The sequence below is a fragment of the Paenibacillus sp. BT-177 genome (assembly GCF_025846815.2).
GTDB classification, from domain to species: domain Bacteria; phylum Bacillota; class Bacilli; order Paenibacillales; family Paenibacillaceae; genus Paenibacillus; species Paenibacillus polymyxa_C.
This window is the reverse complement of record NZ_JAOYTP010000003.1, coordinates 633,744-678,447: the sequence shown is the minus strand read 5'-3', so window position 1 is coordinate 678,447 and position 44,704 is coordinate 633,744. Positions and strand designations below refer to the sequence as shown.

43 protein-coding genes, 1 tRNA gene and 1 rRNA gene (1 of these 45 running past the window's edge) are annotated in these 44,704 nt (G+C 45.3%); 33 read left to right on the top strand and 12 right to left on the bottom strand.

What is annotated here, in order from left to right; translation table 11 throughout:
* From OIU26_RS13545 to gyrA, 3 genes are all read right to left on the bottom strand, one after another.
* Positions 1–213, bottom strand: a 16S ribosomal RNA gene (locus OIU26_RS13545); the annotation flags it as partial.
* Between the two features lie 321 nt (positions 214–534).
* On the bottom strand, positions 535–1,623 hold the full coding sequence (locus tag OIU26_RS13540; RefSeq protein WP_025679408.1) for an HD-GYP domain-containing protein: 1,089 nt from the start codon (positions 1,621–1,623) through the stop codon (positions 535–537).
* 207 nt (positions 1,624–1,830) lie between these two features.
* Positions 1,831–4,395, bottom strand: a complete 2,565-nt coding sequence (gyrA, locus tag OIU26_RS13535) for a DNA gyrase subunit A (protein ID WP_025679406.1) — start codon at positions 4,393–4,395, stop codon at positions 1,831–1,833.
* Positions 4,396–4,861: 466 nt separating this feature from the next.
* Between gyrA and OIU26_RS13530 the strand changes: the two genes are divergently transcribed.
* On the top strand, positions 4,862–5,689 hold the full coding sequence (locus OIU26_RS13530) for a YheC/YheD family protein (protein ID WP_016822437.1): 828 nt from the start codon (positions 4,862–4,864) through the stop codon (positions 5,687–5,689).
* A 143-nt stretch (positions 5,690–5,832) separates the two neighbouring features.
* Here OIU26_RS13530 and gyrB read toward each other — a convergent pair whose 3' ends face one another.
* From gyrB to dnaA, 6 genes are all read right to left on the bottom strand, one after another.
* On the bottom strand, positions 5,833–7,743 hold the full coding sequence (gyrB, locus tag OIU26_RS13525) for a DNA topoisomerase (ATP-hydrolyzing) subunit B (protein WP_013368648.1): 1,911 nt from the start codon (positions 7,741–7,743) through the stop codon (positions 5,833–5,835).
* 31 nt (positions 7,744–7,774) lie between these two features.
* Positions 7,775–8,026: an extracellular matrix regulator RemB gene (remB, locus tag OIU26_RS13520; protein ID WP_007433255.1), complete on the bottom strand. Its 252-nt coding sequence runs from the start codon at positions 8,024–8,026 to the stop codon at positions 7,775–7,777.
* Between the two features lie 16 nt (positions 8,027–8,042).
* Positions 8,043–9,158, bottom strand: a complete 1,116-nt coding sequence (recF, locus tag OIU26_RS13515) for a DNA replication/repair protein RecF (protein ID WP_058830899.1) — start codon at positions 9,156–9,158, stop codon at positions 8,043–8,045.
* A 54-nt stretch (positions 9,159–9,212) separates the two neighbouring features.
* The gene (gene yaaA, locus OIU26_RS13510; RefSeq protein WP_016822440.1) at positions 9,213–9,431 is read right to left on the bottom strand and encodes a S4 domain-containing protein YaaA; all 219 of its coding nucleotides are present in this window, start codon (positions 9,429–9,431) and stop codon (positions 9,213–9,215) included.
* Between the two features lie 37 nt (positions 9,432–9,468).
* Positions 9,469–10,611 carry a DNA polymerase III subunit beta gene (gene dnaN, locus OIU26_RS13505; protein WP_264217112.1) on the bottom strand — a complete coding sequence of 381 codons (1,143 nt, stop codon included), beginning with the start codon at positions 10,609–10,611 and terminating at the stop codon, positions 9,469–9,471.
* 186 nt (positions 10,612–10,797) lie between these two features.
* The gene (dnaA, locus tag OIU26_RS13500) at positions 10,798–12,144 is read right to left on the bottom strand and encodes a chromosomal replication initiator protein DnaA (protein ID WP_264217111.1); all 1,347 of its coding nucleotides are present in this window, start codon (positions 12,142–12,144) and stop codon (positions 10,798–10,800) included.
* Between the two features lie 1,090 nt (positions 12,145–13,234).
* Between dnaA and rpmH the strand changes: the two genes are divergently transcribed.
* The 11 genes from rpmH to OIU26_RS13445 all read left to right on the top strand — a co-directional run bounded on the left by rpmH (position 13,235) and on the right by OIU26_RS13445 (position 23,601).
* A complete protein-coding gene (rpmH, locus tag OIU26_RS13495; protein WP_007433250.1) occupies positions 13,235–13,369 on the top strand; it encodes a 50S ribosomal protein L34 in 135 nt (44 codons plus the stop codon).
* Positions 13,370–13,629: 260 nt separating this feature from the next.
* A complete protein-coding gene (gene rnpA / locus OIU26_RS13490) occupies positions 13,630–13,980 on the top strand; it encodes a ribonuclease P protein component (RefSeq protein WP_013373922.1) in 351 nt (116 codons plus the stop codon).
* Positions 13,981–14,051: 71 nt separating this feature from the next.
* A complete protein-coding gene (locus OIU26_RS13485; protein WP_129548491.1) occupies positions 14,052–14,918 on the top strand; it encodes a YidC/Oxa1 family membrane protein insertase in 867 nt (288 codons plus the stop codon).
* Positions 14,915–15,673, top strand: coding sequence for an RNA-binding cell elongation regulator Jag/EloR (jag, locus tag OIU26_RS13480; protein WP_165082268.1), 759 nt, complete (start codon positions 14,915–14,917; stop codon positions 15,671–15,673). The genes OIU26_RS13485 and jag overlap by 4 nt, the downstream gene beginning before the upstream one ends.
* Before the next feature lie 127 nt (positions 15,674–15,800).
* Positions 15,801–17,177, top strand: a complete 1,377-nt coding sequence (gene mnmE, locus OIU26_RS13475; RefSeq protein ID WP_264217110.1) for a tRNA uridine-5-carboxymethylaminomethyl(34) synthesis GTPase MnmE — start codon at positions 15,801–15,803, stop codon at positions 17,175–17,177.
* A gap of 97 nt (positions 17,178–17,274) precedes the next feature.
* On the top strand, positions 17,275–19,164 hold the full coding sequence (mnmG, locus tag OIU26_RS13470; protein WP_013373918.1) for a tRNA uridine-5-carboxymethylaminomethyl(34) synthesis enzyme MnmG: 1,890 nt from the start codon (positions 17,275–17,277) through the stop codon (positions 19,162–19,164).
* On the top strand, positions 19,164–19,886 hold the full coding sequence (gene rsmG / locus OIU26_RS13465; protein ID WP_040102455.1) for a 16S rRNA (guanine(527)-N(7))-methyltransferase RsmG: 723 nt from the start codon (positions 19,164–19,166) through the stop codon (positions 19,884–19,886). Before mnmG ends, rsmG begins: the two co-directional genes overlap by 1 nt.
* A gap of 386 nt (positions 19,887–20,272) precedes the next feature.
* Positions 20,273–21,091 carry a nucleoid occlusion protein gene (gene noc, locus OIU26_RS13460; RefSeq protein ID WP_013373916.1) on the top strand — a complete coding sequence of 273 codons (819 nt, stop codon included), beginning with the start codon at positions 20,273–20,275 and terminating at the stop codon, positions 21,089–21,091.
* A 187-nt stretch (positions 21,092–21,278) separates the two neighbouring features.
* Positions 21,279–22,040, top strand: a complete 762-nt coding sequence (locus OIU26_RS13455; protein WP_013373915.1) for a ParA family protein — start codon at positions 21,279–21,281, stop codon at positions 22,038–22,040.
* Positions 22,033–22,875, top strand: coding sequence for a ParB/RepB/Spo0J family partition protein (locus tag OIU26_RS13450; RefSeq protein WP_264217109.1), 843 nt, complete (start codon positions 22,033–22,035; stop codon positions 22,873–22,875). Before OIU26_RS13455 ends, OIU26_RS13450 begins: the two co-directional genes overlap by 8 nt.
* 204 nt (positions 22,876–23,079) lie before the next feature.
* The gene (locus OIU26_RS13445) at positions 23,080–23,601 is read left to right on the top strand and encodes a DUF4446 family protein (RefSeq protein WP_264217108.1); all 522 of its coding nucleotides are present in this window, start codon (positions 23,080–23,082) and stop codon (positions 23,599–23,601) included.
* Here the strand turns inward: OIU26_RS13445 and yyaC are convergent.
* Positions 23,555–24,160 carry a spore protease YyaC gene (yyaC, locus tag OIU26_RS13440; protein ID WP_064963816.1) on the bottom strand — a complete coding sequence of 202 codons (606 nt, stop codon included), beginning with the start codon at positions 24,158–24,160 and terminating at the stop codon, positions 23,555–23,557. The two genes, OIU26_RS13445 and yyaC, sit on opposite strands and share 47 nt — an antisense overlap.
* Before the next feature lie 250 nt (positions 24,161–24,410).
* Here yyaC and OIU26_RS13435 point away from each other — a divergent pair, with 250 nt between their 5' ends.
* The 3 genes from OIU26_RS13435 (at position 24,411) to OIU26_RS13425 (ending at position 25,742) form a co-directional block, all read left to right on the top strand.
* Positions 24,411–25,361, top strand: coding sequence for a mechanosensitive ion channel family protein (locus OIU26_RS13435; protein ID WP_013373910.1), 951 nt, complete (start codon positions 24,411–24,413; stop codon positions 25,359–25,361).
* Positions 25,351–25,575: a DUF951 domain-containing protein gene (locus OIU26_RS13430; RefSeq protein ID WP_264217107.1), complete on the top strand. Its 225-nt coding sequence runs from the start codon at positions 25,351–25,353 to the stop codon at positions 25,573–25,575. The genes OIU26_RS13435 and OIU26_RS13430 overlap by 11 nt, the downstream gene beginning before the upstream one ends.
* A gap of 76 nt (positions 25,576–25,651) precedes the next feature.
* Positions 25,652–25,742 (top strand) — tRNA-Ser (locus OIU26_RS13425).
* A gap of 206 nt (positions 25,743–25,948) precedes the next feature.
* On the opposite strand, the gene OIU26_RS13420 is transcribed toward OIU26_RS13425, so the two are convergent.
* Entirely contained in the window at positions 25,949–26,266 is a 318-nt protein-coding gene (locus OIU26_RS13420) for a hypothetical protein (protein ID WP_016822453.1), read from the bottom strand.
* A 366-nt stretch (positions 26,267–26,632) separates the two neighbouring features.
* Positions 26,633–26,827 carry a YjzC family protein gene (locus OIU26_RS13415; protein WP_013373906.1) on the bottom strand — a complete coding sequence of 65 codons (195 nt, stop codon included), beginning with the start codon at positions 26,825–26,827 and terminating at the stop codon, positions 26,633–26,635.
* Positions 26,828–27,144: 317 nt separating this feature from the next.
* Here OIU26_RS13415 and rpsF point away from each other — a divergent pair, with 317 nt between their 5' ends.
* The 18 genes from rpsF to OIU26_RS13325 all read left to right on the top strand — a co-directional run.
* The gene (rpsF, locus tag OIU26_RS13410; protein WP_007433230.1) at positions 27,145–27,429 is read left to right on the top strand and encodes a 30S ribosomal protein S6; all 285 of its coding nucleotides are present in this window, start codon (positions 27,145–27,147) and stop codon (positions 27,427–27,429) included.
* A gap of 49 nt (positions 27,430–27,478) precedes the next feature.
* A complete protein-coding gene (gene ssb / locus OIU26_RS13405) occupies positions 27,479–27,970 on the top strand; it encodes a single-stranded DNA-binding protein (protein ID WP_010346813.1) in 492 nt (163 codons plus the stop codon).
* Between the two features lie 21 nt (positions 27,971–27,991).
* Complete coding sequence (gene rpsR / locus OIU26_RS13400) at positions 27,992–28,264, top strand: 30S ribosomal protein S18 (protein ID WP_013312800.1); 273 nt, start codon at positions 27,992–27,994, stop codon at positions 28,262–28,264.
* Between the two features lie 529 nt (positions 28,265–28,793).
* Positions 28,794–30,536 carry an ABC transporter substrate-binding protein gene (locus OIU26_RS13395; protein ID WP_264217106.1) on the top strand — a complete coding sequence of 581 codons (1,743 nt, stop codon included), beginning with the start codon at positions 28,794–28,796 and terminating at the stop codon, positions 30,534–30,536.
* A 68-nt stretch (positions 30,537–30,604) separates the two neighbouring features.
* Complete coding sequence (locus OIU26_RS13390) at positions 30,605–31,567, top strand: ABC transporter permease (protein WP_016822455.1); 963 nt, start codon at positions 30,605–30,607, stop codon at positions 31,565–31,567.
* Positions 31,568–31,578: 11 nt separating this feature from the next.
* On the top strand, positions 31,579–32,502 hold the full coding sequence (opp4C, locus tag OIU26_RS13385) for an oligopeptide ABC transporter permease (RefSeq protein WP_013373903.1): 924 nt from the start codon (positions 31,579–31,581) through the stop codon (positions 32,500–32,502).
* Positions 32,503–32,515: 13 nt separating this feature from the next.
* Complete coding sequence (locus OIU26_RS13380; RefSeq protein ID WP_040102459.1) at positions 32,516–33,499, top strand: ABC transporter ATP-binding protein; 984 nt, start codon at positions 32,516–32,518, stop codon at positions 33,497–33,499.
* On the top strand, positions 33,496–34,461 hold the full coding sequence (locus OIU26_RS13375; protein WP_264217105.1) for a dipeptide ABC transporter ATP-binding protein: 966 nt from the start codon (positions 33,496–33,498) through the stop codon (positions 34,459–34,461). Before OIU26_RS13380 ends, OIU26_RS13375 begins: the two co-directional genes overlap by 4 nt.
* A gap of 160 nt (positions 34,462–34,621) precedes the next feature.
* On the top strand, positions 34,622–35,563 hold the full coding sequence (locus tag OIU26_RS13370) for a D-alanyl-D-alanine carboxypeptidase family protein (RefSeq protein WP_264217104.1): 942 nt from the start codon (positions 34,622–34,624) through the stop codon (positions 35,561–35,563).
* A gap of 233 nt (positions 35,564–35,796) precedes the next feature.
* The gene (locus OIU26_RS13365; RefSeq protein WP_264217103.1) at positions 35,797–36,858 is read left to right on the top strand and encodes an LCP family protein; all 1,062 of its coding nucleotides are present in this window, start codon (positions 35,797–35,799) and stop codon (positions 36,856–36,858) included.
* A gap of 45 nt (positions 36,859–36,903) precedes the next feature.
* Positions 36,904–37,332, top strand: coding sequence for a CBS domain-containing protein (locus tag OIU26_RS13360; protein ID WP_013373897.1), 429 nt, complete (start codon positions 36,904–36,906; stop codon positions 37,330–37,332).
* A gap of 121 nt (positions 37,333–37,453) precedes the next feature.
* A complete protein-coding gene (locus OIU26_RS13355; protein WP_013373896.1) occupies positions 37,454–37,756 on the top strand; it encodes a MazG-like family protein in 303 nt (100 codons plus the stop codon).
* 5 nt (positions 37,757–37,761) lie between these two features.
* Positions 37,762–38,679: a YybS family protein gene (locus tag OIU26_RS13350; RefSeq protein WP_264217102.1), complete on the top strand. Its 918-nt coding sequence runs from the start codon at positions 37,762–37,764 to the stop codon at positions 38,677–38,679.
* A gap of 11 nt (positions 38,680–38,690) precedes the next feature.
* A complete protein-coding gene (locus OIU26_RS13345; protein ID WP_013373894.1) occupies positions 38,691–40,679 on the top strand; it encodes a DHH family phosphoesterase in 1,989 nt (662 codons plus the stop codon).
* Positions 40,676–41,119 carry a 50S ribosomal protein L9 gene (rplI, locus tag OIU26_RS13340; RefSeq protein WP_040102463.1) on the top strand — a complete coding sequence of 148 codons (444 nt, stop codon included), beginning with the start codon at positions 40,676–40,678 and terminating at the stop codon, positions 41,117–41,119. Before OIU26_RS13345 ends, rplI begins: the two co-directional genes overlap by 4 nt.
* Positions 41,120–41,121: 2 nt before the next feature.
* Positions 41,122–42,480 carry a replicative DNA helicase gene (dnaB, locus tag OIU26_RS13335; protein ID WP_264217101.1) on the top strand — a complete coding sequence of 453 codons (1,359 nt, stop codon included), beginning with the start codon at positions 41,122–41,124 and terminating at the stop codon, positions 42,478–42,480.
* Positions 42,481–42,856: 376 nt separating this feature from the next.
* The gene (locus OIU26_RS13330) at positions 42,857–44,143 is read left to right on the top strand and encodes an adenylosuccinate synthase (protein WP_040102464.1); all 1,287 of its coding nucleotides are present in this window, start codon (positions 42,857–42,859) and stop codon (positions 44,141–44,143) included.
* A 230-nt stretch (positions 44,144–44,373) separates the two neighbouring features.
* On the top strand, positions 44,374–44,704 hold the 5' portion of the coding sequence (locus OIU26_RS13325) for a hypothetical protein (RefSeq protein WP_025679371.1). Its footprint extends 326 nt past the window's final position; only the first 331 of its 657 coding nucleotides appear in the window; its start codon is at positions 44,374–44,376; its stop codon lies beyond the right edge, outside the window.

Sequence of the window (44,704 nt, the reverse complement as noted above, 5' to 3'; positions counted from 1 at the left end):
TTTCCTCCTTCTCCCATGCAGGAAAAGGATGTATCGGGTATTAGCTACCGTTTCCGGTAGTTATCCCTGTCTTGTGGGCAGGTTGCCTACGTGTTACTCACCCGTCCGCCGCTAGGTTATTTAGAAGCAAGCTTCTAAATAACCCCGCTCGACTTGCATGTATTAGGCACGCCGCCAGCGTTCGTCCTGAGCCAGGATCAAACTCTCCATTAAAGACCAACCGAAGTTGGTTTATCGAAAGAGCGATTAGCTCATTTGAAACTGACGAGATAAAACATCTCATTGTTTGATTTTGCGAACAAAATCAGTTTACTCACTCGTTGTTCAGTTTTCAAAGATCAAACATTCTTTGTTTGCTTTAGGATTTCTTTCGTTCCCCTCAGCAACTTTTATAGTATATCATGTTATTCAGGTTTGTGTCAACACTTTTTTTCAAGAGTGTTTTCTGCTTCTTTTATTTCAACACTTGAAGCGACAAGAAAGAATATATCACAAATCCACTATATTGTGCAACTGTTTTTTTAAAAAACTCAGTTAAGTAACAATACACTCGATATAAAGCTCTCTTTGAAGCATCAGGTTAATGATCTCGCCATCTACTTGAATCAACGGACGAGTCGGGTGGTCTCGATCAGCAAATATAATTTCCCCTGTACGGTTATCATTGAGACGCACCTTGGTCCCATTATTAAATTGGGTTAGCTTTTGAATGAAGACTTGCACGACACTTGGGTCCAGCTTTCCAAATGATTCTGATTTGATTTGCTCTAGAACCAGATACGGTGATTGGGCAGGTCGGTATGTTTTCTCCAGAGTCATGGCATGGAATACATCAGCCACCCCTACGATTTTAGCGTATATGTGGATTTGCTCCCCTTTAAGACGCAATGGATATCCAGTACCGTCCACTTTCTCGTGATGCTGAAGAGCTGCCAAACGCACACCTTCGTTAATAGCCTTCACATTTTTAAGCAATTGGTATCCTAGTGATGTATGGCGGCGTACTTCTTCTTGCTCTTCCCGCGTTAGTTGGGAGGGCTTGTACAGAATGGACGGGTCCATCTTAGCATTCCCTATATCATGAAGCAACCCGGCAAAAGCCACCTGCATCCAATCCTTTTGAGGCAACCCAATCCATTGTGCAATGGAGTAAGAGGTAAGGGAGGTTAGCACGGCATTGTGAAAAATATAGTCCACTTCGATCATACCAGGCGGAGTATAGGTCATTACATTATAGCGTTGGATATGCGCCAGCAAGGACTCTAGTTGTCCCCGCAACTCATATATAGATAAATTAGAGACGAGCACTGATTGAAACGCATTCTTAACAAGCATCACCATTTTGTCATACTCATCCTGGAATTGTTCAGATTCATCTCGCCCATCTAACGAAGCTCCCTGCGATTCAGCTGTCCCAGATCGAACAGTGGTAGGCTCGCTACCGGATTTTGCAATATCATCCGTCCCTACCTCTACTTGTTGAATCAAGAAGGCCTCTAAAATCTCTAAGTCACGTGGTAGCAGAATTCGCCCTTTCGGTAGTAGCAAGCTGCCCATTTCAGTAAAAACGTCGCTTTGCAATTTAAGTCCTGCTTTTAATTCGGATACGGGTACAGTTGTCATGGTCAACCTCTCTGTTCTCACAACAGCTGCTCCAGCTGCCAGTTATGATGTCATTATATTACTTGGAAATGATCCTGTACATTCATTTTATGCCATTTAAAACGTACTGGTCTGAATTGATCAGCCTGAACAAGAAAAAAAAGACTCTCTTGACCAAATAGCCAGAGAGTCTCTTCAATCTAAATTTGTTGTTTCTATATTCAGGGCTTATTCGTTCTCAGAAGATTCTGAATCGTTACCTTCCGTATCTTCTGTATTCACTTCAAGAGTTGGTTCAGCAGATGATAGAGTTGGCTCCTCACCAGTTCCTCCATCCTCTAATAAATCCTCAAGCAGTTCATCTTGCTCCTCATTCTTGTTCGCACGACAAACCGTTGCAACCGAATCATCATCGCGAATATTAATCAGTCTTACCCCTTGCGTATTCCGACCCATCGTGGAGATTTCCCCCATGCTAGTCCGGATCAAAGTGCCACTAGCTGTAATAATCATCAAGTCCTCTTCGGCTTTTACAACCTTGAGGCCGACAACTGGGCCATTTTTATCGGTAACGTTAATCGTCTTGATCCCCTTGCCTCCGCGGCTCTGGATACGATAATCCACAGCAGGGGTACGTTTGCCATAACCCTTGGCCGTTACGATCAGAATATCCAGGTCGGTATTGACGATATCCATGCCGATTACAGCATCACTTTCATCAAGACTAATCCCTTTAACTCCTGTAGCACTACGTCCCATAGATCGTACATCACTTTCAGGGAAACGGATAGACATCCCTTGTGCTGTGCCGATAATCATTTCCTGCTGTCCATCAGTCAGCTTCACTTCGATCAGGGCGTCATCTTCGCGCAAGTTAATGGCAATCAGGCCGCCTTTGCGGATATTCGCATAGTCATCAAGAGGTGTTTTCTTAATAATCCCATGTTGGGTCGCAAAGAATAGATAACTGTCCTCCACAAATTCCTCAATTGGAATTACCGCATTGATCGACTCACCCTGTTCAATCTGAATCAGGTTAATAATCGGTGTCCCCCGAGCTGTCCGGCTTAAGTCTGGAATCTCATAAGCCTTAATCCGGTATACCTTGCCCTTGTCCGTAAAGAATAACAAATGATGATGTGAATTCGTAATGAACAGATGCTCTACGAAGTCCTCATCTTTGGTATCCATACCTACTACACCACGACCACCGCGTTTTTGACTGCGATACGTAGTAACAGGAAGGCGTTTGATATATCCAGTATGGGTTACAGTAATAATAACGTCTTCACGCGGAATGAGATCCTCGTCAAGAATACTTTCTTCACCCACTGTAATTTCAGTGCGACGATCATCGGCGAAGCGTCCTTTCAGCTCATTCAGCTCTTCGCTAATGATGTTGAGTACCAGATGCTCATTCGCCAAAATTTCACGGTATTCCATTATCTTTTGAATTAGCTCGTTATATTCGTTCTCGATCTTCTCACGTTCCAAACCGGTTAAGCGTTGCAGACGCATATCGAGAATAGCCTGAGCCTGCTCAAGAGTCAGCGAGAAACGCTCAATCAGTCCTTCACGGGCTGCTTCTGCAGTTTGGGAAGAACGAATCAAGGAAATAACTTCGTCCAGATGGTCAAGAGCAATACGCAAGCCTTCCAGAATGTGTGCTCTAGCTTCGGCTTTTTTCAGATCGAATTCTGTCCGACGACGAATAACCTCAACCTGATGCTTGAGATAATAATACAAGACATCTTTCAGGTTCAAAATCTTCGGCTCATTGTTTACAATCGCAAGCATATTGATACCGAAATTGGACTGCATGGCTGTATGTTTAAACAGATTATTCAGAACGACGTTCGGGTTCACATCTCTACGCAACTCGATAACGATACGCATACCCGTACGGTCGGATTCATCTCGAAGATCCGTAATGCCTTCAATACGCTTGTCACGCACTAATTCAGCAATTTTCTCGACCAGACGAGCCTTGTTCACTTGGTAAGGCAGCTCATGCACGATAATCCGTGCTTTATTGCCAATCTCTTCTATGGTGGTCTTCGCACGCATGGTCACAGATCCGCGGCCAGTCTGATACGCCTGGCGAATGCCTGAGCGACCTAAGATATAACCTGCTGTCGGGAAATCCGGCCCTTGAATGTAATCCATAAGTTCCATCGGCGTAATGTCAGGGTTTTCGATCAGCGCTTGTACACCATCGATAACCTCTCCCAAGTTATGCGGAGGAATATTGGTTGCCATACCAACTGCAATCCCGCCGACACCGTTAACCAGCAAGTTAGGATAACGTGCAGGCAATACGACAGGCTCGTTCTCTTCACCATCGTAGTTAGGCATAAAATCAACGGTCTCTTTGTTCAAATCACGGAGCATTTCCATGGCTATCTTGGACAGCCGTGCTTCAGTGTAACGCATTGCTGCTGCCATATCTCCATCCACGGAGCCAAAGTTACCGTGTCCATCCACCAACATATAACGCAAGGAAAAATCCTGCGCCATCCGCACCATCGTATCATACACAGCCGTATCACCATGAGGGTGGTACTTACCGATAACTTCACCGACGATTCTTGCCGATTTTTTATAAGGCTTATCTGGCGACATGCCTAGCTCGGACATCGCGTACAGAATACGACGGTGTACCGGCTTCAGTCCGTCCCGCACATCAGGCAAGGCACGGCTAACAATAATACTCATGGCATAATCCATAAAGGATTCGCGCATTTCCACTCCGATATCCCTATTGATGATTTGCGAGTTATTTTGATCCGCCATGCTGGTCCTCCTTCTCATCCTTCAATACAGCGCTCTCTATGTGAAAAGCCTAACAAGACACTGCCTATATACTCCGCTCCTTGCGCAGGATTTTGGCTGAAATCCTCATCTGTATAATTATATTACTTTCACAAAAAGAGCACAATTAAACGCATTTGTCCTCTTTACAGCGTAAAACCCTCGTCATTCCCCTTCTGCCTGTAGCAGATTGCTATTTTCTTGTACAACTTACAAGCCCTGATTATAACAAATTCCCCTGAACTGGGGATTAGCCCCCACCCTAAGGGCCTTTTCCACATACAATACGTATACGGTCAGGGTTCTACTTAGCAAAATTCCGAAAAACGCCGTATTTCTCTATTATATCATTGTTTTACGCGCTTGTCCTTTAGTTTCCCTTGTTTTGTTAAAGGGTGTGAATTCCAGGTACATGACTCATATTTCGAAAAGAAAGGGATGAGAATACTTGTCTATTCAGCGAGTATCCAGTAAGTGGGCCAAAACAAATGCCATTCTTCCCCATCCGACATTGGCCGCTTATATACCGGAAACACGTTTGTACACGTTTGAGCACCTGAATGAAATGTTGGCGGTGTATGGAACTGTCTATATTAAGCCGGATAATGGTACTTATGGTAAAGGGGTTATGCGCGCAGAAAGGCAGACAGAGCAGCTTCCGCCGACAGAAGAAGGAATCATCGAAGAGAGAACTTGGTATGTGCTTCGCTATGAAGTAGATATCCTCACCTTTGAAAGTCTGGATGAGTTGCATAGGGTGGTTTCTTCTCGTATAAAGAAACGTCCATATCTAATCCAACGCGGAATTCCTCTTCTTCAGCATGAAGCCCGTCCCTTCGATCTGAGGGTATTAACCCAGATGAACTTGAGACATCACTGGGAAACAACGCTTATTGTAGGGCGTGTAGCTGCTCCTGACAAAGTCGTCACCAATCATCACAGCGGTGGGACAACGCGCTTTTTCAATGAACTGGTGGCTCCATATATGGATGTAAAGGAAGCCGTTCGACTGGAGCAAAAATTATCGAAAATGGGCGAGCGAGTAGCTTGGCAGCTACAAAAAAGATACCCTCGTTTAAGGGAAATCGGGTTAGATGTAGGATTGGATCAGCAAAACTATCCGTGGATTTTGGAGGTCAATACAAGACCAGCCATCAAAGTGTTCGCTTCCCTCCCAAACAAAAGCCTCTATCATAAAATATTCAGATATGCAGTAGGCTACGGCCGGTATACGGCATCCACAGGTAAACCTGTACGCTCTAAGAAAAAGGCCTAAAACATTGAAATTAAATATTCAAATCCATCCGGGCTGGTTAATGACAAGAAAAGGGACGCCCCATTTGGGCGCCCCTTGTGCACTCTTTCCTATACAATCCTAAATGAACAGATAACATAGCCATCAGGATGGAATAACACACATTAGAAATCTAGGTTTTTCACGTACTTCGCATGTTCTTGGATAAAGTCACGGCGAGGTTCTACATTGTCACCCATTAAGGTATTGAACAGCGTATCAGCCAGCATCGCGTCACTGACAGTTACCTGCAGCATTGTACGGCTCTCTGGGTCCATCGTGGTTTCCCAAAGTTGGGTCGCATTCATCTCACCCAAACCTTTATAGCGCTGTACATTGTACTTCGCGTTTTCTCCAAATTCCTTAATGATCTCGTCACGTTCCGCCTCAGAGTTCGCATAACGAACAACTTTGTTACGCTCAACTTTGAATAGTGGTGGCTGAGCAATGTATATATAGCCCGCATCAATGATTTTGCGCATGTAGCGATAGAAGAACGTCAGCAACAATGTGCGAATATGAGCACCATCGACATCGGCATCTGTCATGATAATGACTTTGTGGTAACGGGCTTTGGTGATGTCAAAATCATCTCCGATCCCTGTACCCATTGCTGTTACCATCGAACGTATTTCATCACTGGACAAAATACGGTCCAAGCGTGCCTTTTCAACATTCAGGATTTTACCGCGAATTGGCAAAATCGCTTGAAAGTGACGATCACGCCCCTGCTTGGCCGATCCCCCTGCTGAGTCACCTTCGACGATGTACAATTCACTGATCGAAGCGTCCTTAGAGGAGCAATCCGCCAGCTTACCTGGGAGCGAACTAATTTCCAACGCACTTTTGCGACGTGTAAGTTCACGCGCTTTGCGCGCTGCTTCCCGGGCTCGAGCTGCTTGTAATGATTTATCAACCACACGGCGGGAGACGGACGGGTTTTCCTCCAGGAATTCCTGGAGTTTCTCTGCGAACAGAGACTCGACAATTCCTCGCACTTCACTGTTGCCGAGCTTTGTTTTAGTCTGACCCTCAAACTGTGGTTCTGGGATTTTGACGGAGATGATCGCTGTCAAACCTTCACGTACATCGTCACCGGTCAAATTGGCGTTGTTATCCTTAATCAAGCCATTTTTGCGTGCATAATCGTTAATAATCCGGGTTAATGCACTCTTGAAACCTGATTCATGAGTCCCGCCCTCATGGGTGTTGATATTGTTGGCAAAAGAATAAATATTCTCGGTATAGCTGTCGTTATATTGCAATGCAACTTCGACCTGAATCATGTCACGAGAGCCTTCGACATAAATCGGCTGTTCATGCAGGGCTTCTCTTTTTTGATTCAGAAACTGCACATATTCACTGATTCCACCCTCATAGTGGAATGTATCGCTGGCGCCTGTCCGTTCATCGGTCAAGCTAATTGCAATGCCTTTGTTCAGGAAAGCTAGCTCACGAATCCGCGTCTGCAGCGTATCATAGTCATATACGGTCGTTTCGGTAAAGATTTGTTCGTCCGGATAGAAGGTCGTTTGGGTACCTGTCTCTTCTGTATCACCGATGACTCTGACATCATACTGTGGAGCACCACGATGGTATTCCTGCTCATATACATGTCCATCCCGTTTGACATGAACGATCATTTTGCTGGAGAGCGCGTTCACCACGGATACACCAACCCCGTGCAGACCACCAGACACCTTGTACCCTCCGCCTCCGAATTTACCACCTGCGTGAAGTACGGTCATTACGACTTCCAGCGCTGATTTTTTCATTTTGGCGTGTTCACTTACCGGAATACCGCGGCCGTTATCTGTAACGGTAATGCTATTATCTTTGTGAACGACAACTTGAATGCTGTTACAATAACCCGCCAGCGCTTCGTCAATACTGTTGTCCACAACTTCCCAGACCAGATGATGGAGCCCCTTGACGCTCGTGGAGCCAATATACATCCCGGGACGTTTCCGAACCGCTTCCAGGCCTTCGAGGACCTGAATCTCGCCCGCATCATAAGACGGTTGATTCATAGACATGCCTTTCACCTACTTCTATAGATTTCTATGGTTAAGCATTGGCAACAAACTGGTTTGCCCGCTTTTTGAGTGTTGTTGAGGAGATGGGGGAATAATACACCGTATTCTGAGTCACTACGATGGACTTGGCTTCCTCTTCGCCAATCATCTCGACATGCTTTTGCTGCTGAGCGTGGTTCACGTATTGTTTGGAGATTTTAGAGGATTTTTCAATCGAGATATCGAAAATAGCCACAAGCTCTGACGAGCGGATGATCTTTTCTCCACCCAGATGAATATACATACCGGTCACTCACTCCTTAGTGTTCCACATGCCCGTCGTGGACGTGATAAATATGGGCACCCTTAAGTCGTTCTGCGTTCAACGTCTCAATCCCGGTTGCCGTGATAAAGGTCTGTACCTTGCTTTGGAAAGTCTCGATCAGCTGAGTCTGACGATAGGGGTCCAGCTCGGACAATACATCATCCAGCAGCAGGATAGGATACTCCCCAATTTCCTCATGAATTAATTCTATTTCGGCCAGCTTCAAAGACAGGGCCGTCGTACGCTGCTGCCCCTGAGAGCCATACGTATGCACTTCTCTGCCGTTAATGGCAAAGGCCAAATCATCACGATGGGGTCCCGCCAAAGTCATGCCACGGCGGATTTCCTGTTCCCTCATTTGGGATAACTTTATCATAAATCGCTCCAATAAGACAGCTTCATCTTCTTCCTCTGGCTCACCGAAGGAGGGGACATAGGCTAATTTTAACTCTTCTGTCCCACCTGCAATCCCTTCATGAATGGCCTGGGCCCACTTTTGTAGCTTTGTTATAAATTGTTTCCGCTTTTTTACAATTTTAACACCATGCTCAACAAGTTGCTCATTCCATACCTCCAGCATCAGCTGCACGGACGCCATATCTTTACCCCAAGCTTGCTTGAGCAGGTTATTCCGCTGAACCAGCACTTTCTGATATTGCTGCAAATGATACAAATATCCTGGCGCAACCTGTCCAATTTCCATGTCAAGAAACCGGCGGCGAACCCCCGGTGTTCCTTTGACAATTTCCAGATCCTCGGGCGCAAACATGACCACGTTTAACGAACCGATAAAATCGCTCAGCTTTCGCTGCTCTAGCCCGTTGATCTTTGCTTTTTTGCCTTGTGTGGATAACGAGAGATCCAATCTGATTTTCCCGTATTTTTTATCCACATCGGCAGCTAGATGGGTGGAAGTAGCCCCGAAAGAAATTAATTCCTTATCGCGGGACGTTCGGTGACTTTTAGTCAAAGCCAATACAAAAATCGCCTCAACCAGATTCGTTTTGCCTTGCGCATTTTGTCCGATCAGCAAATTAACGGGCCCGAATTCATTCAGCTCCAACTGTTCATAGTTCCGGTACTGCTGCAAAACAATGTTGTTCACAAACACATAGGGTCCCCCTTGTTATTCCGCACCTAAAAGGAGTCCTTGCCGTTCAGGCGATCATGCTCCTGCCGTAACCTCGAAACGTCCAATGTCCTCTACTTCTACGGTATCGCCTGGGTACAATTTTCTCCCCCGACGTTCTTCTGGCTCACCATTAACGCGGACTTGTCCCTCCTGCAGCAGGGCTTTAGCCATGCCTCCTGTGGATACACAATCGGCTAATTTCAAAAATTGATCGAGTTTGATGTATTCGGTCTGTATAGATATTGGTTTCAAGGCCTGTTCATCCTTTCGCTTGTTCGGGTGGGTGACGCTAGTTGGTTGTGCGATATGGCAGGATGATGTACAGCGCATTGCTGGAATCTGCCGGTTTTAAAATAATGGGGCTCATAATGCCAGTAAAAGCAATCGTCAGCTGCTCGCTGTCAATCACCTTCAGCACGTCGAGCATATATTTGGAGTTGAACGAGATTTTGAGTGGCTCTCCCTCAAATTTAGACACATTTACTTCCTCACGCACTTTACCAAGCTCAGATGAGCTGGAGGAAATCTCTAGATCACCGTTTTCCAACGATTGCATTTTTACAATATTCGTTTTTTCCTCACGGGACAACAAATAAGCACGGTCAATAGACTCGCTCAAACTTTTTGTGTCCACAACCAGTTCTGTTTTGTAGGAAGTCGGAATAATTCTAGAAGTATCAGGATAGGTGCCATCCAAGATGCGGGAATAAAATAACACGCGATCCACCTTAAATAATACCTGATTGTCCGCTACGACGATATCCACAAGCATATTTTGATCCGGAATAATTCTGCTCAGCTCATTGAGCGTTTTGCCTGCAATGACAACATTGCTAAAACGCAAGCCTTCAGACGTATCCAAATGAGCGCTGCGGGTGGCAAGGCGGTGGCGGTCCGTTGCGACAAATTTCAATTCGCCCTCAGCCAGATTCCACAATACACCAGTCAAAATAGGTGTCGTTTCATGGGTAGAGATGGAAAATACCGTCTGTTTAATCATATTTTTAAGCAAATCACCTGGCACAGAGATCACTTGATTTTCCTCAATGTTGGGAAGCACCGGAAATTCTTCAGGGTCCAAACCAACGATCTGAATTTCAGTAGCACCGGATGAGATAAAGGTTTGGAATTGGTCTTTTACCTCCATACGGATCTCCTGAGACGGCAACTTTTTGATAATTTCGACAAAGAATTTAGCGGGTAGCACTACACTGCCGGGTTGTTCGATCTGAACGACCGTTTGGTCACCATCCTCCATCGGAATAAAGGATTGAATAGAAATATCTGTATCGCTGGCGGTCAGTGTGACTCCCTGGTGATTCACATCCAGCTTAATACCACTCAAAATTGGAATTGTCGTCCGACTGGATATCGCTTTGGATACATGTTGTATGGCCTCGTTCAAAACGTTTTTCAGAATGCTAATCTTCATAAGTTCCTCCTACGGGTTTTAATCCTGCAAGCACGCGTTGACGCGGGCCTTATATAGGTGATGTATATCTTTAAAATATATTAGTAATAGTAATAGGCGCACTGAATATGTGGATAACTATCTGTAACCCTAATAAAATCAAGCCTATCCACATGTGTATAAATTGTGTATAGGCTCTGAACTTGTTCAGGTTGGATTTTTGATTTTTTCTATTAGGTTGTTGATAACTTTAAATAGATCCTGATCCACTTGAATGGATTTGGAGATTTTTTCGTGCGCATGAATGACAGTCGTATGATCACGTCCGCCGAAAGCTTCACCGATTTTCGGCAAAGAATAGTCGGTTAGCTCACGGGAAAGATACATGGCAATCTGCCGTGGGAAAGCCACAGCCTTCGTCCGTTTACGCGCTTTGAAATCTTCCAGCCGTAGATTATAAAATTCCCCGACTTGATGCTGTATATCCTGAATCGTGATCATTTTTGGACGGCTGGATGGGATAATATCCTTTAACGCCTCAGCCGCGAGATGGCTTGATACATCCTGATTGGTTAAGGAAGAATAAGCGACAACGCGAATGAGCGCCCCTTCCAGCTCACGGATGTTTGTATCAATTTGATTCGCGATATACATCATGGCCTCATTAGGAATATCCAGGTTTTCCGCCCGCGCCTTTTTCCGAAGAATAGCAATTCTCGTCTCCAGATCCGGCGGTTGAATATCCGTAATCAGTCCCCACTCGAAGCGAGAGCGCAGCCGTTCTTCCAACGTTGGAATTTCTTTAGGCGGCCGATCGCTTGAGATTATAATCTGCTTGCGTTCCTCATGAAGCGCATTGAACGTATGGAAAAATTCCTCTTGCGTCGATTCCTTGCCCGCAATGAATTGAATATCATCAATGAGCAAAATATCAATGTTGCGATATTTATTCCGGAAACTTTCCCCGCGGTTGTCCCGGATGGCATTAATGAATTCATTCGTAAACTTCTCCGACGATAAATAAACGACCTTGCTGGTCGGATTGTGCTCCAAAATATAGTGTCCGATAGCATGCATCAGATGCGTTTTCCCCAGACCTACACCACCGTATAGAAACAGCGGATTGTAAGCTTTGGCCGGCGCCTCGGCGACGGCCAGCGATGCCGCATGGGCAAAACGGTTCCCCGATCCAATGACAAATGTATCGAATGTATATTTGGGATTCAGCATATGGGATACAGCTTCTTCTTGAATGACCGGCTGCTGCTGAGGTTGTTGCTGAAGGTCGACCTCGGCGGGCTTGTTCTCTTCAATAACGAACTTGACCTCTAAATGTTTGCCCAAAATCTCATAAACCGTTGCTCCGACTAACTTGGTATAGCGGCTTTCAAGCCATTCCACGGCAAAAGTTGTCGGTGCAGAAATCACAATGGAGTGGTCATTTAGTTTCGCTGCCTTGGTAGCCTTAAACCAAGTGTCGTAACTCGGCTTACTCAGCTTGGTTTGTATGATGGATAGAATTTGCTGCCATAGTTCAGAGGTATGGCTGTCCACAGACGTCACTCCTTTTAAATCCTGACATTTTGCCGAATTAAGCTGCAGAGAGCTGCTCTCGGCGCTTCGGCAAAACGCCTAAAATCACAAAAATATTGTTGAAGGCCATAAAAAGACATACCGCCGCCTAAATCATGCGGCAGTGTAGTGAGAGAACGCAGCACAAAATGCCCTGAAAAATAGTAATGGAAAATTCCACTGCTGATCAGCAGAAGAAGGGTGATATTTCTCAGGAGGGAATGTGCGGCACGATCCGTTCTCTTGATCCCGCAGGCCAAAACGGGACTGCAATATGTCGAAATCAAATGAAAAATGTAGAATATATCCCCAGAATCCCGAATCCGCACAAAAATAAAAAGATGGATAAATTGAACTTGTTCACAACTTTATCCACAGGGTGTTGATAATATGGAGGGTAAAACAACATATTCACATTCAAAAGTAATATCATCATAGCAAAAGAAGCCTTGTATTTCAATGACTCGTGGTTATTTATCCACAAATTCAATCTGTTGTGTACAATTTTTATTCACAACACAAGATATTGTTTATAATTTGTTCAGTTTTCGACAATAACTCTTTTTCACTCTAAAATGTTATGCACAGGTTATGACCATTTAAATCACAATTCCATTCTTTTTGTGGATCTGTGTATAACACCTGTTGCCTTTTGGTTACAGTGGCTTGTTTTTGTGTTGAAAATTTCCGGTAACGTTTCCGACATTATTTTTGGCAAATCAGATGGTGGGGATCTGAAACGGCGTGGGTTCAAATGCGGAAATAAATAAATGAAAAAAAGAGCAGTTAAAAGAGCGGTATATGTGAGGAACGAAAGTCACAGTAAAATGTTGATGAATCTTGATCATGCAGAAGAAGCAAAAAAATCAGGAATAAAGGGGAAGAAAAGAGTAGAGTGAATGATGGGGGAAGACGGAGAGGGTTTCTGAATGTGAAAAAGAGGGAGAGAATTCAGAAGTACATTGACTTTGGCCGCTATTTGTGGTTAAATGTACAAAGGTGTTTTTTGTGGAGATTGCTATGTTAGGTATATTCCATATAAAACGTATTCCTTGTAAGGAGGTGCAGCACAATGAGACCGACTTTCAGACCGAATGTCAGCAAACGTAAAAAAGTTCACGGCTTCCGTAAAAGAATGAGCACGAAGAATGGCCGTAAAGTTTTGGCAGCTCGTCGCCAAAAAGGTAGAAAAGTATTGAGTGCGTAATGCGTGCATAAAGACCACTACGGTGGTCTTTTTTTTCATAATTGAACTATTTATGGATCGGATTGCTTCTTCTAATTGTAGAAATGTAGTGTAAAAAGAGGGACAAGTCCTGCATCCTGCTCTATATTAGATGAAGTTTTTGAAAACGGATATAAAATAAGCGAGATTACCATGTTGGAATATTGTCCATACTTCTTACTATATAAGAGGTAAGGGTTGCTTACCGATATGTGTAAAAGAGATGAGCAAGGAGAAGCGCCGTGCAAAAAAAATTGCGTCTACGAAACCGGGCGGACTTTGGGCGCGTATACCGCCATGGCAAATCTTTTGCCAACCATCAGTTTGTGGTGTACTGGTTCCGCCGCAGAGAGGTAGAGCAGTTCCGCGTCGGAATTTCGGCTAGCAAGAAGATCGGCAATGCAGTTGTCCGCAACCGGATGCGCAGGATCGTTAAGGAAATCGTGCGCCATCATGAGCAGGAATTGGTGGAGCAGATTGACCTGATTTTTATCGTTCGTAAGGGTGCGGTTACAAAGTCGTATCAAGAGCTGGAGAAAAGCGTGCTGCACGTTTTGCGCAAAGCCTCGCTGCTCAAGTCTACGCGCCGATAGTCAGTATCTTTGTCCTACAGGATATGGTATGATTTACGTTGGAATGGATTGGTTAAGAAAGGGGTTATGAAGTGTCGCGTTTGAAGACTCAACGGGGAAAATGGTTCCTCCTGATTGCCTTATTGGCACTTGTTGCTGTGCTGTCCGGATGTACCCAGGCGGCTCACAATTCTTACACGACGGCAGACTTGGCCAATGGATCTTGGTGGCAAAGATATGTCGTTTACTGGTTTTCGTATGCGCTGGATACATTTGCCCAATGGTTCTCTGGAGAATATGGCCTGGCCGTACTGATTCTGGTGATCATCGTGCGTACCATTATTTTGCCGCTTACACTCAAGCAAGTACGCAGTTCCAGAGCAATGCAGGCTATTCAGCCGCAATTAAAAGAAATTCAAGCGAAATACAAGGATACACCTGAGCGAGTCCAGCAAGAAACGATGAAATTGTTTCAAGAAAACAAGGTTAACCCAATGGCGGGCTGTCTGCCTTTGTTAGTACAGATGCCCATTTTTATCGCGCTTTATAATGCCATTTATTATAACTCGGCATTGCGGGATCATGACTTTTTGTGGCTCCAGTTAGGTAAACCGGATCACTTCTTTATCCTGCCGATTCTAGCAGCGATTACGACTTTTATCCAAACTTGGATGATGATGAAAATGAATCCGACACCGCAGCAAGGACCCATGCAATTTTTGCTGTATGTCTATCCGGTGCTGATTCTATTCATGTCGTATAACTTCCCGTCTGCTTTGCCGTTGTACTGGTTCTTCAGTAATATTTACACGATTGTTCAAAACTATTTCCTTTATCGGAATAATGATAAGGACGCAGCATTGGCTAATGTGAAAACAGCCAGTCTCACGAAAACAGGTTCCTCTAATGGTAAGAAAAAAAGTGGTAAAAACACGAAGGGGGCTAAAAAGTCGAGATGACCAAAGTCGTGACATCAGGAAAAACCGTTGAAGATGCTGTAAGACAAGGACTCTCCCAGCTGGGAGTAAGCCGTGAACGGGTAACCGTAAACGTGTTGGAACAGCCGTCAAAAGGATTCCTGGGGTGGCTAGGGGTCAAAAAGGCGAAGGTGGAGCTTACGCTGCTTTCTGAGCCGTCTCCTGAAACTACACACACGGCTGAAACTCATGTATCGGCTCAAGCACCTTCTGACGTGGGACAGGCTGTATCACAAGCTGGGTCTGTTGCGCAGGAAGCGCAGAGGAATATGGAAGCATCCAGGGGACATATAGATCCTTATGAAGAGGCGGTGCGTTTCATCCGTGAAACTGCTGCAGGCATGGGACTGGACGTCGAAGTCGATGTCCGTCATCGCAAGGATGAAAGTACTCTGGATATCTCCGGTCCATCGCTCGGTATGCTAATTGGCCGCAGAGGACAGACATTAGATGCCTTGCAGTACCTGACGAATATTGTTGCTAACCGTCATTCTGATAAATTTATCCGAATTGTGCTGGATGCCGAGCAATTTCGTGCACGTCGGCGGAAAACGCTAGAGGATTTGGCGGAACGATTAGCGAACCAAGCTGTTCGCTATGGCAAGGAAGTGGTACTGGAGCCAATGCCGTCCCAGGAGCGGAAGCTGATTCACGCCAAGCTCCAGCAGCATGCGCTGGTTAGAACATACAGCAAGGGGGACGAGCCTAATCGGCGCGTTGTCATTGCCAAGAAATAATCCGACGCAATGGCTCTCTGCAAGCTGCAGAAGCCATTGCTTTTTTTCTTATATTTCACACTGAACGGGTGCCGTCCTTAATGAAGGGCGGCAATGCCGTTTTTACTTGATAGGAGGTAGAAACGATATGCTGAGCGATACCATAGCTGCCATTGCAACGGCTGTCGGCGAGGGCGGCATTGCAGTTGTGCGGGTCAGCGGTCCAGAAGCGGTCACGGAAGTGGAGGCTTTGTTCCGTAGTAAAACGCCCTTAAGTAAGGTTCCGACGCACACGGTACACTATGGACATATTATAGATCCTCAAAGCCAAGAGAAGGTGGAGGAAGTTTTAGTTACAGTGATGCGGGCACCACGCTCTTTTACAACAGAAGATGTGGTAGAGATCAGCACTCATGGCGGGGTGGTAGCCGTTAAACGAGTGATGGATTTGTTACTGCTGCAAAATATACGTCTGGCTGAGCCAGGTGAATTTACGAAACGTGCTTTTTTGAATGGTCGTATTGATCTGAGTCAAGCGGAGGGCGTCATTGACTTAATTCGCTCCAAATCGGATAAAGCCTTTTCGATGGCTTTGAAGCAGGTGGATGGGCAACTGTCCCAGAATATTCGTCGTTTGCGTCATGTTTTGGTCGAGACACTTGCTCATATCGAAGTAAACATTGATTACCCTGAGCATGATGTAGAATCCTTTACGTCTGAGTTAATCAAGGATAAAAGCAGCCAGGTCATGGCGGAAATTGATCGGCTGTTGCATACAGCGGAGCAGGGGAAAATTTTGCGTGAAGGGCTGACTACAGCGATTGTCGGAAGGCCGAATGTAGGCAAATCGTCACTGCTAAACACACTGGCTCAGGGCGAACGAGCGATTGTGACCGATATTCCGGGTACGACCCGTGACGTTATTGAGGAGTATGTGACGATTAATAATATTCCGCTCAAGTTGCTGGATACAGCTGGAATCCGGGAAACGATGGACGTCGTGGAACGGATCGGGGTAGAGCGTTCGAGAACGGCAGTGAGTGAAGCGGATCTGCTGCTCATCGTCATTAATGCCAACGAACCACTGCACGAGGATGAAATGGCATTAATGGAACAAATCCGCGGTAGACAAGCGATTGTTATTATGAATAAAATGGACTTACCGGCCCAAATAGACCGGGATTTGTTGCTGCGCTATGTTCCTGAAGAGCTTATTGTGCCGATGTCTGTGAAGGAAAATGAGGGAGCAGATCGGCTGGAGCAGGCTATATCGAATTTATTCTTTAGCGGCAAGCTGGAATCAGCGGATATGACGTATGTCAGCAATGTACGGCATATTGCTTTGCTGAAGAAAGCGCGCCAATCATTGGTAGATGCCTATGAAGCCGCTGATCAATTTGTTCCGATTGATATGATCCAGATTGATGTAAGGCTGGCATGGGAGCAGTTGGGTGAGATTGTAGGCGATACTGCGCATGATGCGTTAATAGATCAAATATTTTCACAATTCTGTCTGGGTAAGTAGAACATTCAAGCATGGCTGTTTTAAGCCTGCTATCGTTATAGATACACAAGAACATATTCGGGGTGAAGACTCGAATGTATAAGGAGGTAAGAGAGGTATGGGATATCAAGGAGGCGACTATGATGTGATTATCGTCGGTGCGGGCCATGCGGGCGTAGAATCCGCCTTGGCAGCAGCACGGATGGGCTGTCGTACATTGATGATCACAATTAACCTGGATATGGTCGCATTCATGCCCTGCAACCCGTCTATTGGTGGTCCCGCAAAGGGTCATGTAGTACGGGAAATTGATGCATTGGGCGGCGAAATGGGTCGGAATATCGACAAGACATTTATCCAAATGAGAATGTTAAATACTGGTAAGGGCCCTGCCGTGCATGCCTTGCGTGCGCAAGCAGACAAGTTTTCTTATCAGCATGCGATGAAGGAAACGATGGAGAAGGAACCGAATCTGACCTTACGCCAAGGTATGGTTGAAGAACTGATTATAGAAGACGGTAAATGCGTAGGTGTCATTACGAAGACGGGCACAGAGTATCGTAGTAAAGCAGTTGTCCTGACTACTGGCACCTATCTGCGCGGAAAAATCATTATGGGTGAGCTGATGTATGAGAGTGGTCCGAACAATCAGCAGCCTTCGTTGAGACTTTCTGAACATTTGAGAGAGCTTGGTTTTGATCTAGTTCGGTTTAAGACAGGAACACCACCACGTGTCCATAAGGATACAATTGATTTTAGTAAAACAGAAATACAGCCAGGCGATGATCAGCCGAAGTTCTTCTCCTATGAAACGAAGTCCTCGGATAATGAGCAGCTTCCTTGCTGGCTGACGTATACTTCAGTGGAAACACATCAGATTATTAATGATAATTTGCATCGTGCACCGATGTTCTCGGGTCTGATTGAAGGAACGGGACCACGTTATTGCCCATCTATTGAAGATAAAGTGGTGCGTTTCAGTGATAAGCCGAAGCACCAAATCTTTTTGGAGCCTGAGGGTAAAAACACATCTGAATACTATGTTCAAGGCTTGTCGACAAGCTTGCCAGAGGATGTGCAATTAGCAGTACTGCGTACCATTCCAGGGATGGAAAAGGTAGAAATGATGCGTAATGGTTACGCTATTGAATATGATGCGATGGTACCTACTCAGTTGTGGCCTACTTTGGAAACGAAAAAAGTACCTGGCTTATTCACGGCAGGTCAAATTAACGGGACATCTGGTTATGAAGAAGCTGCGGGTCAAGGAATTATGGCTGGTATTAATGCAGCTCGTAAGGTGCAGGGCAAAGAGCCCGTCGTACTGGATCGTTCTCAAGGCTACATTGGGGTTCTGATTGACGATCTGGTGACGAAGGGTACAAATGAGCCATATCGCCTGCTGACCTCCCGTGCAGAATACCGTCTGTTGCTGCGGCATGATAACGCGGATCTGCGATTGACTCCGATTGGGCATGATATTGGCCTGATTACAGATGAACGATACGAGCGCTTTTTGGATAAAAAACAAAAGGTAGAACAAGAAATTGAGCGTTTGCGTTTAGCTAAAGTTCGTCCAGTTGATGTAAATGAGATGCTGGAGCAAGGTGGATCTGCACCGATACAGGATGGCAGTAATTTGTTAACGGTGCTGCGTCGACCTGAGATTAGCTATGCACAAGTGGCACAAATTTCACCTTCACCTGTAGCCCTTACTGAGGAAGAGCAAGAACAGGTGGAGATCCAAATTAAGTATGCGGGCTACATTGAAAAGCAGTTGATGCATGTAGAACGCCTGCAAAAGATGGAGAAGAAGAAGCTTCCAGAGGATATCGCATACAATGAAGTTCAAGGCTTGGCCATTGAAGCTAAGCAGAAACTTGAGAAGATTCGTCCGATGTCCATTGGTCAGGCATCCCGTATCTCCGGTGTAACTCCTGCGGATATTTCCATTTTGCTGGTTTATTTGGAGCACTATAACCGTGTAACGGCAGCGAGGGGATCTTAATGGACGCGATACAACAGCAGTTCAAGCAGCGGCTGGCAGAGCATAGCATTGTGATTAATGACAGTCAGTTAGAGCAGTTTGAAACATATTACCGTGTGCTGGTTGAATGGAATGAAAAAATGAACCTGACGGGTATTACTGAGCGAGAAGCGGTGTACACCAAGCATTTTTACGATTCTGTTTCACTTGCCTTTTATGTTCCGTTAAATGATGTGGAGAGCCTGGCTGACATTGGGTCAGGCGCAGGTTTCCCTGGTATCCCTTTGAAAATATGTTTTCCACATATTCAATTGACCATTGTAGACTCATTGAACAAACGGATACAATTCTTAGCACATGTTGTAGAGCAGTTGGGACTGGAAAATGTCGAACTGATTCACAGCAGGGCAGAGGAATTGGGACGCAAAGCAGGATATCGTGATAGCTATGATCTGGTCACAGCCCGAGCCGTTGCCCGTCTCGCGGTACTAAATGAATTTTGTCTGCCTTTTGTCCGTGAAGGTGGGCACTTTGCAGCGATGAAGGGTAGCGATCCAACCGAAGAAATCAAGGAAGCTTCCTACAGTTTGAAAGAGCTGAAGGGGAGAATTAAGCATGTTCAGGCCTTCCAGCTACCTGTTGAGGATGCAGCTAGACATATGATTATTATTGAAAAAAGAGCAGCTACACCACGGAAATACCCGCGTAAGCCAGGTACTCCTTTGAAGGCTCCGTTAGTGTAAATGTTTGAAAGAAAGTGAATGTTTCACGTGAAACATTCACTTTTTTTATGGTTTATAGATCTTTGCTTAAGAAGACTCCTTGCGTAATACCCTCTACATAATTTTATTCTTTTATCCTTTCGAAAAGCTGGTAGAGACGATAGGATTATGACTGGAAAAGTGATAGAATAGAGATAATCGTTTTAGTGTAAGTTGGCTGCTTCCCGTACTCATGATTTCAGATATACATATAGGGAAGTGGGACAACAAATGTCAGGGGAGTACGTGGAGTGTACCCGCTTACGGCGCTGTCTCATATAGAAGGGTCTACAATCCCCGTAAGGAACTGTTTTTCACGAAGCGCTGTTTGTATGGTGCTATTATGAAATTAGGTGGTATTATACGGAATGAAAGAACAATTTTCCAAGCTATTTGGTTTGACGGAGCGATCCAATGGGGACGAAATAAAACAAATTCCAGTTCGGGATATTGTCAGCAGTCCTTATCAGCCCCGCACCATATTTGACGACGAGAAGATTGATGAGCTATGCCAGACTATTAAGACGCATGGTGTAATTCAACCGATTGTCGTTCGTTTCCGTAATGGACAATATGAAATTATAGCAGGGGAACGTCGTTGGAGAGCTGTCACCAAGCTGGGTATGGAGACGATTCCAGCCATTGTTCGTGAGTTTAATGATTCACAAGCTGCATCCATCGCGTTGATTGAGAATCTTCAGCGTGAGGGTCTAACTGCGATTGAAGAGGCTGTGGCTTATCAAAAGCTGATTGACCTGCATCAACTTACCCAGGAAAGCCTCGCTCAGCGACTTGGCAAAAGCCAATCCACTATTGCTAATAAAATACGGCTGCTTCATTTGCCGGAGAGAGTGAAAGAGGCCCTAATGGAACGGAAGGTGTCCGAGCGTCACGCCCGTGCATTATTGTCGTTAGAGACCGAAGAACTACAGTACAAGGTTTTAGATGAAGTAATTGCTAAGGAACTCAATGTGAAGCAGACAGAGGCACGAGTTGCCTTTTATAAACAAGTATCCACGATTAAGAAATCAAAGCGGATTTCCTTTACTAAGGATGTCCGGCTTGCGCTGAATACGATTCGTCAATCCATTGATATGGTGTCTGGCTCAGGGTTGGATATCAAAACAAAGGAATCTGATCATGAGGATCACTATGAGATTGTCATTCAAATTCCCAAACGTAAGTAAGGGATGAAGCGTACAGCGGCAGCAATTGCCGCTTTTTCTGTCTAACGCCAACATAAAACCGCAGCATACTCGTATTCTATTTTGAAAATTGCCGTTATCCGTAAGTTAAGGACTAAGTAACGTCTTCATAGAGCTTTTGCAATCATGGAACGTAGCAGGATTCCGATTAAATTATGAGGTGAATGAAGTGTCAAAAATAATAGCCGTAGCCAATCAAAAGGGCGGAGTAGGCAAAACGACTACTTCCGTGAATTTGGGCGCCGGACTTGCTTCCCTCGGCAAAAGGGTATTGCTCGTGGATATCGACCCGCAAGGTAATACAACCAGCGGTGTGGGTATCAATAAGGCGGATGTGGCAAATTGTATTTATGATGTACTCATTAACGAGGTTGACCCTAGCGAGGCGATTATCAGTACACAGGTCGAGGGATTGGATATTATCCCGGCAACCATTCAATTAGCAGGTGCTGAAATCGAACTGGTACCAACTATTTCTCGCGAATTGAGATTAAAAAGATCACTTCAGCTCGTCAAGCATAATTACGATTATATATTAATAGATTGCCCTCCATCACTGGGGATTTTGACGCTCAATTCCTTGACGGCTTCCGATTCAGTCATTATTCCGATCCAATGTGAATATTATGCGCTGGAAGGCTTAAGCCAATTGTTGAATACCGTGCGTTTAGTACAGAAACATTTAAACACCTCATTGCAAATTGAGGGTGTGTTGCTAACTATGTTTGATGCTCGCACAAACTTGGGTATTCAGGTCATTGAAGAAGTGAAAAAGTACTTTCAAAGCAAAGTTTATCAGACGATTATTCCACGCAACGTGAGACTCAGCGAAGCACCATCACATGGCCAGTCCATTATTACGTATGATCCCCGTTCTCGTGGGGCAGAGGTATATATTGAGTTGGCAAAGGAAGTGGTATCTTATGAGTAAACGGTTGGGAAAGGGACTGGACGCACTTATTCCCTCCCTTACAGTCAGTGAAGAGGATAAGGTTGTTGACATTCCGCTCAGCCAGTTGCGGGCGAACCCATACCAGCCTCGGAAAACGTTTGATGAGGAGTCCATTAAGGAACTAGCGGAATCCATTCGTCAGCACGGTGTTATCCAACCCATTATTGCGCGTAGTGTCTTGAGAGGATATGAGATTATAGCCGGGGAAAGGCGGTTTCGGGCATCTCAATTTTGCGGGAATCCAACCATACCTGTGGTTGTTCGCAATTTTACAGATCAGCAGGTAATGGAGATTGCCTTGATTGAGAATTTGCAGCGTGAAAACTTAAATGCAATGGAAGTGGCAGTAGCTTATCAGGGGTTAATGGATCAATTCTCCTTAACTCAGGAAGAGTTGTCCATGAAAGTGGGAAAATCACGTTCACACATTGCCAATTTCCTTCGCTTGCTCGCATTGCCTGAGGAGGTTAAAGATCATGTTTCACGTGGAACATTGTCTATGGGGCATGCTAGAGCAATTGTTGGGCTCAAAGATCCAGACATGGTAAAACAAATAGCCTTGCAATGCATTGAGCAACAGTGGAGTGTTCGTGAACTCGAGGAAGCCGTACAGCAGTTGGATCATAAACCTGGAGAAACAAAAGCTAAAGCAAAGGTACGAAAAAAGGACCCCTATATTGACCATATGGAAGAGTCCCTACGCGAGCGTTTTAAAACAACTGTGAAGATCAAGCACAATAAAGATAAAGGCAAAATCGAATTGAATTATTACAGCCAGCAGGATTTGGAAAGATTACTGGAGCTATTACAGTAGTCTGTAAAAATATGGACATGTCTCCTTGAGTGAAATGGAAAGTGAGATATGTCTTTGCTTTGTCTGGAATTGCAGGAATCAGAATGGTTTTGATGGATAAACTAATAGCCTTGTGTTATTTGTCTCGCTGTTCTCAAACGTTTAAAATAAAAGGTAAGCAAAGCAGTAACATGATTTTTGAGGTAGAGGGGTAGAAACAAACATATGGCTGAATTGAATGGACTAATCATGGAGCAGCTTGCTGGAATTGTTGCAGGGATCGTGCTTATTTTGCTTATCCTGTTGATTGTAATTATTGTACAGGGATCAAAGCTGAAGAAGATGCGGCGAAAGTATGAAACCATGATGGCAGGCAGCGGTGTAGAGAATTTGGAAACGCTGCTGATTGATTTAAAGGTGCAGATGGATACGATTGAAGATGAGCAGGAAGCCCACCGTGCAAGTATGAAATCACTACGCAGCAAACTGACTGGCTTGAAGGGACATATAGGCATCAAACGCTATAATGCCTTTGGTGAGAGAGGGAGCGATCTAAGCTTCTCTCTGGCTATTGTAGACGATAATCAGGACGGAATAGTATTGACCGGTATTTATAACCGGGATGGCTCATATGTGTATGCCAAGCCTCTGGAAGCGGGACAATCTTCTTATTCCTTATCACCTGAAGAGAAAGAAGCTATTACTCTTGCGCAGCAAGTAGGACAGATCGGTAATGCCACTCCTTAATTGCGGAGTATAAGCTACTAGCTATGATATCTGATAATTTCATGACCAAATTTAGTCTCGTATTTTGCAACACGAAGTATTCCATGAAGCCGCCGACGTTAACGATACCAGTCAAATGGATATCGCCGACCGGCGGTAATTCTTTATTTACACCTGCTCCAGGCTTGAGAGGACCCTCTGCAACCTGAATGCATCCAACACTGGAGGTTTGTCCAAGACATGCGTCTATGCCAATGATATAAGGCTGTTCGTATCGGTCATGTATGCCGTTCAGTGTGGTTTGCAGGTTCATAGCATGTACAGGCTCATCTAATGTTCCATACAGATTAAATAGGGGGCTTTTGTAGCGGGACAAATGGGTACCCACAAGCGGGCCAAGGCAATCTCCAGTAGAACGGTCGGTGCCGATGCAAATGATGACGATATTTTGTAGACTCCGCGCCTGATGCAGATGGAACAGCAAACGATGGATGATGGCTGATTGGATCCCGGGATCGGTGTGTGATATTTTTAAGCTTAGGGGTTCTTGCCCCGGAATGAAGTCAGATGGATAAGTCATGGAATCTTCCTTTCGTCCTGTAATGGAGTGTGCAGGTTATGCTCGCCTACCTTTAAAGATATACTTGGCCTGCGGGTAACAATTATTCTCAAGATAGTAGCTAGTATATGGATAAACTTGTGCTTTTATACTCGGGAAAAGTAGATTATTCATAGCCATTTGTTTGAAGTCGGGAGATATGCTTATATAGATAGGAAATAGAATGTGGGAAATAGAAAGAGTAGTTCCCTGGTTTGAGGAGGAGTACAGCATGACCTTTATACATTGGTTGGCCGGTAATTTAGACACGGATGACGTAGTGCAAGGTGCGATTCATTGGAAGGATGCTGTATGGAAATGGCTTACAGATAGTGCGATGTGGTCGACCTTTTTGTTTGTGATTTTGAAAATTGTAATTATTTTCATCATTACACGTATCTTTATTCGAGTTATTAATAAAATTATAGATAAGTCGATGGAGCAAAAGGGAGATAACGGCAGATTCCGATTGAATACCAGACGGTTAACGACTGTTGGGGAACTGCTAAAAAATGTAACAAATATTGTATTCAATTTCATCTTAATCATGCTGGTGCTATCGCAAATGGGTATAAATCTAGGCCCTCTGATTGCTGGAGCTGGAGTGCTTGGGTTGGCTGTAGGTTTTGGGGCACAGAGCTTGGTTAAGGATGTAATTACTGGATTCTTCATTATATTTGAGGATCAATTTGCCGTAGGAGACGTCATTCAGACGGGGACTTTCAAGGGGACGGTAGAAATGATTGGGCTACGTACAACCAGGCTGGTGAGCTGGAAAGGTGAGGTGTACATTTTACCGAACGGCTCCATTACGACGGTAACGAACTTCTCCATGTCCAACGCGTTGGCGGTGGTAGATGTGCCGATGAAGGCGGAGCGTAGTCTGGAGGAAGCCGTTAGCTTGGTAAAACAGGCGATCCAAGGCATCGAAGAGTCCAATGCACAGATACTTAATATGCCGGATGTGTTAGGTGTTCAGTCCATGACTACATCAGAGTATATCGTACGTGTTGTGGCGGAATGTATGCCGAACACAGGGGCCTTGGTAGAGCGTGATATTCAGAACAATATCAAGAGGGCTCTGGAGGACGAGGAACATCGTCAGGCCGCACTGGAAACGGCGATCACCCTTGAAAAAGAAGATGAGCCAGGAAGAAAAGGGGGAGAGAAGGGTGGAGCGTAAGTCGTTTGAACTAGGGGATATTGTGCAGATGAAGAAGCCTCATCCGTGTGGAACCAACGAGATGGAAATCATCCGGATGGGGATGGATATTCGAATCAAATGTGTCGGATGCCAGCATAGTGTGCTGATTCCGCGTGTCAAGTTCGAAAAGAACATGAAAAAAGTGCTGCGCTCAAAGTCCAGTGGTGACGAGCAAAATTCGGAAACCATTTGAGTAGAGAAAGTGGATCATGGTGAACAAGAATCAGCTTGCGTCATGGTAGCAATGATGATATAATTATCCTTGCTGCGGAAAGGTACCCAAGAGGTCCAAGGGGGCTGACTCGAAATCAGTTAGGCGTCGCAAGGCGTGCGTGGGTTCGAATCCCACTCTTTCCGCCACTAACTTCATGAACTAAATCAATCTCTTACGTCTGCTGACGTGGGGGATTTTTTGTTTTATGGCAATAAATAAATCAGATTACTAAAAATGAATGTAACGATATTGAAGAAATGATTAAGAATCTATTGGTGAATGAATAAGGCGTTAGAGCAAAAGAAAGCTCCTAACAGCATTTGAAATAATTGCTGTCAGGAGCTTTCTTTTGTTATAGCTGATTAGGCGGGTAATGATAGCGTTTTGTTCTCTTTGAGCCAGAGATCATCAGAAGGATGGCTGCAATCAAATGGAGTGCCCAGCCAACAAAAGGAATCCAGGCTAGCAAGGAAGTGAGTACTCCCCAGACAGAACCGTAGATCGCTTCCTGATTGCGTAACGACAGGATAAGTGTTACTGCATGTAGGACAAGCATAAACCCTAGAGCTGAGTAGCCAGTCCCCATGACAATAGCTCCTCCCACAATCGGTACAGCCAGCACCAATTCGAATATACCTGATATCCACTTTAATATACGAGAATAGCTCATCTTTAAACCTCCGTAGATAGTAGGTCTTTGTACTTGGATATATTCTAGCAGAAGGAGCTGAATTAATCTGCATTTTACCAGTATATGCAAAAAGTCCGATAATGCAACAAAGGAGGACCACAAAGGTCCTCCATCGTAGGCGATACATTTTTAACAGGATACGATCTGTCCAATCACATCATGAAACTCGGTGTACTGACTAGCAATACCGTGTTGAAAAGACAGTGTCCTTTTACACAAACCTAACGCTTCTAATGCCTGGAATGGATCTCCTAACAGTTTGTAAGGCTACGTCGTCCAACGGAACCACACCTCTCTGTTGTATCGCCTAATCATAATATGGCCAGGATTCCGAAGAAATATACATTAGTGGACACGAGCTTTCGTTTTTTTCTTCCACTTGCGATTATGGTTGGTGGTCTTCGGAAAAGAATCGCCTCTTTCCAGCGTTATTTGCTGCGGGTTTTGGATTTCAGTATGAAAGCTTTTTTCTCCTACCTCCATATATACGCCGTCGTTTGGGACCTTATCCCCGGGTACAAACTCAGTCTTTTCACCCATACGGTTGTGCCTCCTTAGAAATGAATTTGGACTGCAACGGTTATTGTGCGCTGTCTTAAGCAGAAACATGCGAAATTAGGGCATACAGATAGTAGTTAATCAAAAATGATTTCCTTTATATATGCAAAATTTGTGGCATGATATAAAATTGTATAAAATCAGTGATATGATGTGTATGAGCAGCTTTTAGCCTTATGCTTGAAATTGCAGGTTGCATTCAGATGCTCGATTTGGTAAACTGTTTTAGTGCGAGTTTAGGCTCGTTCCTTGCTCTCAACTGAGATTGAGGGCCTTATGTCCACAAGGAGGTGTAAAGAATGCGCAAATATGAAGTGATGTACATTATTCGTCCTGACATTGAACAAGAAGCTGTTCAAGCGACAGTCGACAAATTCCAAGGTATCATCTCTAACGGCGGTGGCGAAATTACGAATCACGATGTAACTAAACGCCGTCTTGCGTATGAGATCAAGAAATTCCGTGATGGTTCTTTCGTTCTGGTAAACTTCACAGCAGAACCTGCTGTTGTTACTGAGCTTGAGCGTATCATGAAAATTTCTGACGAAGTAATTCGTTATCTCATTACGAACGACGTAGCTTAATTATTGTACGTGATTATGTAATGAACAACGCTCAAAGGAGGGGATTGGATTGTTGAACCGTGTCATTCTGATCGGTCGTTTGACCAAAGATCCAGAGCTGCGCTATACACCGTCTGGTGTAGCAGTAACCCAGTTCACCCTGGCTGTAGACCGTCCGTTTACAAGTCAAGGCGGCGAACGGGAAGCGGATTTCTTGCCGATCGTAACCTGGCGTCAGCTTGCTGAAACATGCGCTAACTATCTTCGTAAAGGTCGTTTGACGGCTGTTGAAGGCCGTGTACAAGTGCGTAATTATGAGAACAATGAAGGAAAACGTGTATACGTGACTGAAATTGTTGCTGATAATGTACGTTTCTTGGAATCTAACCGCGATAGCGGCAACGGTGGCGGCAATAGCGGTGGAGGTATGCGTGAGGAGTCTCCTTTCGGAGGCGGTAACAGCAATAGTGGGCGCGGGAATAATAACTCGCGAAACAATCAGGATCCTTTTTCCGATGACGGAAAACCGATCGATATTTCGGATGATGATCTACCATTTTAATTGGGAAAGGACTGACAAAGAATGGGCTTCAGACAAAGAGAAGGCGGAGACGATAACAAAAGACCAGCTCGTCGTGGTGGTCGCAACAAACGTCGTAAAGTATGTTTCTTCACTGTGAACAAAATTACTCACATTGACTATAAAGATACAGACCTGCTTAAAAAATTCATCAGCGAACGTGGAAAAATTCTTCCTCGTCGTGTGACTGGAACAAGCGCGAAATATCAACGTATGTTGACAATCGCTGTTAAACGTTCCCGTCAAATCGCATTGCTTCCTTACACTACTGAATAGTAGTGGGTGGAAAAAAAGGATGTCCCCAGAATTGGGGACATCCTTTTTTATGATTTTTTTTATTGACAACAAGTGCCATCTATTGTAACTTACTAATAATACAATCCATGTTTACCCATTAAGTATAAATCACCTTTTAGTGGCTTAAGAAATTACAAGCTCCCCAACTCGCCAGAGTACACATTTCGGTCATTCGAAATGTTATTTTATATTACATAACACTCATTTTTCTGTCATTTTCCACAAGTGAATTTCATAAACTTTACAAAAATAGATGTTTTGCAATTGCATTTTACATAAAAAAAGATATTGACGTGATATTATTTTACACTTAAGATAAACCTTAATAAAAATGTAATGGTTGTCAGTGCACAAAATTGACCAAGGGTCTAAAACATGTGTTCTACACTATCATTAGGAACAGTAAGGAGGATGTGCAAAACTTCATTTTTGAACCTCAAGCTTTAACGAATCACCGCAGGAATGAGACAGGCTGTTAAATAAAGAACCGACAAGGGGGATTAACAGGATGGTGCAAACGAAGAAATGGGTTTCTTTGCTTATGGTGCTTACGATCGTTGGTGTTCTGTTTGCAGGATGTAGTGGAGGTGCTAATGAGGCACAGCCGCAGCAAGGCAATGCGGATAATAAAACAGAGGGAAATGAAGCAAGCGCACCAGTTACAGAGGGTGTTATTAAAGCGACGGATTTGTCGCAAAATCCTCCAGGAGCTACGAATCGGAAAGATAATATTGTAGTAGGTATGACGTCACCTAAAGGGGTATTTAACCCGCTATTCTGGCAAACAACTTACGATTTATATGTAGTCAGAACAGTATTTGATTCCTTCTTACAGGTGAAGGCAGATGGTACATATGAAAATAGTTTGGCTGAAAAGGTTGATGTATCGCCGGATGGTCTAAAATACACATTCCATCTGAAACCAGGTGTGAAGTATAGTGACGGCACTCCAGTAACCGTAAAGGATTATGCTTTTGTTCTCAAAGTGCTGCATGATCCGAATTATGACGGAGAAACCGATGTATTATCTTTTAAGATTAAAGGTGGTAAGGAATATCACGATGGCAAAGCGAATGATATCTCGGGGATCAAGGTCATTGATGATAACACAGTAGAGGTAACCGTTACAGAAGCAACAGCTTATACGAGGGATTTTCTAGGCGCAGAGGTTTATTTTATGCCAGAGGCTTATTACGGAAAAGGGTTCAAGAAGGGTAATCTGGACAGCATCAAGGCGCTTAATAATAAACCAATCGGCTCCGGGCAGTATGTGCTAAAGAGCTTTTCCCCAGGTCAACAAGTCGTACTTGAAGCGAATCCAAACTACTTCAAGGGCACACCAAAGGTGAAATCAGTTATTTTCAAAACGACAACAGAAGAAACAAACCTGTCTATGCTGCAAACAGGCGAAACGGATATGGACAACATCACAGTTACGGAAGACAATGTAGAGGAATTAAAGGCTCTAGGCTTCTTAGACGTGAATATTATGCCGACCAATGGCTATGGATATATTGCGTTTAATCACAAGGAAAAGAAATTCCAGGACCCTAAAGTACGTCAGGCTTTAACTATTGGTTTAAACCGTAAAGAGATTGTGCAGGGCGTGTATGGCCCATATGCGAATGTCATTAACATTCCACAATCTACAGAATCTTGGTCTTACACAGATGAAGGCATTAACAAGTATGAATTTGATACAGCGAAGGCGAAGGCTTTGCTGGATGAGGCAGGCTGGAAGGCTGGTGCTGACGGAATTCGCGAAAAGGACGGAGAAAAGCTGACCATTAACTTCTCCGCAACTGCTGATAATCCAGTAGTAGAGGCCTTGCTACCGATCATGTCCAATAACTATAAGGAGCTAGGCATCAAGCTGACTTCTGAAACTTTAGATTTTAACGCCATTATGGATAAAAAGGATACGGGCAAGTTTGATATGTTCTTTGCGGCTTGGGGCTTAACTCCAGACCCGGACACAACGACTTTTATTACGAATGGTGCACAAAATGATATCGGCTATTCCAATAAAAAGGTTGATGAATTAACACTTGCTGGTAAGCATGAACTGGATCAAGAAAAACGCAAACAGATTTACAAACAGCTCTATCAAGAGCTGAACAAAGATCTGCCAACTATCTTTTTGTACCAACGCAGAGATATGTGGCCAGTGAATGGACGTGTATCCGGCTTAGAAATTACACCATACAAAGATTTTGAGTTCACTCTGTATAACGCTCAAATCGCTCAATAAGGGTTGCCAATTGTATGCTCAGCTCTCACGAGCTGGGCATATCACTTTATTCGTCTGGAGGAATGAATATGAAGCAGTACATTATTCGAAGACTGCTGCAACTCATCCCCACACTTATTGGCATATCCATTATCGTTTTTGCGATTTCAGCCATGGTGCCGGGTGATTATATTACAGCCAAGCAGAACCCGAATATGACCGCCGAGAAGGCGCAGCAGCTACGACATATCTACGGGCTGGATAAACCGGAATACCAACGTTATTTTATATGGGCCGGTAATATGTTAAAGGGAAATATGGGGGATTCATTGCAGCATAAGCAGCCAGTAACGAAGGTCATTGGCAATTATGTATGGAACTCTTTTATTATCGCTTTTTTTAGTCTTATTTTTAGCTGGCTAATTGCAGTTGTTGCAGGGGTATTTTCAGCTAAGTTTCAATATTCGTTATTCGATAAGTTCGTTACGTTATTCATTTTCTTATGTATGTCACTGCCTTCATTTTTTATTGGTTTATTGGTCATCAAAATATTTGCCCTTGAATGGGGGATTCTTCCGGTTGGGGGCATGACCACAGCAGGGATGGAAGCAGGCTCGTGGGCTTATATGGTGGATGTCCTCAAGCATATGTTCCTGCCAACACTCGTACTTACGATGCTGAGTACAGGAAGCCTGACTCGTTATTTCCGTACAGGCATGTTGGAGGTCATCCGTCAGGATTATATCCGTACCGCACGCGCCAAGGGCTTGAAGGAACGGACGGTTATTTTCAAACATGCACTGCGCAATGCCCTGATTCCAGCAATCACACTGCTCGGGTTCGAGCTTCCAGCCTTATTTGGTGGGGCGATGATCCTAGAAAAGGTATTTGTATGGCCAGGTGTGGGGCAGGTTTATCTGGAGTCGATTAGTATGCGGGATTATCCGTTTATGCTGGGCTTCACCATTTTTCTGGCCGTTCTCACGCTCATCGGTAATCTACTGTCTGATGTATTGTATGGCATGGCAGATCCAAGAATTCGCTTGAAGTAGGAGGGATACTATTGTCCGCAGAAACAGTCACGATTGAAACGAATCAAAAGGCGGCGATCCGTCCTGAAGCGTCTCCATGGAGAATCGCCATTCGTCGTTTTAACCAAAACCGCCTGGCTTTGGCAGGTCTCGTTATATTAATTCTCATGGTTATCATTTGTGTATTTGGCCCCATGATTTCACCTTATCATTTAGATGATTACAAGCTATCTGACAAAAATTTATCCCCTAATGCGAAGTACTGGCTTGGTACGGATAAGTTTGGTAGAGATATTTTACTGCGTACGATGCTGGCCGGCCGTATTTCTTTGACAGTGGGGCTGGTCGCCACGTTTATTTCGGTCATGATCGGGGCGACGTTGGGTGCGCTGGCAGGGTTTTATCGTAAAGGCGTGGATACGGTTATTATGCGGATTGCCGATATTTTCATGGCGCTGCCTACATTGCCGCTGCTTATTATTTTAGGTGCTGTTCTGTCGGATTTGAAGGTTGATCCGTCGAACCGTATTTATTTTCTGATGCTTATTATCGGAATCCTGAGCTGGACGAGCTTGTCCCGTCTGGTCAGAGGGCAGATTCTTACACTGCGTGAACAGGAGTTCATGCAGGCGACGGAAGCGCTGGGGTTGAGAGACCGCCGTAAAATATTCCGACATCTGCTGCCGAACACGATTCCTACTATTATTGTTACGGCTACACTTGGAGTAGCTGGTGCAATTATTACAGAATCTGCGCTCAGTTACTTGGGGATTGGCGTTGTGCCGCCCACACCTTCGTGGGGGAACATGATATCGGCTGCGAATAACCTAATTGACTTCCGCAAACGGCCCTGGATATGGGTACCACCGGGAATGTGTATTCTAATTACCGTTGTAGCGATTAATCTGATTGGCGACGGTTTGCGGGACGCGCTGGACCCTAAAATGAAGAAGTAGGAGACGAACGTTTATGGAAAATGCTTTGATTGAATTTCGTAACCTGAAAACCCACTTTCATACCTCTAACGGAACTGTCAAAGCGGTCAATGACGTCAGTTTTAAAATTCGTGAGGGTGAAACGCTCTGTGTGGTAGGAGAATCTGGCTGTGGTAAGAGTGTAACTGCGATGACGATGATGCGGTTGATTGATTCTCCCCACACCTCAGACGGACAAATCTGGTTTGAGGGCAAAGACCTCTTAAAACTCAATAAAGGTCAAATGCAGCAAATTCGCGGCAATGACATTTCGATTATTTTTCAGGAACCGATGTCTTCGCTGAATCCAGTGCTTACGATTGGGGAACAGATTACGGAGCCGTTGCTAATGCATACATTAATGAGTAAAAAAGAAGCACGCGCCCGGGCAATTGAACTGATTAATTTGGTGGGCATTTCGCGATCGGAGGAAATATTCCATTCTTATCCTCATGAATTGAGTGGCGGTATGCGCCAGCGGATTATGATTGCTATTGCTTTAAGCTGCAATCCGAAGCTGTTGATTGCGGATGAACCGACAACGGCACTGGATGTAACAATTCAGGCGCAGATTCTTGATTTAATGCGGGATTTGAAGGATAAGCTTAAAACGTCCATTATGCTGATTACGCACGACTTGGGTGTCGTGGCAGAAATGGCCGATTATGTGGTCGTTATGTATGCCGGGAACGTTATTGAAGAGGCTCCTGTCATTGAGCTGTTCAAAAATCCGCAGCATCCGTATACTCAAGGGCTATTAAAGGCTAAACCTGTCATTAATCAGAAAATGGATCGGCTGTATTCCATCCCAGGACAGGTGCCAAACCCCATTGAGCTGGGTGAAAATTGCCATTTTCATGATCGGTGCGCACATTGCATGCAAATATGCAAGGATCAGGCTCCTCCCTTAAATGAAAAGGAGAATGGTCATAAGGTTGCCTGCTGGCTATATGAGAAAGAAGGAGGGCAACGGATATGAGCGAGCCTTTGATTCAAGTGGAAGGGCTGAAAAAGTATTTCCCGATCACAGGAGGGGTTTTTCAGCGTACGGTCGGACATGTAAAGGCGGTCGATGATGTATCCTTTCACATTCATAAGGGTGAATCCTTTGGTCTGGTAGGAGAATCAGGCTGCGGTAAAAGTACGATTGGACGCACGATTCTCAGATTAATGGATAAGACAGAGGGATCAGTACGGTACAAGGGCGAAGACTTGCACGCGTTAAACAAGGAGCAGATTCGTGCGCTTCGTCCGAAGCTGCAAATCGTCTTTCAGGACCCCTTTAGCTCACTGAACCCGAGAATTAAGGTTGGTGAGGCGATCGGAGAGGCTTTGCTGGATCACGGGTTGATTGATCGTAATGAGCTGCGTCACAAGGTCAACGAAACGCTGAACATTTGCGGGCTGTCCTCGTATCACTATGATCGTTATCCGCATGAGTTCTCAGGTGGTCAGCGGCAGCGGATCGGGATTGCCCGGGCCTTGATTTTGAATCCTGATTTTATTGTGGCTGACGAGCCGGTATCTGCTCTGGATGTATCGATTCAGGCCCAGATCATTAACTTGTTAAGCGATTTGCAGCAGGAACGCCAACTGACGTACCTGTTCATCTCACATGATCTGAGTGTAGTCGAGCATTTGTGTAGCCGGATTGGTGTGATGTATCTAGGCTCAATGGTAGAGTTGGCCTCCAAGGAGGAGTTGTTCAGCAATCCGCTTCACCCGTACACCAAGGCTTTGCTATCAGCAGTACCGATTCCAGATCCGACGATCAAAAGACAGCGGATTGTGTTAAAAGGGGACATCCCATCTCCGGCTAATCCGCCGTCAGGATGCAAGTTTCATACACGTTGTCCTATGGCGGAAGCACGCTGTAAAACAGAGGCTCCAGTATATCGAGATGCAGGCGACCAGCATTTTGTAGCCTGTCATTTTGCTTAATACGTCATACTGAAGAAGCAAAATATCCGCCTTCCTGTCACAGGGATTGGCGGGTATTTTGTTGTGAAATAAAAAAAGGTAAAAAAATTGTATCTTTTTTTCGAAAAATTGCAGACAAAATGGATTTTTCATCGTCTAATAAGGTATGGAGGTTATTACGATGATGAAAAAACATTGGTTACGTTGGGCTATTGTCGTCCCGGTACTTATTATATTGATTTTTATTACACTTGGACCCCGCTTGTTGATCGGAAAGCCGAATGTGGATGCAGACGCTGCAGTGCTAATGGACATGCATACCGGGGAATTACTGATGGATGTGAATGGCGATAAGCCTATGCCCTCCGCAAATATGTCCAAGCTCATGACCGAGCTACTGGTACTGGAGGATATTCGGACCGGACGGTTAGGCTGGAATGATGAGGTGCGCATTAGTCGTTATGCCAGTACGGTGGGTGGTGTGAATCTGTCTCTTCGGTATGGGGAAAGAATGACCGTATCTGAACTGTTCCAAAGTATGGTTGTGTATTCAGCGAATGACGCCGCTGTGGCATTGGCAGAGCGTTCATCAGGGAATGAATCCGCTTTTGTGAAGCGCATGAATGAAAAAGCTACTCAAATTGGGTTGTCGCCCGATAGTCGCTTTAGTAATGCCTCTGGGGCAGGTCCGAGTGAATTAGGGCCGAACCATCCTGAGGATATTCGCGGAGAAACCAAAATGACGGCAAGCGACACTGCAAAGTTGGCCTCTTACTTGATTACATCACATCCTGAGATTCTCAGAACGTCCAGCCGTACACAGATGGAATTGAAGGATAAGGGCATTTACATCAGCAATACGAACTGGATGTTGCCTTCCTTGGCTGGACCGTACTCTTATGCGGGCACGGACGGATTGAAAGCAGGATACACAAGCGATGCTGGATATTGTTTCACGGGTACAGCTGAGCAGCATGGCAAACGGTTAGTTGCTGTAGTACTGGGTGCACCGAGCAAGGAGGAGCGTTTCGAGCAGACACGGAGGTTGTTCGATTATGGTTTTTCTCTGTCCACCTCTTTCCCTGTGCGTTTGCAAAATTTGGTGAAATTGGCTCCGCATTAAAAATAAAAGATAACTTTGAAGGCTACATAGAATACTTATATATACATTACTGAGGGCTTTGACCGTAAGGGCGAAGCCTTTTTTGTCATGAATTGAGGAACTGACCATGTCATGGCACTTTTGACAACAAGGTAGCTGACCTTTTATGCTTTGAGGGGAAGTTTCCGCTTCATGAGGGATCAATCCGGTTTAATGAAGAGATGGGATTTGTGGACGAAAGAAGGAAGGAAGCCATGATGGAGAGAAGACATAAGAGAAGGACCCGTGGAAAGCCCAAAAAGAAAAAGAGGTTTACCGCTCTATATATTTCATGTATTGTCTTGCTTTTAGTTGCAGTAGGGGGCTATCTATTCCGCAAACAGCTGACGCTCGTGGCTTTTGACTGGTTTGTGTCACCGACGCTGGAAAGCAAGCTGGAGAAATCCTACCAGCCTCGTCAATCCAAGGAACAACAGCCCCAAGAGACCGTTGCTTACCAGAAGGGGCCATTTTCGGTGTTACTACTGGGGACAGATCAACGACCCAATGAAAAGGCACGTGGTCGCTCAGATACGGTGATATATGCTGCTGTACGGCCCGCAGAATCGCGTGTGCTCTTGGTCTCCATTCCAAGGGATACGTATGTACAGATTGCTGGACATGATTCCAATCGAGATGGCGAGGATGATTTTGATAAGTTAGGGCATGCTTATGCGTTCGGAGGCGAGGATATGTCCATGGCCACCGTAGAGAAGCTGATGGAGCATAAGGTCGATTATTATGCTACGATTAATTTCCAGGGTATTCAGGATGCCGTGAATGCAGTGGGTGGAGTTGTGCTTCCTATCGATCAGCCCATCGAGAATAAAAACCCGCTGCATATCAAGTTCCGTATTGAGGCGGGCAAGCCGCTTTATAATGGTGAAGAAGCCATGTATTATGTTAGGTATCGGGAAGATAGCGACTTCAACCGTACAAAACGTCAGCAAATTTTTTTGAACGCTATGGCCGATAGGCTGCTGAATATCGATGGAATCACCAAGATCCCGGAGTTGCTCGATATTATGGGGGCCAATTTCACAACGGATATGGAACCTGCCTTTATTACTGGGCTTGGCAAGCAAGCTATTTCACAGGGGAATCCACAAATTTCAAGTTTTACGATTACGGGGGAAGGGTTCAAGAAAAAGGGTCTGTACTATGACCGGGCTAATGAACAGGAGCTTGAATATGCCAGACTTATGATTGCGAACTGGCTAGACTCTGATACAACCCCGCAGACGCTGAGGCTTCCCGACAAGCAGGACATTCAGTGAGTAATCAATTGATTTATATTTGATTTTGAGGGGGATTCGTTTCTCATGAATATCGCTTTTTTCTTGCTTCCCAAACAAGAGGTCGCTTGTGTAACGGCGGATGCTACTCTACGGCAAACATTGGAACGAATGGAATATCACCGGTTCACAGCGGTTCCTATTTTGGATAAGGAAGGTAGATATACGGGTACGGTTACAGAGGGTGACCTATTGTGGCATATGAAAGAGTCTGAGGGGAAAATAACCTTTGAAAACGCTTCTAAGTTTATGCTCAAGGACGTTCCGCTGCGGGTTTCGATGAAACCTGTATCCATTGATGCCAATATGGAGGATCTGATTAATTTGGCGAAGGTACAAAACTTTGTGCCCGTCGTGGATGATATGGAACGGTTTATCGGTATCGTGCGCCGCAGTCAAATTATTGAGTATTGTGAGAAATTTGTGTCTAAGGAATCGCTTAATACTTCAAGCTAAAATAAGCAGCAGAGCTGCTTTGAAAATAACGATTTACCCTATGGGGTAACAGTTATTTTCAAAATAGGATATGCTATAATGGAGAATAAAGCTTTTTCAGAGGGGTGTGACTCTTCATCATATGCCTAAAGAAATGGATGTAGTTAAACGAGCCAAGGTTATTGAATGGCTTAAAACAGAGGTGCTTGACCAAGTCTCCCGTCTGTTTAAGGCGATGTGGGAAGGCAGTACAGTCCGTATTGGTGATTGTTTGGCCAGCCTGGTGATGAGCAGTTATATTCTGGGGAGGCGTCTTGGGGTGTCTTACCGTGAATTGGATGATCTACTCATCGACAAGCTAAGAAAGCACAGAAAAGAAGGACACCAGTTGGAGGATTGGTACCAAGACATTTCCGCACTGGAAGAACATATGCGTAAGAGGTGAAAACGTTGAAATTCCGCTTGGCCACTGTAGCATGGAGCGTTATTTATTTGCTTCTGCTGCTGACTCTATTGACACCATTTAGAATTATTACCGTATTTTTTCTGATTGTGCCTGGCGCTGTATTGTTTTCATCGCTGCCTTTCAAAGGATTTCTGGTTCACGTCATACCGGTGCTTTTCATTATAGCGCTACTCGATGTGTATTCGCTGCTTCCTGCGATTTACTTTCTGATTCCTTCTATATTGATGGGACGGATATATAAAAAGGGAGGATCTGCTTTTCAGGCGTTGATGACCGGAACGGGCATTATTTTAGCCGAATTGTTGTTTGTACTGTTTATCGCTACGTATTCCTTCGGGTTTGATCTTTCACAGTCCCTTCGTGATCAGGCTGAGATGTCGGCCAGTATTGTACAACAGATTTTGAGTGCGAATCCGATGTTTGCGAATATGAGCTGGACAGCTGAAGATACGCAGAAACTCGGTACAATGCTGATTGGTAAAGTTCCATATGTGATGATTGTCAGCTCGTTCATACTGGCAGTGATCACACATGCTTTGGCACGTCCAGCATTGAGTAGTCTCGATGTGCCGGTACGTAAAATGAAGCCTGCCCGCGAGTGGATGCTACCGCGTACGCTGATCTGGTACTATCTGCTGGCAATTGTAATTGGATGGATAGCGGATTCTTCCGATAGCAGCTGGATTCAAACGGTCTCCATTAGTATGCTACCGCTGATCCATGCATGTTTTATTATCCAGACCATTGGTTTTGTATACTTCTGGACGCATAGCCGTAAAAAGAGCCCGGTGATTGCGTTGCTGCTGTCGCTCGTCGTTCTGGTGTTCCAGCCGCTCCGCATTATAGGTATTATTGATTTGGCCTTTCCGCTGCGTGAAGCTATTACAAGATCAAAGAAATAGGGTGAACAGTCATGCCTAAATTTCTACAAAAACGCTGGCACGGCTATCAGACGGTCTGGGCGTTTTTACTGCTGCTGGTGCTTGTCATATGTATTTCCATGTACAACTGGGAACTGGGTGTGATAGGACTGCTGCTATCATTCTTGCTCGGCGGACTGATGCTGAAGACGGAGCTGGATTTTCGTCGGGAACTGAATCAATATATCAGTGGTCTTTCCTTCCGGATTAAGCGGGTGGAGGGAGAAGCGATCAGTACACTGCCGTTCGGTATCATTTTATACAGTGAAAATCGAACCGTAGAATGGCACAATCGCTTTGCCAGTGAGATGTTCGAGGAGCAATCATTGATTGGAGAGCCTCTTCAAGATTTGTTTCCTCAACTCGCAAATGCTCTAAGCACTAAAAAGGAAACGAAAGAACCTGCTCGTGAACTAAAGGTGGAATTACAGCATGATGAGCGTCATTATCAGTTTCTAATCGTGCCTGATGAGCGTCTGATATATCTGTATGAAGTGACGGAGCTCGCTGTACTGCGTAAGCAGTATGAGAACGAGCGGTTGGCGCTTGGTATCGTCATGCTTGATAATATGGACGAGGCTGCTCAGGGAATGGACGATCAGCAGCGCACCGCGCTTATTGCGAAGGTTTCCAGCGAGATTACGTCTTGGGCCAATCAGTACAATATTTATTTGCGCCGGTTGTCATCTGAGCGTTATCTTATTATGCTGAATCATAAAGCACTCCAAGAACTGGAGCAGAGCCGATTCGTCATTTTGGATACCGTGAGGGAAATGACGGCGGATTTGAAAGTACCGATGACATTGAGCATTGGCTTGTCTTTCGGCGCAGAGAGTATCAAGGAGCTGGGCGAGTTGGCCCAGTCCAGTCTAGATATGGCGCTTGGACGCGGGGGGGATCAGGCAGCAGTGAAAGCGGGACAGCGCCTGTCCTTTTATGGAGGCAAGTCCAATGCTGTCGAGAAGCGTACCAGGGTGCGAGCCCGAGTCATTGCACATGCGCTGCGTGATCTGATGCAGGAGAGCGACCGCGTGCTGATTATGGGACACAAAATACCGGACATGGATGCAATAGGAGCAGCTATCGGTGTATGGAAGGCCGCGGCACTTTACAATGTAGAGGCCCATATCGTACTGGACAAATCCAATCCGTCTATTGACCGAATGATGGAGCAGGTAAACAAGGATGAGAAGCTGTCGCAAGCGCTCATGACACCGGAGCAGTCGCTTCAGGTGATGACCGAGCACAGCCTGCTGGTTGTGGTGGATACGCACAAGGCTTCAATGACGATTGAGCCTCGTCTGGTGCAGACGGCCAGCCGGGTGGTGGTTGTGGATCATCACCGTCGGGGCGAGGAATTTATTAATGATTCTGTTCTAATCTATTTGGAGCCATACGCGTCATCGGCCTGTGAACTGGTGACCGAGCTGCTGCAATATATCCATGAGAAAGTCCAGCTGACACCGCTGGAGGCAACATCACTGCTGGCGGGGATTACGGTGGATACCAAGCATTTTTCCCTGCATACAGGCTCACGTACGTTCGAGGCCGCTGGCTTCTTAAGACGTAGTGGAGCAGATACAGTCATGATCCAGCGCATGTTAAAAGAGGACCTGGATGAATATATTGCTAAGGCGGAAATTATTAAGCATGCTAAAATGATATATGGGCATATCGCAATTGCGGTGACCGAGCCCGGACAAAAAATACCGCAGCTCCTGATTGCTCAGGTGGCGGATTCATTGCTCAATATGACGGATGTACTGGCCTCCTTTGTGGTCAGTGAACGTCCTGACGGCCTGGTGGGGATCAGCGCCCGTTCACTCGGACGCATGAACGTACAGGTCGTCATGGAACGGCTAGGCGGCGGAGGACATCTGACAAACGCAGCGGTTCAGCTGGATTGCTCGCTGGAGGAAGCTAAGCGCAGAGTGGTCGACGTTCTGGCCGAAATTGATGGGGAAGAGGGGTTATTTGAATGAAAGTAATATTCATTAAAGATATGAAGGGCCAAGGTAAGAAGGGGCAGATTAAGGAAGTGTCGGACGGTTATGCAGCGAATTTCCTGTTGCCACGTGGGATTGCCCGCCCAGCAACGGAAGGAAATATGAAGACGCTGGAAAACCAAAACGCTGCTGAGGAAAAACGCAAGCAAGAGGAAAAGGAAGAGGCACAAATACTCGGCAAAAAGCTGGAAGAGACAACAATTCAGCTCAAAGCAAAGGCTGGAGAAGGTGGACGTCTGTTCGGTGCGATTACAAGCAAGCAAATCGCAGAGGCTGTTGCTAAAACAGGCATCAAGCTGGACAAACGCAAAATCGAGCTGGAAGAACCGATTCGTACGTTGGGCGTGACTCAAATGACCGTCAAGCTTCATCCTGAGGTCAAAGCTACGCTGAAAGTACAGGTGACTGAAGAATAATTATGGGCGGCGAATTTTTTGATCGGATTCCTCCGCAAAATCTGGAGGCTGAACAGGCGGTTATCGGGTCTATTTTGCTTCAGTCCGAAGCACTGATTACCGCAATGGAGCGGGTGCAGACCGAGGACTTTTACGATAAAGCTCATCAGATGATTTACGAAGCAATGATTGAGCTGGGTGAATCCGGACAGCCGATTGACTTGGTTACGCTGACCTCGAAAATTCAAGACAAGGGACAGCTAGAGGATATCGGTGGTGTCAGTTATCTGGCGAAGTTGGCTCACGGGGTGCCAACAGCGGCTAACGTGGATTACTATGCCCAGATCATTGAAGAAAAAGCGATGCTTCGTCGCTTGATTCGTGCAGCTACACAGATTGTGAGCGAAGGCTATAGCAGTGGCGAGGATGTCGCCGGTATGCTGAGCGATGCTGAGCGCAAGATTATGGAAATCTCCAACGGGCGCTCAGGCAGTGGCTTTATTGCCATCCGCGATGTCGTGATGGAAGTGTTTGACCGCGTTGAATTGCTGCATCAGAACAAGGGGAACACAACCGGAATTCCATCCGGATTCGTTGACCTGGACAAGATGACGGCGGGTTTCCAGCGCAATGACTTGATCATTGTGGCTGCTCGTCCATCTGTAGGTAAAACGGCATTTGCCCTGAATATTGCACAAAACGTTGCAGTACGGGCAAAAGAGACGGTTGCCATCTTCAGTCTGGAAATGTCGGCGGCTCAGCTCGTGCAGCGGATGATCTGTGCCGAGGCTAACTTGGACGCGAACGTCATGCGGACAGGTGAAATTAAGGGCGATGACGATTGGGCGAAGCTGACGATGGGCATTGCAGCCTTGTCAGAGGCGGAAATCTATATCGACGATACGCCCGGCATCACTGTGGCTGATATCCGAGCCAAATGCCGCCGTCTCAAGGCGGAAAAGGGACTGGGTATGATCGTTATTGACTACTTGCAGCTCATTCACGGACGCGGCAAAGCGGGCGAGAACCGGCAGCAGGAGGTATCCGAAATTTCACGGACATTGAAACAAATCGCCCGTGAACTTGAAGTGCCTGTAATCGCCCTTTCCCAGCTGAGTCGGGGTGTAGAGCAGCGTCAAGATAAACGGCCAATGATGAGTGACTTGCGGGAATCGGGTTCCATCGAGCAGGATGCTGACATCGTTGCGTTTCTGTACCGGGATGATTACTATAATCAGGAAACAGAAAAGAAAAATATTATTGAAATTATCATTGCCAAGCAGCGTAACGGCCCGGTCGGTACGGTAGAGTTGGTATTTCTTAAAAATTATAATAAATTCGCTAATTACGAGCGTGCCCATTCGGATGCGTTCGCCGGTTAATATATTAGTATGTTTAGAAAAGGCTCTTTCGACGCGGGTATCGCGATTTCGAGAGAGTCTTTTTTATAGAATTCATATATTTTCATAGAACGATTGAAACTCTCAATTACGAACAATACTATTTTCATGTAATATAATGTTCGCTTTTTATTTGACTTTGAAAAATGGTACTGGTACACTTATAGTGCTGCTTCAACGTAGCGGGAGATCATTACGCCCGGGGCTTTCCGAACTTGCGGAATGTCTGCGACGGACGTTTTTTCCTGCTGTCCGAGAACGCTTCATATCTGCCCGCTGAGGCGGTTGAAGCCAGATATGTGTTAGCGCGTCAGCTCAAAATCAGAGTGTCTGTGGGCACTCCACGGAGGAATGAAACATGTCAACTGTAGTCGTTGTGGGAACACAATGGGGAGACGAAGGCAAAGGTAAAATCACGGACTATCTGGCGGAAAGCGCTGAAGTGGTGGCCCGTTACCAAGGCGGAAACAATGCTGGTCATACGATTCTCATTGACGGTAAAAAGTATAAGCTGAGCCTGATTCCATCCGGCGTTTTTTATGAAGATAAAAAGTGTGTTATTGGCAACGGCATGGTAGTGAATCCAGCCGCTCTTATTGAAGAAATTACTTATATTCATGATAATGGATTTTCCACAAAAAATTTGGTCATTAGTGACCGCGCACATGTCATTATGCCTTACCATATGACGTTGGATGTGCTGGAAGAAGACCGCAAAGGTCCTAACAAAATTGGTACTACCCGTAAAGGGATCGGTCCTGCTTATATGGATAAAGCTGCACGTAACGGTATTCGTATTGCTGATTTGCTGGATGCAGAAGAATTCGAAAAGAAACTGCGCCATTTAACGAAGGAAAAGAATCAGGTGATTGAGCAAGTATACGGCGGTGAGCCGCTGGATGTTGAAGAAATATTGAAACAGTATCTGGAATATGCTGAGTTTATTCGTCCTTATGTAGCGGATACGTCTGTTGTGCTGAACGATGCAATCGATGCTAATCGTAAGGTGTTGTTTGAAGGTGCGCAAGGCGTTATGCTCGATATCGACCAAGGTACGTATCCATATGTTACGTCCTCTAACCCGTCGGCTGGCGGCGTATGTATCGGTTCCGGTGTAGGCCCGTCCAAAATTCAACAAGTGATCGGTGTAGCTAAATCATACACAACTCGTGTAGGTGATGGACCTTTCCCAACGGAGTTGAACGATGAAGTCGGCGATTACATTCGTGAAACAGGTCATGAGTACGGTACGGTTACAGGACGTGCTCGTCGTGTTGGCTGGTTTGACAGCGTCGTTGTCCGTCATGCCCGTCGTGTCAGTGGATTAACGGGTCTTTCCCTGAACTCGCTGGACGTTTTGACAGGCCTGAAAACAGTCAAAATCTGTACAGGCTACAAATACCGCGGCGAGATCATCACGCATTATCCAGCTAGCTTGAAAATGCTGGCGGAATGCGAAGCGGTTTATGAGGAATTGCCAGGTTGGAGCGAAGATATTACTGGCGTAAAAACGTTGGAGGAACTGCCTGAGAATACACGCAATTACGTACAACGCGTATCCGAGCTGACAGGCATTCCAATCGCTATTTTCTCGGTTGGTCGTAACCGCGATCAAACGAACCAAGTGCTTCCGATTTATTTGTAAGACATCTATAGGATTCTATGAAGGCGTCATGCCTGTTCTAAAATATAGCTATTCCTGCACGATTAGGAGAGAGAGGTGGTTAATTCCTTTCTCTCCTTTTTTCTGTGTAGTTGTGTTTGTGCTAGTTTTACATATTCCAAGGGTTAAAAATCGTCATATCTCGTCAATACTGGTCTATATGCACTTCATGATGTACACATGGCAAGATGCGTATAAGGAGGTAACGGGATATGAGGTGGCTTGGATGGCTGCTTAAAAAAGGAATGACGGTGGTGCTGGTCAGCGCGCTGACACTGGCAGTGACCGGTGTGGTCGTGAATGCCTATGTTCAATCACTGCTGCGGCAGTTTAACATTCAGCTTGATCACCAGCCGATATGGGGATGGAGTTGGCTAAAAGGCAGCGCTGGTACTGACCAAAGTACAGGCACAGGGAAGAGCAAGACGACAGGGAGCGACTCTGGAGGTGTAACACCGCCTGATAATGCTTTGCCTGTCATGGGACAGGGCCTAGAAGAAAGTGGACATGAAGCTGGTGGCTCATCCAATGGAAAGGGATCTC

What these genes read in the sequence shown, in the direction of transcription:
- OIU26_RS13540 (WP_025679408.1), bottom strand. Translation starts at nt 1,623, where the DNA reads ATGACAACTGTACCCGTATCCGAATTAAAAGCAGGACTTAAATTGCAA.
- gyrA (WP_025679406.1), bottom strand. Translation starts at nt 4,395, where the DNA reads ATGGCGGATCAAAATAACTCGCAAATCATCAATAGGGATATCGGAGTG.
- gyrB (WP_013368648.1), bottom strand. Translation starts at nt 7,743, where the DNA reads ATGTCTATGAATCAACCGTCTTATGATGCGGGCGAGATTCAGGTCCTC.
- remB (WP_007433255.1), bottom strand. Translation starts at nt 8,026, where the DNA reads ATGTATATTCATCTGGGTGGAGAAAAGATCATCCGCTCGTCAGAGCTT.
- dnaN (WP_264217112.1), bottom strand. Translation starts at nt 10,611, where the DNA reads ATGAAGATTAGCATTCTGAAAAACGTTTTGAACGAGGCCATACAACAT.
- rpmH (WP_007433250.1), top strand. Translation starts at nt 13,235, where the DNA reads ATGAGACCGACTTTCAGACCGAATGTCAGCAAACGTAAAAAAGTTCAC.
- jag (WP_165082268.1), top strand. Translation starts at nt 14,915, where the DNA reads ATGACCAAAGTCGTGACATCAGGAAAAACCGTTGAAGATGCTGTAAGA.
- mnmE (WP_264217110.1), top strand. Translation starts at nt 15,801, where the DNA reads ATGCTGAGCGATACCATAGCTGCCATTGCAACGGCTGTCGGCGAGGGC.
- mnmG (WP_013373918.1), top strand. Translation starts at nt 17,275, where the DNA reads ATGGGATATCAAGGAGGCGACTATGATGTGATTATCGTCGGTGCGGGC.
- rsmG (WP_040102455.1), top strand. Translation starts at nt 19,164, where the DNA reads ATGGACGCGATACAACAGCAGTTCAAGCAGCGGCTGGCAGAGCATAGC.
- noc (WP_013373916.1), top strand. Translation starts at nt 20,273, where the DNA reads ATGAAAGAACAATTTTCCAAGCTATTTGGTTTGACGGAGCGATCCAAT.
- OIU26_RS13450 (WP_264217109.1), top strand. Translation starts at nt 22,033, where the DNA reads ATGAGTAAACGGTTGGGAAAGGGACTGGACGCACTTATTCCCTCCCTT.
- OIU26_RS13445 (WP_264217108.1), top strand. Translation starts at nt 23,080, where the DNA reads ATGGCTGAATTGAATGGACTAATCATGGAGCAGCTTGCTGGAATTGTT.
- yyaC (WP_064963816.1), bottom strand. Translation starts at nt 24,160, where the DNA reads ATGACTTATCCATCTGACTTCATTCCGGGGCAAGAACCCCTAAGCTTA.
- OIU26_RS13435 (WP_013373910.1), top strand. Translation starts at nt 24,411, where the DNA reads ATGACCTTTATACATTGGTTGGCCGGTAATTTAGACACGGATGACGTA.
- OIU26_RS13420 (WP_016822453.1), bottom strand. Translation starts at nt 26,266, where the DNA reads ATGAGCTATTCTCGTATATTAAAGTGGATATCAGGTATATTCGAATTG.
- OIU26_RS13415 (WP_013373906.1), bottom strand. Translation starts at nt 26,827, where the DNA reads ATGGGTGAAAAGACTGAGTTTGTACCCGGGGATAAGGTCCCAAACGAC.
- rpsF (WP_007433230.1), top strand. Translation starts at nt 27,145, where the DNA reads ATGCGCAAATATGAAGTGATGTACATTATTCGTCCTGACATTGAACAA.
- rpsR (WP_013312800.1), top strand. Translation starts at nt 27,992, where the DNA reads ATGGGCTTCAGACAAAGAGAAGGCGGAGACGATAACAAAAGACCAGCT.
- OIU26_RS13395 (WP_264217106.1), top strand. Translation starts at nt 28,794, where the DNA reads ATGGTGCAAACGAAGAAATGGGTTTCTTTGCTTATGGTGCTTACGATC.
- OIU26_RS13390 (WP_016822455.1), top strand. Translation starts at nt 30,605, where the DNA reads ATGAAGCAGTACATTATTCGAAGACTGCTGCAACTCATCCCCACACTT.
- OIU26_RS13380 (WP_040102459.1), top strand. Translation starts at nt 32,516, where the DNA reads ATGGAAAATGCTTTGATTGAATTTCGTAACCTGAAAACCCACTTTCAT.
- OIU26_RS13375 (WP_264217105.1), top strand. Translation starts at nt 33,496, where the DNA reads ATGAGCGAGCCTTTGATTCAAGTGGAAGGGCTGAAAAAGTATTTCCCG.
- OIU26_RS13370 (WP_264217104.1), top strand. Translation starts at nt 34,622, where the DNA reads ATGATGAAAAAACATTGGTTACGTTGGGCTATTGTCGTCCCGGTACTT.
- OIU26_RS13365 (WP_264217103.1), top strand. Translation starts at nt 35,797, where the DNA reads ATGATGGAGAGAAGACATAAGAGAAGGACCCGTGGAAAGCCCAAAAAG.
- OIU26_RS13360 (WP_013373897.1), top strand. Translation starts at nt 36,904, where the DNA reads ATGAATATCGCTTTTTTCTTGCTTCCCAAACAAGAGGTCGCTTGTGTA.
- OIU26_RS13355 (WP_013373896.1), top strand. Translation starts at nt 37,454, where the DNA reads ATGCCTAAAGAAATGGATGTAGTTAAACGAGCCAAGGTTATTGAATGG.
- OIU26_RS13345 (WP_013373894.1), top strand. Translation starts at nt 38,691, where the DNA reads ATGCCTAAATTTCTACAAAAACGCTGGCACGGCTATCAGACGGTCTGG.
- rplI (WP_040102463.1), top strand. Translation starts at nt 40,676, where the DNA reads ATGAAAGTAATATTCATTAAAGATATGAAGGGCCAAGGTAAGAAGGGG.
- dnaB (WP_264217101.1), top strand. Translation starts at nt 41,122, where the DNA reads ATGGGCGGCGAATTTTTTGATCGGATTCCTCCGCAAAATCTGGAGGCT.
- OIU26_RS13330 (WP_040102464.1), top strand. Translation starts at nt 42,857, where the DNA reads ATGTCAACTGTAGTCGTTGTGGGAACACAATGGGGAGACGAAGGCAAA.